Below are 57,671 nucleotides of genomic sequence, written 5' to 3' on the forward strand. Positions count from 1 at the left end.
CTCGACAACGCTCAATTTAAAAGCCAGACTGTAATCGCGCTGGCTGCGCCTAAACCCTTGTTCCATTTGACACTCCTTCTCTGCATCGAAAAAGTGTCAACTTATTCCAGGATGGGTCAGGGACGTAAAAAAAGCCACTAATCCCTTGGGTTTAATGGCTTTTTTGATGTTTCTGAATTTTGTGCGCTGGTGCCCGGAGCCGGAATCGAACCGGCACGCCCTTACAGGCGGGAGATTTTAAGTCTCCAGTGTCTACCAGTTTCACCATCCGGGCAGCGCGGCGAGATTCTAGCACAGGTGATGTGCATCACGCCATCTTGTGCCTGAGCGTGCTGTCCGGTTTGCGCCGGACAGCCTGGTTTTATCTACCTGCCATCAAAACGTCGCCTTGAACTGCACCCCATACGTGCGCGGCTCGTTGACGATGCCGGTCAGGTTGTTGAATTCGATGGCACCCAGTGCCTGGACCTGGTTGGTGATGTTGCGGCCGTACGCGGAGAGTTCGTAGCGGTCCCATTTGTAGCCGACGCGCAAGCCGCCTTCGAGCAATTCCTTGGCCTTGTATTCCTTCGCCTCATACAGGAAGAAGTTGTAGCTGGTGCGGTAGGCCCAGTCCGTGTAGGCGTAGAACTCGCCATTGGCGAGGGGGATGCTGTATTTCAAGGTGAAGTTGGTTTGCCATTCGGGTGCGCGCGGCAGCGGGTTGCCGTCGATGTAGGCCGTGCCCACGAAGGGGCCGACGGGGTCGGTGACGGTGCAGCCGCTGGCCGGGGTGTTCTGGGCGTTGCCGCAGCTTTGCACGTACAGCTTCTTGTCCTGGATTTCCGTGTGGTTGTAGCTGCCGCCCAGGGTCATGCTGAGCGAGTCGCTCAGATTCGCCTGGAAGTCCAGCTCCACGCCCTGGCCGGTGGCCTTCTCGGCATTGAGCAGGCGGTTCATGTTGACCACGCCGCTGCCGGCTGTCAGTTGCTTGTCTTTCACGCGGTACTGGAATACGGCCAGGCTCAGGCGGGCACGCTTGTCGAACAGGTCTTGCTTGATGCCCGCTTCCACCGACAGCACTTTTTCGGCGCCGGCCTGCGAGGGGCGGTCGGCCAGGCCGTTCAGGCGGCCCTGCATCGATGGCGCGCGGTAGCCGGTGGCGATGCGCGCGTAGGCGTTCGTTTCCGGCGTCAGCACATAGGTGCCGCTCAGGTCCCAGCTGACGTTGTGCGAGGTGTCATGCAGGTTGAACGGGCCGGCCGTGGTCGCTTCCACGCGCTTGGCCGAGAAATCCTTCTTGTCGCTCGTGTAGCGCAGGCCGGCGCGCAGTTTCAGCGCGTCCGAGACCGTGTAGTTGAGCGAGCCGAAGGCCGCGTACGACTTCGAGCTCTGGTTTTGCGTGGCGTAGGCGCTGTTTTGCGGATTGCCGGGCGCCAGGCTGTCAAAGCTGATGCTGTCGATCTGGATGTCTTCCTTGAAGTAGAACAGGCCGCCTATCCATTGCAGCGGGCCCTTTGCGCTCGATTCGGCGCGGAATTCCTGTGAAATCTGCTTGTGGTTCGGGATCACGTCGGCCGTTTCCACGACGAAAGGAATGAAGCCGGGGCCCATTGGCGGCGCGTACACGGCGCCATAGCCGCCGTCGACGTCGGCGCGGCTGAAGAAATCGAGTTTTTCGTAGCCGGTGATCGAATGCAGGGTGACGCCAGGCAAGTCCCATTTCAGGCGCATGCTGCCACCCTTGGTTTTCAGGTGCTGGCGGTTGATGCCATCGGTAGGGTAGGAGCCATAATCGAAATTGTCGACCAGGTCGTTGGTGCCCTGTTTCAGGATGTTGGCGCGAAACAGCGTCGCCGTGCCATCGAGGTTGCGCGCGTGCACGTTGAACAGGGCCGTGAAGTCGCGCGTGGGCTTGACCAGCACTTGCAGGCGGGCGGCGCTGTCTTCATAGCCTTCGAAGTCGCGCGTGCCGGTGGGGCGCGGGTTGTGTACGCGGTCGTCGCGGCGCTGCGTCTGGCCGGAAAAGCGCAGGGCCACGGTGTCGCTGACGGGCACGTTGAAGGCGCCTTCCAGGTTTTTCATGCCATCCTTGCCGAAGCCGCCGCTCAGGTAGCCTTCCGTCTTGAAGACGGGCTTGGCGGAATCGAACTTGATCACGCCGGCCGGCGAGTTACGGCCGAACAAGGTGCCTTGCGGGCCGCGCAGCACCTCGACCTGGTCCACGTCAAACACGGGAAAGCCCTTGAGCATGGCGTTTTCCTGCACCACGTCATCCATCACCAGGCCCACTGGCTGCGAGGCGTTCAGGTCGAAGTCGGTGTTGCCCAGGCCGCGAATGTAGAAGCGGGGAAAGGTGCGGCCGTAATCCGACTCGACCGAGACGCTGGGCGAGCGGCTGTTGAGGAAGCGGATGTCGGCGCCGCCGGCCGTCAGGGTGTCGAGCTTGTCGCCTTTCAGGGTGGCGATGGACATGGGCACGTCCTTGATGTTTTCCGCGCGCCGCTGGGCCGTCACGATCACCGTTTCCAGCTGGCCAGGGCCGGCCTGTGCCGCTGGTGCGGCCGGCGCCGGGACGCTGTCCTGCGCCATCGCCTGCAGGGGAAAGGCGGCAGTGATTGCCAGGGCAATCAGGCTGTGGCGGATGGTGCTGGCGTGTGTGCTGGCATGCGGTGTCATCATGAAACGGCTCCTGTCGGTCAAGGTTGTTCGTAAGGTCCAGGCAGGCGCAAGTCCGCTAGACGAAAAATCATGCTAGCACGTAAAGTTTTGGTATTCATGCCATTTTCCAGGCAAGACTATTTATATGTATTTCCACTCAATACGTGAATAAAATCGTATTTGTCGTCAATATCTGGCGGGTGCATAGTGGGGTGCCGACAGGCTTGTGCCAGCGCAAAGGACGGCTTGGCCACCGAATTTTTTCCCTGCGCCCGCGCAAACTTGTCGGCGCCCTGGCGTGTAAACGGTCAGTGTGCAGTGCGGAAAATACGACAGTTCCGTTTTTTCTTTCTGCCATGCGATGTTGTTGTCTTGCCACATCATGGGATGGCATCTTGCCTGCCAGTTGCTGGGCGCGGCGCATGCATGGACAAGGATGTTGCCACAAGATATCTACAGGCAAAATCTCGCGTAGAATATAGTTTATTGCAAATTAGAAACTTATATTTCTACCATGTTAATCTTGTCCGCAAGTGCGCCGTCCGTTGACGGCATCCGGCTTTCCGAACTGATCGCTGCCCTGAGCCAGGCCTTGGACATCACGGAGGGACAGCCGGAAGGCCATTGCATCCGCTGTTGCTGGATCGGCATGCACGTGGGACGCGAACTGGGCATGGCGGATGAAGACCTGTGGAATCTGTATTACACCCTGCTGCTCAAGGATCTGGGCTGCAGCAGCAATGCGGCGCGCATCTGCGAGCTCTACCTGACGGATGATCTGTCTTTCAAACAAGGCTTCAAGACGGTGGGCGACAGCCTGCCGCAAGTGCTCAAATTCGTCCTCAAGCACACGGGCCTGAAGGCCGGCCTGGCCGAGCGCTTCCGCGCCGTGATGACGATCTTGCGCGACGGCGCGCACATCGCGCAGGAGCTGATCGCCACGCGCTGCCAGCGCGGCGCCGACATCGCGCGCCTGCTGCGCTTTCCGGAATCCGTGGCACAGGGCATCTACAGCCTCGACGAACACCACAATGGCCAGGGCAAGCCGGACAAACTGGCAGGGCAGGCGATTCCCTTGTTTTCGCGCATTGCCCTGCTGGCACAGGTGATCGACGTGTTTCATACGGCCGATGGCGCGCGCGCCGCTCAGGCCGAGGTGCGCCAGCGCGCGGGCAGCTGGTTTGACCCGCAACTGGTGCAGGCGTTCGAGCGGGTGGCGCAGTCGGCCGCCTTCTGGTCCATGTTGCGGTCGCAGGACCTGACGGCCGCCGTGGCGGCGCTGGAGCCGGCCAGCCATTCCGTGCCCATGGATGAGGACTATCTCGACGACATCGCCGCCGCGTTCGGTCAGGTGGTCGATTCGAAAAGCCCGTACACGAGCGGGCACAGCGCGCGGGTAGCCTTGTATGCGGACATGATCGCCGAAACCTTGGGCGTGACGCCGGAGCGGCGTCGCTGGCTCAAGCGGGGTGCCTTGCTGCATGACGTCGGCAAACTTGGCGTCAGCAATAGCGTGCTGGACAAGGCCGGCAAACTCGATGCGGATGAGTGGCTGGCCGTGCAGCAGCACGCGCGCTATACGGAAACGATTTTGTCACGCATTGATGCGTTTGCCGAACTGGCTGTCGTGGCAGCGGCGCACCATGAGCGGCTCGATGGCAAGGGCTATCCGCGCGGCTTGAGCGCCGACGACATCAGCCTGGAAACGCGCATCATCACCACGGCCGATATCTTCGACGCCATCACGGCCGACCGGCCATATCGGGGGCCAATTCCCATTCCGAAAGCGCTCGAAATCATGGCCGAGACCGTGGGCACCGCCATCGACGCGCAGTGTTTCGCCGCCTTGAAAGTGGCGCTGGCCGGCTTGCCCGAGCTCGCGTAGCCTGACGGCATAAGCCAGGGCTGGCGCGCGCTTGCTTAGATGGGAAACGCGCCCGCGCCCGATACATTCAGGCAGGCGACCTTGTCGCTGGAAAAGTACTTGATTTGTCCCAGGCCGATGGCGTAGCAGCCGTCGCTGAGCGGGGAAATGGGGCCGGTGAGTTTTTCGCCGCTGACCAGGGTCACCACCCAGGGCGTGGTGGCCGGTTTGCCCGCGTGGGCCAGTGCGTGTTGTACCAGGTCTGACATGCTGCCTCCGATGGAAATCAAAACCCGATGATAGCAGTGTAAGGTGTCGGATAGCCGCTGGATTGACGACACGAAGGGCAGGCGCTTTACGCGTCGGCCAGCAGATTCTTGGGCAGCGCCACCGACACCAGTTTCCAGCGCCACAGGCCGTCGCGCGTCAGGGTCAGCTCGCCGATATGGCTCTTGCTATGGGCGCGCTGCACCACGACCTTATCCCAGGAGGTGTAGCGCAGCTTGTAGTCGGGCTTGGCATTGCGCTTGCGGCCGCTGATGTCGCTGACCTTGGCGATCGGCTTTTCGTAGCGGTCATTGAGCTTCATCAAGGCGACGATGCCTTCAGGCATCAGCATGGTATCGAGCAAGGGGGCGATGACGTCGGGGCTGATGTCGTCGGCCACTTCCGGCGCCGAGAACAGGGCATGCAGTTGCTGCCCCAGGCTGCCGCGCAGCTGCGCCAGGTCGATTTGCGCCGCCAGGGCCTGGGTATCCTCGTCCATGGTTGCCGCGCGGATCTTGTTCATGGTGAAATACGGGCTGCCATAGAAGGCGCCGGCCAGCGCGACCAGTGCCACTAGAGCGAGAAGCAACATTCTTTTCATCGTGCAATCTCTCGGATGCCTGGCGACCCGGTGCGCCTGAAGTCTAAGTAGGTCGCAATAAATTATTGTGATTTCTGACTTCCATAACCGGCGCTCTGCGGTGTTGCCCGCTGCTAGCAGTGCTCGCACTGCGTCGCAGCAGGCGCCTTGCAGAGCATCCGGTTCTGTTCGTCATAACTTCACAATAATTTCCCACGACCTACTTAGCATTCTACATAATATTTCCCAAAATCAATATGGCGGTTTAGGTAAGTGTTGTTTTAGATCAAGTTTCGTCAGAGTAATTCCGGCGGCAAGGTAATATCCGTCAATTTCCAGTCCCAGATGCCATGCCGGCGCAGCAAAAACTGGCTGGCGGCGGGGCCGGCGCCGCTGCGCCGCAGCACCACTTCGTTCCACGAGCGGTACGCCATGCCGAAGTCGTGGCGCTTGCCATCCGCCCCTTGCTTGCCGTGCAGGATCAATACCGTGATGCCGGGCGGCGAGACGATGGTGTCGAGCATTTCCTTGAAATCCTCGTCATTGGCCGTTTCGCCGGCCGCCCGCAACTGGCGCGCCACGCTGGCGCGCACGGCGGGCAGGTCGGCCTGCTGCGCCAGGTTTTCCAGGCGCACGGATTTCGCCGCGATGCTGATGCGGTACATGGCGATATAGGGGCTGACCCAGGTGAAGCCGATGGCGGCGACGCTAAAAATGATCGCGGTGGCGTACTTTCTTTTCATGGTCCGTGTTTTTGTATGAGCTGTGCCGCCGTGATTTTACCCGGCCAGGGGCGGTGGATGGTGTAGCATTCGTGCCGGCGCGGACCATCGCGCCGCACTATTGAGGACAACCATGAATATCACTATCAATCAGGTGCTGCAGTCGTATATCGACCCGCTCACCGCCAGCGAATACGCGGCGCTCGAACGCAGCCTGCTGGCCGAAGGCTGCCGCGACGCGCTGGTGCTGTGGAACGACGTGCTGATCGACGGGCATAACCGCTACGCCATCTGCCGCCAGCACGGCATCGCATTCAAGACCATCCAGAACACCAGCTTTACCTCGCTCGACGACGTCATGCTGTGGATGATCGACAATCACCTGGCGCGCCGCAGCGTGTCGGACTTCCAGCGCGGCGTGCTGGCCTTGCGCAAGAAGGAAATCGTCGCCGCACGCAGCCCGGCGCCCGTCAGCGCCCAGGATGCGCTCGAAGGTGAAAACGCGCCGAAGCCACCCATGAGCACGCGCGAAGAGGTGGCCAAGGCGGCGCGCTTGAGCAGCAACCAGATCAGTCAGATCGAGAAGATCCAGAAGGCGGCCGCGCCGGAACTGGTGGAAGCCGTCCGCTCGGGCACGATCTCCATCAACGCGGCGGCCACCGTGGCGTCGCTGCCGCCGGAAGAGCAGGTGGCGGCCGTCGCCGGCGGCAAAAAACTGCTGCGCCAGGCGGCCAAGGAAATCCGCGAACAGCGCGCCGCCACGCGCACGCCGCGCGAGCCGAAGGCGCCCCACGTGTCGCAGGATACGCCGGAAACGGGCAACGAGCCGTGGGCCGAGAATGCAGCCCAGGCGCCGTCCGAAGCGGAACGCCTGCGCGGCGAGATCGCCAGTTTGAAACAGCGGGTGGCGCAGCTGCAGGCGGAAAATGTGGAACTCAACCAGCGCATCGCCACGCTGATCGACGCATCCTGATCTGGAGTTTTTGCATGTTACATCGCAGTGCTTTGTTCGCCGCCATCGCCTGCGGAGTCGTCGCCGTCCCTCCCGTGCTGGCCGCATCCACCCCTGACATGGCCCGCTGGCAGGCGCAGGCCGCCAACGTCAGCATCGCGCGCGACACCTGGGGCATTCCCCATGTGACGGGCAAGAGCGATGCGGACGCCGTCTTCGGCTTGATGTATGCGCAGGCGGAAGACGATTTCCCCCGCGTGGAACTCAATTACATCAATGCCATGGGACGGCTGGCGGAAGTGGAGGGCGAACGGGAACTGTACCGCGACCTGCGCATGAAGCTCTTCATCGACCCGCTTGAGCTGCAGGCGCAGTACCGCGCCAGCCCGGCGTGGCTGCGCAAGTTGATGGATGCGTTTGCCGATGGCCTCAATTTTTACCTGGCCACGCATCCGCAGGTGAAACCAAAGCTGATCGCGCATTTCGAGCCGTGGATGGCCTTGAGTTTCAGCGAGGGCAGCATCGGCGGCGATATCGAATCGATCAACCTGGCGCAGCTCGAAGCGTTTTACGGCCAGCAAGCCAGGCCTGCCGCCGTGGCGCTGGCCGGCATCGAGACGGGCTTGGACCCCGAGCCGAGCGGTTCGAACGGCTTCGCCATCGCGCCCGCCATCACGAAAAACGGCCATGCGCTGTTGATGATCAACCCGCACACCTCGTTCTACTTCCGCCCCGAAGTGCAGATGACCAGCGGCGAAGGATTGAACGCATACGGCGCCGTCACCTGGGGCCAGTTCTTCGTCTACCAGGGTTTCAACGAGCGCCTGGGCTGGATGCATACCTCGGGCGGCGGCGACGTCATCGACGAATACCTGGAAAGCATCGTCGAGCACGATGGCGCCTGGTTCTACCGCTACGACGGCGGCCTGCGGCCCTTGAAAGCCGTGCCGATGACCGTGCCATACAAGCTGGCGAGTGGCGCCATGGGCGCCAAAACCATCACCGTCTACTACAGCCACCATGGTCCCATCGTGCGCGCGCAGGACGGGCGCTGGGTGGCCGTAAGCCTGATGCATGAGCCGTTGAAAGCGTTGACACAATCGTACACGCGCACCAAGGCGCGCGATTACGCGGCCTTTTACAAGACGATGGAACTGCGCACGAATTCCTCGAACAACACGGTATATGCAGATGCGGATGGCAATATCGCCTATTTTCACGGCAATTTCATCCCCGTGCGCGATCCGCGCTTCAACTGGAAGCAGCCCGTCGACGGCAGCGACCCGGCCACGGAATGGCAAGGGCTGCACACGGTGGCGCAAACCATCACCCTGTTCAATCCGAAGAATGGCTGGATACAGAATACGAACAACTGGCCGTATTCGGCGGCGGGCGCCAACAGCCCGCGCCAGCAGGACTATCCCGCGTATATGTCCGTGTATGGCGAAAATGCGCGCGGCCTGCATGCCGTCAAGGTCTTCCAGAATCAGAAGGATTTTACGCTGGACAGCCTGATCGCCGCGTCCTACGACAGCGAACTGACGGCCTTCGAAGCGCTGCTGCCGCCGCTGTTCGCCGCATACGATGCGCTGCCGGCGGGCGACGCGCACAAGCTGGCGCTGGCCGACAAGATCGCGCTGCTGCGGGCCTGGGACTGGCGCTATGCGCTGACGTCGACGGCCACGTCATTGGCCGTGTTCTGGGGCCAGGAACTGGCCGAACTGGCTGGAAAACAGGCACGCGAGCAGGGTGTGCCCGTGGTCGATTTTCTGGCGACGGAGAAGGTCACGGCGCAGCAGCGCCTGGCTGCGCTGGCGACGGCGGCGGACAAATTACAGCGCGATTTCGGCCGCTGGCAAACGCCGTGGGGCGAGATCAACCGCTACCAGCGCCTGACGGGAGATATCGTGCAGCCGTTCGACGATGCGCAAGCCAGCTTGCCCGTGCCTTACGCTTCGGGCAACTGGGGCGCGCTGGCCGCGTATGGCCAGAGCAGCAAGAGCACCACGAAACGCATCTATGGCGAGCGTGGCAACAGCTTCGTGGCGGCCGTGGAATTCGGCCCGCGCATCAGGGCGAAAAGCATCCTCGCCGGTGGTCAGAGCGGCGACCCGCAGTCGCCGCACTTCCGGGACCAGGCGGCCATGTATGCGCGTGGTCAATTCAAGGAGGTGCTGTTTTATCCCGAGGACGTGGCCAGGCACCTGGAGCGCAGGTATCGGCCGGGGGAGTGAGGTTTGTGGTGTGTCGGATTACGCCCTCGCGGGCTAATCCGACCTACCGCCCTCGGCATACCGTAGGTCGGATTAGCGGAGCGTAATCCGACAAATCACCCCCTCAAATCGCGTCCAGCGCCGTGCGCAGGTCATGGCGCAAATCCTCGATATCCTCGATCCCCACCGACAGGCGGATCAAGCCGTCGCCGATGCCCAGCTTGGCCCGCTGTTCGGGCGGGATGCTGGCATGCGTCATCAGGGCAGGGTGCTCGATCAGGCTTTCCACGCCGCCCAGGCTTTCGGCCAGGGCGAACACCTCGCAGCGTTCGAGGAAGCGGCGCGCGCCCGCCAGGTCGGTATCGAGGTCGATCGAGATGATGCCGCCGAAACCGTCCATCTGGCGCTGCGCCAGCGCGTGCTGCGGGTGCGATGGCAAGCCCGGATAAAACACTTTCTTTACTTCCTTCTGCTGTTCCAGCCACTGCGCCAGCGCCAGCGCGCTTTCGCAATGGCGCTGCATGCGGATGGCCAGGGTTTTTACGCCGCGCAGGGCCAGGAAGCTGTCGAACGGGCCGGCAATCGCGCCCACCGAGTTTTGCAAAAAGCCCAGCTGCTCGCGCCATTCGGCCTGGCGTTCTTCCGCGCCGACGATGGCGATGCCGCCGATGATGTCCGAGTGGCCGTTCAGATACTTGGTGGTCGAATGGACGACGATGTCGAAACCGTGTTCGAGCGGGCGCTGCACCAGCGGGCTGGCAAACGTGTTGTCGGCCACGGCGATGATGCCGCGCGCGCGGCAGATATCGGCGATCGCGCGCAGGTCGGCCAGTTTCAGCATCGGGTTGGTGGGCGTTTCCACCCATACCATCTTCGTTTCCGGGCGCAGCGCGGCCAGCAGGTTTTCCGGATTGGTCAAATCCACATACGTGAATGCGTGGCCGGCCGAGCGCCGGCGCACGCGCTCAAATAAACGGTAGGTGCCGCCGTACATATCGTCGCCGGCGACGATATGGCTGCCCGCGTCCAGCAATTCCAGCACGGAGGAGATGGCGGCCAGGCCCGAGGCGAACGCGAAGGCCGCGCTGCCGCCTTCCAGGTCGGCCACGCAGCGTTCGAGCGCCCAGCGCGTGGGATTGTGCGAGCGACCGTAATCGAGGCCCTTGTGCACGCCGGGACTCTCTTGCACGAAGGTGGAGGTGGCGTAAATGGGCGGCATGATGGCGCCCGTCGACGGGTCGGGCGACTGGCCGGCGTGGATGACGCGCGTGGCGAGGCGGCTCTTGCGGGTGGTTTCCTGGCTCAAGATAGTGTCCTGCGTAAGTGGTTGAGAAGGTCGAAGCGGGTGATCAGGCCATAGAAGGCGGTATCGTCGGCGACGACGGCCGTCAAGCCACGGTCCAGGGTGGCGCGCAGGGCAGGCAGGCCGCTGGATGGCGCCAGCGTTTCGAGCTGCGTCGTCATGGTGGCGCCCACCAGACCGGCGAAATGGGCGGCGTCGCTGGATACATGCAGCAGCAAGTCCGATTCGTCGAGAATGCCGACCAGCTGGCCGTTATCGATGACGGGCAGCTGCGCCAGGTCGCTGGCACGCATGCGGTTGAAGGCGGTGAGCAGGGTGTCGCCCGGCGCCACGCTGACGACGTCGCCCTCGTCGTAGCGGCGCCCGATCAGGTCGCGCAAGTCGCCCGAGAGTGTCCGCTGCAGCAGGCCCTGGTCGCGCATCCAGCCGTCGTTGTAGACCTTGGATAGATAGCGCGTGCCCGTATCGCAGACAAACGTGACGACGCGCTTCGGGCTGGTCTGTTCGCGGCAGTATTTGAGGGCGGCGGCCAGCAGGGTGCCGGTCGACGAGCCGCCTAAAATGCCTTCGGCAAGCAGCAGGGCGCGCGCGGAATCAAAGCTTTCCTGGTCCGTGATGGTGTAGGCCCGCGTGACGCTGTCCATGTCGGCAATCGACGGTATGAAATCTTCGCCGATGCCTTCCACGGCCCACGAGCCGCTGGTGTCCGACACCTTGCCCGTGTCGATGTATTCGGTGAGGATGGAGCCTTGCGGGTCGGCCAGCACGAATTCGAGTTTCGGCTGCACCTTGCGGAAGTAGCGCGTCAGGCCCGTCAGGGTGCCGGACGAACCGACGCCGACGACGATGGCGTCCACGTCATGCCCGCTCTGCTCCCAGATTTCGGGCGCCGTCGTCGTTTCGTGGGCGAGCGGATTGGCCGGATTGTTGAACTGGTCGGCAAAGAAGGCGCCCGGCAGGTCGCGCGCCAGGCGCGCCGCGTAATCCTGGTAGTACTCGGGATGGCCCTTGCCCACGTCCGAGCGCGTGGTGTGCACTTCCGCGCCCAGGGCTTTCAGGTGCAGCACTTTTTCCGTCGACATCTTGTCGGGCACGACGAGAATCACGCGGTAGCCCTTGATGCGGCCCACCAGGGCCAGGCCGATGCCGGTGTTGCCGGCCGTCGCCTCGACGATGGTGCCGCCCGGCTGCAAGCGGCCGTCGGCTTCGGCCGCTTCGATGATGGACAGGCCGATGCGGTCCTTGATGGAACCGCCGGGATTTTGCGATTCCAGTTTCAGGAACAGCTGGCACAGGCCCGTGTCGAGCCTGGTGACTTCGACCAGTGGGGTATTGCCGATCAGCTTGTATAGCGCTGGCGGCTGGGATGGGGATGGCATTCGATCATTCATGGTGGCTCCTGTCAGAGAAACAGCCGCTCAGGATTGTGTCCCGAGCAGCCTTCCGTGCCGCGCAGTGTAGGCGGGTGGACGAGTGCGGCGAACGAATGTTTATATGCTTGCATATGCGCCCTGCGCATATCGGCGGCAAGGTGCGCGATGCGAGTATGCGCCGTTTTTTGTCCGTTTGCCGCGCCAAAGGCAGGACTATTAAGCTGCCGCAAGTCCTCCATTGCGATTTATAATCACGCCTCGAAAAGGTGCTAAACAGTATCCAGAATAATCAGACAGACAGGGCAGGCGGCAGTGGCAAAACTTTATTTCCGGTATTCCGCGATGAACGCGGGCAAGTCGACGGCCTTGTTGCAAGTCGCGCACAACTATGAAGAGCAGGGCCAGCAGGTGCGCCTGTACACGGCCGCCATCGACAGCCGCTACGGCGTGGGACGCGTCACTTCGCGCCTGGGCCCGCAGCGCCAGGTCGATATCTTCCACGCGGACACGAATTTCCTCGACGATATTCCCCAGGTCGCCTGTCTGCTGGTGGACGAGGCGCAATTTCTCAGCACGGCGCAGGTGCAGCAACTGCACCAGTTGGCGCAAGTGAAGGGCGTGCCCGTCATCTGCTACGGCTTGCGCACGGATTTCAAGGGCGAACCGTTCCCCGGCTCGGCCTATCTGCTGGCGCTGGCCGACGATATCGAGGAATTGAAGAATATTTGTACCTGCGGCAAGAAGGCCACGATGAACATCCGCGTGGATGAGCAGGGCCGCCGCATCAAGGAAGGCGAGCAGATCAGTATTGGCGGCAACGAGAGTTACCGCCAGGCGTGCGGGCGCTGTTTTTACTCGTAAACTTACTCCGCGACGGGCATTCCCACGTCGGCATCGTCCGACAAGGCCAGATCGCCCCGCTCGAAGGCGGCCAGGATGTCATTGGCGCGCGCCACGTCGTGCTCGCGCACCATGACGCGGGCGCCGCCGATGGCGGCTGCCAGCAGCATGTCGGCCTGCATGTGCTGGTCGTCCGTCAGCAGCACATCGATGCCGGCGGCGGCCAGGCAGCCGCGGATGACGTGCGCATCCGTGGGGATCATCAGCCGGGCTATTACAACGTAGTCGTCGTGCATCGTGTCTCCTGGCGCAGTGAATATCACCTCATCTTAGCACCCGGATTGCTCTTACAGCTTGAACACGCCCACCACCTGGTTCAGCTCCTGCGCCTGCTCTTGCAGGGCGTCGGCGGCCGCGGCCGCTTCTTCCACCAGGGCCGCGTTCTGCTGGGTCACCTGGTCCATCTGGGCGATGGCCTGGTTGACTTGCTCGATGCCGCTGCGCTGCTCGTCGCTGGCCTGCGCGATCTCGGCCATGATGGTGCTCACTTGCCGCACGCTGGCCACCACGGTATCCATGGTGGCGCTGGCCTGGCTCACTTGCGCGTGGCCCAGGTCCACCGTGCCGGCGGACGCCCGGATCAGATCCTTGATGTCTTTTGCCGCGGCCGTCGAGCGCTGCGCCAGGGTGCGCACCTCGGTGGCGACGACGGCGAAGCCGCGTCCCTGCTCGCCGGCCCGCGCCGCTTCCACGGCCGCGTTCAAGGCCAGGATATTGGTCTGGAAGGCGATGCCGTCGATGACGCCGATGATGTCGGCGATCTTGCTTGACGAGCTGCGGATGGCGTCCATGGTGCTGGCCACTTGCGCCACGGCTGCGCCGCCTTCGGCTGCCAGCGTCGACGAGTCGCGCGCCAGCCGGCTTGCCTGCTGTGCGTGATCGACGTTCTGGCGCACGGTGGAACTGAGTTCTTCCATCGAGGCGGCCGTTTCTTCCAGCGAACTGGCTTGTTGTTCCGTGCGGCTCGACAAATCCAGATTGCCGCTGGCGATTTCACCGGACGCCGTGGCGATTTGCCCGGCGCTGCCGCGCACATTGCCGACCACTTGCGACAGGTTGTCGCTGATGCGGTTCATGGCGCGCAGCAGGCGGCCGATTTCGTCCATGCTGGTCGTATCGAGGTGTACCGTCAGGTCGCCGGCGGCGATTTGCGCGGCGGCCGTTTCGGCGGCGGCCAGCGGGCGCGAGACGAGGGTGCGCACCAGCCAGTACAGCAGCAGGGCGAAGACGAGCAGGGCGATGAAGCCGGAAATGGCCAGCTGCTTGCGCAGCTGGCGCGCCTCCAGGGTGATCTCGTCCGTGAACGTGCCACCCGCGATGATCCATTGCCACTCCTTGAATTGACGGTAATACAGCTGCTTTTCGCGCGCGCTGGCAGCCGTTTCGCCTGGCGCCGTCCACGTATAGCGCATGGCGCCGTCTTTCTGCGCCAGCATGTCCTGGATGAACAGGCGGCCATCGCTGGCCTTGAATTCGAGCGCGCTCTTGCCTTCGCTGTTCGGGTGCAGCACCAGGTGGCCGTAATTGGCGCCGGGGGCCGTGTCGACGATATAGATGTAGCCCGTCTGGCCGATCTTGACCTGGCGAATCTTCTCTTTCAGCATGGCCAGATTCTTGCTGATATCGAGACCGATGAACAGCACGCCCACCACCTTGCCGCCCGCATCGCGCACGGGATCGTACTGGGTGATGTATTGCTTGCCAAACAAGGTGGCCATGCCAACGAAGCGCTGGCCGGCGCGCAGCGGCGCATAGCTGGGGTGATTGTGGTCGAGCAGGGTACCGATGGCGCGTTCGCCATCCTGCTTTTTCAGCGAGGTGCTGATGCGCACGAATTCATCGCCATTGGCGGCAAAGATGGTGGCGATCACGCCCGTCTGCGCCGTGTAGCGGTCGACCACGGCCGTGTCGAGGTTGAGCACCTTGCCGCCGTTGGCCAGGGCCGGCGTGGCTTTGCCGGCCACGGCCACCATGGCGCCCGCGTCGACCGTGAACGGGCCGGGAAACTCGGCCGCGAACAGGCGCGCGAAGCTGGCCGCCTCGTTGACCATGGCGGTATGGAACACTTGCGTGGTCGTCACGACGCTATTGAGCTCGCTGGTGACGGCCGCTTCGGCGCGCTGTTCCAGTACGGTCGAGGTGCGGATGCTGATCAAGGTCGTCAGGCTGGCGAGGATCAGGCTGACGAGCGCAAACGTGAAGACGGTAATCTTGCCGCCGACACTCCAATGGCGGGGGGAGAAGGAAATTGTAGGCATAGTGTGAGTCTGGCAAAGGGTAATCAGCTCGGCCATTCCTGGTCATGACATGACACACGGGGAGGGGATCTGGTGGGGAAGGCGCTTGAAGCGGAGGCGTGCCCGCTTGGGAGCTGCACGCGTGCAAGCAAAATTTCAGGGCGCGATGATAGCATGTTGCTTGCCTTTTGTTACTAAGTGTTTCCCGCAGGAATTACTTTTTCGCGTAAAAACATCATCTGCATCAACGATTGCGAAAACGCCCCATTGACTTTTTTTATTTCAATGGCGCATGTTGATCTGCATCGCTGGCGGGGGATGCGATTTTTGTCACGAATGTTTCACTTTGTAATGAATGAGACGCGGCCTTTAATCCGCGTTTAAGCTTCCAGGAAGAAACTGATCTTCCATGGGAGACTGCCTGGCCGTATCCTGTAGAATAATATGCAGACCAGTCGTGTATTCCCCTTACTGTCTTGCTGGCTGGCGCATGCAAAGCTGCGCCGCCTGGAATTGATTCAACTAATTTTCGGAGAAGCCGATGAAGAAGCAAATGATGCTGGTCACCCTGGTGCTCGCCCTGTCAGCCCACGCTGGCGCAGCCCAGACGGACAAGAGCGCCGCTCCTCCGCTCACCATGAAGCCGCTGGCCCAGCAAACGCAGGCCGCCTTGTGGGCATCGCGCGTCCTGACGCGCGTCCATTACAAGGCCATGCCGCTCGACGACGCCATGTCGGAGAAAATCTTCGACCGCTATTTCAAGTCCCTGGACGCGGAAAAACTGTTTTTCGTGCAGGCCGACATCGACCGTTTCGCCCCGCTGCGCACCCGGCTGGACGACGCCATCATCAATGAAGACTTGACGGCGCCGTTTGCCATTTACAACCTGTACCAGCAGCGTTTCGACGAGCGCATGGCGTATGCGCGTGAATTACTGAAAACCAAGTTCGACTTTGCCGCCGACGAGAGCTACCAGATCGACCGCGAAAAGGCGGCCTGGCCGAAGAACGACGACGAAGTGCGCGACCTGTGGCGCAAGCGTGTCAAGAATGACTGGCTGCGCCTGAAACTGGCGGGCAAGGAAGACAAGGCCATCCGCGAAACGCTGGACAAGCGCTATGAAAGCTACACCACCCGTTCGCGCAAGCTCAACAGCGAAGACGTGTTCCAGATCTTCATGAACGCTTACGCCATGTCGATCGAACCGCATACCAATTACCTGGGCCCGCGCGCCTCGGACAACTTCGACATCGCCATGCGCCTGTCGCTCGAAGGCATCGGCGCCGTGCTGCAGACGCGCGATGAATACACGGTGGTGCGCGAAGTCGTGCCGGGCAGCCCGGCCGGCTTGTCGGGCAAGCTGAAAGTGGGCGACCGCATCGTCGGCGTGGGGCAGGGCGAAAGCGGCCCCATCACCGAAGTGCTGGGCATGCGCATCGACGACGTGGTGCAGCTGATCCGCGGCGCCAAGGATTCCGTGGTGCGCCTCGACATCCTGCCGGCCGACGCCGGCCCGGACGCCAAGCACGTGGTCTTGCCGCTGGTGCGCAAGAAAATCAGCATGGAAGAGCAGGCGGCGAAGAAATCGGTCATCGAAGTGCGTGAAAACGGCGTCAAGCGCCGCATCGGCGTCATTGCGCTGCCGACCTTCTACCAGGATTTCGAGGCGCGCCGCCGTGGCGACAAGGATTTCAAAAGCGCCACGCGCGACGTCAGCCGCTTGCTGGCCGAGCTGAAGAAGGACAAGGTCGACAACGTCCTGATCGACTTGCGCAACAACGGCGGCGGTTCGCTGAACGAAGCCGTCGAACTGACGGGCCTGTTCATCGACAAGGGTCCGGTCGTGATGCAGCGCAATGCCGAAGGCAAGGTCGACGTGGAAAGCGATACGAATGCGGGCCTGGCCTGGGATGGCCCGATGGGCGTGCTGATCAACCGCGGCTCGGCATCGGCCTCCGAAATCTTCGCCGCCGCCGTGCAGGACTATGGCCGTGGCGTCATCATCGGCGAAGGCAGTTTCGGCAAGGGTACCGTACAAACCTTGTTCAACCTCGACCGTTTCGGCGGCAGCGAGAAAGCCCGCTTCGGCGAGCTGAAAATGACCATCGCGCAATTCTTCCGCATCAATGGCGGCACCACGCAGTTGCGCGGCGTCACCCCCGACATCAAGCTGCCAGCCATGTCGGACACGGAAAACTTCGGCGAATCGAGCTATGACAATGCCCTGCCATGGGTGGCCATCAAGCCGGCGCAATACATGCCGACGGGTGACCTGAAAGAGATCGTGCCGCTGCTGGACAAGAAGCATGAAGCGCGCGTGGCCAAGGACAAGGATTTCCAGTACTTGCTCGATGACATAGCTCTGGTCGTCAAGCAGCGCAAGGAAAACCAGATTTCGCTCAATGAAACCGTGCGCCGCAAGGAGCGCGATGCCCAGGAAGCGCGCGCCAAGGCGCGTGAAAAACGCCTGATCGCGCAAATTTCGAATCCTGCCGACGACCTGGTGGTGATTCCCGATCCGAAAGACGTGCTGAAGGGTGCGAAAGCGGCCAGCAAGACGGCCAAGCAGATCGCCGCCGTGAAGGGCGCCTTGCGCACCGACGACGGCTTGCAGGGTGACGAGCGCGCCCTCAGCGCCGAACTGGACGCCGAAACGGCCGCCAAAAGCGCCAAGGACGTGCTGCTGAACGAAGCGGCGCGCATCCTGGCCGACGAAGTGGCGCTGATCAAGGCCGATACCCGCATGGCGTCCAAGGTCTTGCCGTATGGCGCGGACACCAAGGCGACGCCGGTGACGGCAGCGAAGTAAGGCTTGTTGTGAGGTGAAGAGCCGGTTCCGGGAGGAACCGGTTTTTTTTTCGTCCTGATCAGTTATCTGTTTGGCGTATTTCTATTATTCCAACAATCAATTGGATTGATATGCCGCGATGCAGCATAATGCACCTGTCTCCTCTATTCTCCTCCAAGAAAATAGATTCAGCCCGCTCTCGCAGCGGGCTTTTTTTTGCCTCAGATTTTGTGCGTTGGGAGTTGCACGTCGGGCTGGGCGGCCAGCAAGGCCGTGAGCCAGCCGGCAAACGCTTGCAGCTTGGGCGTGGCCAGCCGCCCTTGTGGCGTCAGCAGCGACATGGGCATGGGCGTCGGCGGGTGGTCGGCCAGCACGGCGACCAGCGCGCCGCTGTCGAGGTGGGCGCGCACCTGGTACACGGCCGCCTGCGCCAGTCCCAGGCCCTGCAAGGCGCAGGCGACGCTCGCGTCGGCATCGTTAACGGCGATGGGGCCGGCCATCTGCACGCGCACGATCTCCTTGCCTTGTTGAAAATCCCAGTCGAAAGCGCGTCCCGTGCGGCCCGAATAATGCATGATGCCGCTGTGTGTGGCCAAGTCCGCCAGGGTGTGCGGCGTGCCGTGGCGCGCCAGGTAAGAGGGGGACGCGCAGGTGACGAAGCGCATCAGGCCGACCTGTTTGCCGATGAAGGCGGAATCTTGCAAAGTGCCCACGCGCAAGGCGCAATCGATGCCTTCCTGCGTCAGGTCGACCAGGCGGTCCGTCAGGCTCAGCTGCAGTTGCACGTCCGGCCAGGCGGCGTGGAAGTGCGCGATATGGGGAATGATCAGGCGCCGGCCTACTGTGTTGGGCAGGTTGATGCGCAGCAAGCCGCGCGGTTTTGTCGCATCGGGTCCACGGAAGGCCAGTTCCGCCGTATCGACGGCTTTCAAAATATCGATGCAGTGGCGAAAGTACTCGGCCCCTTCCGGCGTCAGCGACAAGCGGCGCGTGGTTCGCTGCAGCAATTGCGTGCCCAGGTAGGCTTCCAGCTTTTGCAGGGTGGCCGTCAGCGCGGCGCGCGGCAAATTCAAGGTCTCGGCCGCCTTGGAAAAGCTGTTGGCTTCGACGATGCGCACGAAGGTCTGCATGGCCTTGATCTTGTCCATAGGATAGCTTCCATTGTTCATTTTATGTGAAAAGTGTAAGTAGATTATGCGCTAATTATCTTTGCCCCGGTTTTGCCTAGAATGGCAACATCCCTACCGAACCGAGGAAACAACATGAACAAGGCCTCATCTATTGCTCCCCACGACATTGCACCCGGCATGGTGCTGCTGCTGGCCGTCGCTTCCGGCCTGATCGTGGCCAATCTGTATTACGCGCAAACCCTCGTCGGGCCCATCAGCGCCTCGACGGGCCTGTCGGCCAAGGCGGCCGGGCTGATCGTCACGCTGACGCAAGTCGGTTATACCCTGGGCCTGCTGTTTGTCGTGCCTCTGGGCGACTTGCTGGAAAACCGCCGCCTGATCATCACTGCCCTGCTGGTGACGGCCACGGCCCTGGTGGTCGCGGCGATGAGCACGGGCGCCATCGTGTTCCTGGCCGCTGCGCTGGCCATCGGCCTCGGTTCCGTGGCGGCGCAAGTGATCGTGCCGTTTGCCGCCCACCTGTCGCAGGAAGCGACGCGGGGGCAGACGGTGGGCAAGGTGGTCAGCGGCTTGTTGCTGGGCATCATGCTGGCCCGTCCCGTGGCGTCATTGGTGGCCGCGCACGCCAGCTGGCACGTGGTGTTCGGCGGCGCAGCCGTGCTGATGCTGCTGCTGGCGCTGGTGTTGCGCCGCGCCTTGCCCGTGCGCCAGCCCGTGTCGAACATGCGCTATCCGGCCCTGATGGCCTCGCTGTGGCATTTGCTGTTGGGCACGCCCGTGCTGCGTCGCCGCGCCGCCTATCATGCGGGCCTGTTTGGCGCCTTCAGCCTGTTCTGGACCGTCACGCCGCTGGTGCTGGCCAGCCCCGCGTTCGGCCTGTCGCAAACGGGCATCGCCATCTTTGCCCTGGTGGGCATGGCCGGCGCCGTCGCCTCGCCGATCGCCGGCCGCCTGGCCGATGCGGGCCACACCTTGCCGGCCACGGCCGCCGCGCTGGCGCTGGGCATCATCGCGTTTGCCTTGCCGATGTTCGCGCCAACGTCGAAGCACCTGGCGCTGGGCTTGCTGGTGGTGGCCTCCATCGTGCTCGACATGGGCGTGGCGGCGAATCTGGTACTGGGCCAGCGCGCCATCTTCAGCCTGGGCGCGGAAGTGCGGGGCCGCCTGAACGGCCTGTATTTCGCGCTGTTCTTTGCCGGCGGCGCGGCCGGCTCGGCCATCGGTGCCTGGGTGTATGCCAGCTACGGCTGGCCAGCGGCCTTGCTGACCGGCATGGCGTTTCCGGGCCTGGCCCTGCTGGTGTGGCTGGCAGAATTTTTACCGCAAGCCACGCGCCGCCCGGCTTGAAACCCTGATGCCCTCTCATTATCACTGGCAGGAATTTCTATCATCATGAATATAAAGTGGCGTGATATGCCGCGATGCCGCAAGATGCACTTGTCTCCTCTATCTCCTCCAAGGAAATAGATTCAGCCCGCTCCCGCAGCGGGCTTTTTTTTTGTCTTTTCAGATTAAATCACCACCAGATCGAGCGCGCGCATGAAGTTCGCTGCCTGCGCATGCGTGATGACGGCGCCTTTCAGCAGCGCCGCTTCGCTCAATTTGAAACCGTCGATATCGGCGCCGCGCAAGTCGGCGCCCTGGAACTTCGCCAGTTTGATGGTGGCGTTGCGCAAGCTGCCCCCTTCGAAGACGGTGTCGCGGAAGTCGCAGCCGGCCAGGTAGGCATCGGAAAAATCCAGCTGTTTCAAGATGGCCTTGCGGAACGAGAAGCCACGCAGATCGGCGCCCACCAGCAGGCTGTCTTCGAAGGTGAGGCCCAGGTGGGCCACTTCCTCGAACGAGGCGCCCGTCAGCTTGCAGCCCCGGTAGGTGACCGAGGCGAGCTTGGCGCGCCGCCATTTTGTGTTGTTCAGGTCGCAGCCTTCGAACGTTGCGTCGACGGCGTCGACGGATTCGAAATCGGCGCCGCCGGCGCGGCAGCGGCGCCAGGTGCTGCGCGCCAGCTTGCTGGCGAACAAGCTGGTGTCGGCAAAGGTGCAGCGTTCAAACGTGCAGCCCTGCAGGTCGAGGCGCGACAGGTCTTCGCCGTCGAAGGCGCACTCGATGAAGTGGTGCACTGCTTGCGCCAGTTGCTGCTCGATGCCGGCGCGGTCCAGGGTCATGTTGCTTGCTGCGGTGTCGTGTGTTGCCATCCGTCTCATTCCTAACGTAAAAAAGCAGGGGAGGGATGGCGCGGCGGGAAATGCACGAACCAGAACACCTCCCCGGCTGGTGGTACAGCCAAGGGTCGGCGCCGTGGGTCCGCGTGGGCGGGAGCATGCCGGACGGTGCCGGGCACTTACCGGGTTACCAACCGGTGCGCTCATTTTCGATCAGCTTGCATTGTAACGGCTCTGCAGCACCCTTGCCAGTGCTGGATAAACCGGGTTAGTATCGTTGCAGGTGCACCCATTGTACCAACGTCGCTCGGACGGATCCGGGCGCTTACGTATAGAGATATCATGACCGACAGCCAAGCTCCGCGCAGCTTTTCGCGCATCAATCGTCTTCCCCCCTACGTGTTCAATATCACCGCCGAGCTCAAGATGGCCGCCCGCCGCCGTGGCGAGGACATCATCGACATGTCGATGGGCAATCCCGATGGCGCCACGCCGGCCCACATCGTCGACAAGCTGGTCGAAACGGTGAAACGCCCCGACACGCACGGTTATTCCGCGTCAAAAGGCATTCCACGGCTGCGCCGCGCGATTTCCCATTGGTACAAGAAGCGCTACGAGGTCGATATCGACCCGGACAGCGAAGCCATCGTCACCATCGGCTCGAAAGAGGGTCTGGCGCATTTGATGCTGGCGACGCTCGACCGTGGCGACACGGTGCTGGTACCGAATCCCAGCTACCCGATCCACATCTGGGGCGCCGTGATCGCGGGCGCCGACATCCGTTCCGTGCGCATGGGGCCGGGCGTGGATTTCTTTGCCGAACTGGAGCGGGCCATCCGCGAAAGCTACCCGAAACCGAAGATGATGGTGCTGGGTTTTCCGTCCAACCCCACGGCGCAATGCGTGGAACTGGAGTTTTTCGAACGTGTCGTGGCGCTGGCAAAACAGCACAATATTTTGGTGGTGCATGATCTGGCCTACGCCGACATCACCTTCGATGGCTGGAAGGCGCCGTCCATCATGCAGGTGCCCGGCGCGCGCGACGTGGCCGTGGAGTTCTTCACCATGTCGAAAAGCTACAACATGGCGGGCTGGCGCATCGGTTTCATGGTCGGCAACGCGGAACTGGTGTCGGCCCTGGCGCGCATCAAGAGCTATCACGACTACGGCAGTTTTACGCCCGTGCAAGTGGCGGCCATCGCGGCGCTGGAAGGCGATCAAAGCTGCGTGACGGAAATCTGCGCCCAGTACCAGCGCCGCCGCGATGTGCTGGTGAAAGGCTTGCATGAAGCGGGCTGGATGGTGGAAAAGCCGAAGGCGTCGATGTACATCTGGGCGCATATCCCCGAGGCTTACCGTCACCTGGGTTCGCTGGAGTTTGCCAAGCTGCTGCTGCAAAAAGCCAAGGTCAGCGTCTCGCCCGGCATCGGTTTCGGCGAGTACGGCGACGAATACGTGCGCTTCGCCCTGATCGAAAACGAGGCCCGCGTACGGCAGGCGTTGCGGGGCATTAAGAATATGTTGCGTTCCGGCGACGGGAAAACGGAAGCGGCAGCATAGAAGTTGCCGCATGGAATTAACCGTTGCCCCTAATATCACTACAGCGTATTTCTGACATCACGAATATAAAGTGGTTTTATATGCTGCAACGCGGCATCATGCATCTGTCTCCTCTATCTTCCTCCAAGAAAATAGATTCAGCCCGCTCCCGCAGCGGGCTTTTTTTTGCCTGAAAATTCAACATCATCGATCTGAAGGGTATCTTGTGGACGTTGATGGGCAATGCATGTTTCAATGCGCGGCTATCCTCCTATGAAAGTCCGACATGGCACATGAAAATCTCAGCAAAGGACATCAACAAGTTCCTGAGGCGGACACGTTTTTCATCAATAGCGATGCAACGTCAAATAATGAGTTCAGTTTTCATAACGAATGGTTAGTCAGGGGCGTTGCGGTGACAAGTGGCGGCCCCGAGTTTCTGGAAAAGATCAAGCGGCCCAAGCGCGGCGACACCCTGCTGTTATGGGTAAACAAGATCGGTATTGTTGCTGCTGGCACGGTACTCGATGACGCGCCAGTCATTGTGTATCGCGGCGGGGGAGTGGTCAGTCCGAATGAACCAGAAGAGTATCACCGCATGGTGCGCTGGTATGCGGATCTGCGCAGTACGCCTGTTTCCTCGGCCGAAGTCGTCGTTTTTCACGGCACCAATCCCCGACAAGCTTTCGGGGCCTTGAACAAAGGGAAGGAAGCCATCCTCGCATTGATCGCCAGCAGGGTGGAGCAAAATGATATCCATGATTTGCTTTCGAGGGGGAAGGGGCGATCCACGGAGATAGAAATACTGTGCCAGGCCCGGCTCGGCCAAGGCAGGTATCGGGACGAATTGCTCGCACTGTGGGACAGGAAATGTGCTGTAACGGGTTGCGATCTTGAGCCGGTTTTGCGTGCATCGCATGCCTTGTCCTGGCAAGGGGCTACTGATCAGCAGCGGCTTGATCCCCATAACGGCTTGCCGCTGATCGCAACCCTGGATGCCTTGTTCGATCGGGGCTTGATCAGCTTTGCAGACGATGGCGCCATGCTGTGCTCCCCCTCGCTGCTGGGGCGGCATCGTGAACTCATCGGTTTGCCTGCTCCGTTGCGCATCATTTTGAGGGAAGAACAGAAATATTATCTGCGCATGCATCGGCAACGCTTTGCCTTTTGTTCGCCGCCCCAGGATTGAATGGTGGCCGCAATTGCCGTTGATGTCGCTGCCTGTTTCGCAACTTGTACGAGATATGGATAATTCATATCTCCACTATCACAACATGTCATTGGATTGATAGGCTGCAACGCGGCATCATACATCTGTCTCCTCTATCTTCCTCCAAGAAAATAGATTCAGCCCGCTCCCGTAGCGGGCTTTTTTTTGCCCGTCGCCGTCACACAGTGCCGGTAGGCGATGCCGTCGTTCGTTGCAGCGGGGCGGGCGTGACCCGCGCAAGACGGACAGATGCGTTCGAGCATGATTTCACATGAGTGGCATTCATGGATATATAAAATATTATCATTATTTTTAATGGATGGAACCTTTTATGATGTGTGCACACTTCATAAGGAGCACCGTCATGACCGTCACGACACACAATCTGGGCTACCCGCGCATCGGCGCCAAACGCGAACTGAAATTCGCCCTGGAAGATTACTGGAAGGGCCAAAGCAGCCTGGACGCACTGGAAGGCCAGGGCGCGGAGTTGCGCCAGCGCCATTGGCAAGAGCAGAACGCGCTGGACTTCGTGCCCGTGGGCGACTTTTCCTTCTACGACCAGGTGCTGGATCTGAGTTTTACTCTGGGCAATTTGCCGCAGCGCGTGCGCCACCTGACTGGCGCGGCGCTTGACAACTATTTCCGTGTGGCGCGTGGCCGCTCGGCCAGCGACAGCGATTGCAGCTGCGTCCACGCCGGCGAAATGACGAAATGGTTTGACACCAATTATCACTACATCGTGCCGGAATTTGCGGCCGACACGCAATTCAAGCTCGACAGCAGTCGCCTGTTGCAGCAACTGGCGCAAGCGCGCCAGCTCGGTGTGAAAGCCAAGCCCGTACTGATCGGTCCCGTCACCTATTTGTGGCTGGGCAAGACCAAGGATGATTCCGACAAACTGGCGCTGCTGCAAGGCTTGCTGCCCGTCTACGTGCAATTGCTGCAGGAACTGGCCGCGCAAGGCGTGGAATGGGTGCAGATCGATGAACCGATACTCGTCACGGAACTGGGCAGTGAGTGGCGGCAAGCGCTCGTCACGGCCTACGCGGCCTTGAGCAAGGTTCATCACGTCAAACTGCTGCTGGCCACGTATTTCGGCAAGCTGCAAGATAATCTGGAACTGGCGTGCAAGCTGCCGGTGCAAGGCTTGCACCTCGACGCCATCAATGCCCGCGATGAAGTGGGGCAAGTCATCGCGCAATTGCCCGCCACCAGCGTCTTGTCGCTCGGTGTGGTGAATGGCCGCAATATCTGGAAGACGGACTTGAATGAGGTGCTGGCATGGCTGGAACCCGTGCACGCCAGCCTGCAAGCGCGCCTGTGGATCGCGCCGTCGTGCTCGCTGCTGCACGTGCCCGTCGACCTGGCCAGCGAACACAAGCTCGATGCCGATATCCGTTCCTGGCTGGCCTTTGCCCGTCAAAAGCTCGATGAAGTGCACACCATTGCCGGCGCCCTGAACCATGGCCGCGCCTCCGTGCAGGCGGCGCTCGATGCCAATCATGCCGCCGTGCAAGCGCGCCGCCAGTCGAGCCGCGTGCACAATCCGCAGGTGAAAGCGGCTGTGGCGCGCATCGATGCGACGCTGGGCCAGCGCGCCAGCGGCTATGCCGTGCGTGCCGCCAAGCAAGCTGCACTGCTGCAACTGCCACTGTATCCGACGACGACCATCGGCTCCTTCCCGCAGACGGCGGAAATCCGCCAGGCGCGCAGCCAGTTGCGCAGCGGCCAGCTGGACGAAGCCAGCTACAAGCAGCTGATGCAGGCGCAAATCGCCCATTGCGTCAGGGAGCAGGAAGCCCTGGGCCTGGACGTCTTCGTGCACGGCGAAGCGGAACGCAATGACATGGTGGAATATTTCGGCGAGCAGCTCGATGGCTACGCCTTCAGCCAGTTCGGCTGGGTGCAATCGTACGGTTCGCGCTGCGTCAAGCCGCCCATTTTGTTCGGCGACATCAGCCGCCCCCGCGCCATGACGGTTGCGTGGAGCATCTACGCCCAGTCGCTGACCGACAAGCCGATGAAAGGCATGCTGACGGGGCCCGTCACCATCCTGAACTGGTCCTTCGTGCGCGACGACCAGCCCCGCTCCGTGTCGTGCTACCAGCTGGCGCTGGCGATCCGCTCCGAAGTGCTGGACCTGGAGCAGGCCGGCATCCGCGTGATCCAGATCGACGAGGCGGCGCTGCGCGAAGGCTTGCCACTACGCAAGTCGCAATGGGCCGAATACCTGCGCTGGGCCGTGGAATCATTCCGCATCACGGCCAATGGCGTGGCTGACGAGACGCAAATCCACACGCACATGTGCTATTCGGAATTCAACGACATCATCGCGCAGATCGCCGACATGGATGCGGACGTCATCACGATCGAAACCTCGCGTTCCGACATGGAATTGCTCGACGCCTTCGATGATTTTAACTATCCGAACGCAATCGGCCCCGGCGTCTACGACATCCACTCGCCCAACATTCCGAGTCAGGAACAGATGGTCAAACTGATGCGCAAGGCGGCCGAACGCATCCCCGCGCAGCGCCTGTGGGTCAACCCCGATTGCGGCCTCAAAACGCGCGGCTGGAAAGAAGTCATTCCCGCGCTGGCGAACATGGTGGCGGCGGCAAAAACCTTGCGCGGCGATAACGCGGCCTGAGGCTGGCAGGGGGGGAGAGGGCAGATATAGGGAATGGCTATTTCTATCATCACAACATGCAATTGGATAATGATGCTGCGATGCGGCATCATTCACCTGTCTCCTCTATCTCCTCCAAGGAAATAGATTCAGCCCGCTCCCGTAGCGGGCTTTTTTTTGCCCGTTTCCACGGCCGCATCCCTTAATATCAGCTTGTTTAACCATAAACATACAAGGAGACAAGTTGATGATGCCTTTGTTGCGTGCCGCCGTCATGCTCGTGCTGATGGCGCTCGGTGCCTGTTCGGCGGAAAAACACCCGTTCGACCGCCATCTGGCCCAATTGCGGCCGGACACGGTCGCAGCGCTGCCGGATATGGGGTGGCCGGCCGGCACGTTGCTGTGCCCGCTGACGCTGTATCAGAACGAGCTGCCCGGTTCAGCGCCTCCTGCGGACAGGGTCAACGCTTTCCTGAAGCAAAAGCAATTTCTGGGGGATGAAGGCCGTTGGTCGCTCATCGTCGTCAAGCCGCTGCCGCAGGGCGACGCCGGTATCGAGCAGCTGTTTTTCAAGCGTGCAGACTATGACGTGATCAATGATCCGCAACGCATCGCGCGCGATGTGCAGACAGTGCCACCGGGGTTTGCGCCGCAGGATTGCGTAAACGTCGAGCAAGCCCGCGTGCTGCTGACGCGTGAACCAGGATCGCATCGAAAACTCATTATTTTCGGAACGGTCTGACGAGATATTGATAAAGCATATTTCTATCATCACAACATGCAATTGGATAGATATGCTGCGATGCGGCATCATTGCACCTGTCTCCTCTACTTCCTCACAGGAATTAGATTCAGCCCGCTCCCGTAGCGGGCTTTTTTTTGCCCGTTTTTGACCGCATCAACGTGCGCACGCTTGCTTGTCATCATCGCCATCGTGTTGCTTTTGTGCATGCTAAACTGGGCTTTCTCCAGATCAAGGTTGTTTGATGCTTCAATTATTTCGCCACACGCTGGAGTCCACGCCCATCCTCGCCCTGTTTCTCGTCATCGGCGCCGGTTATGCGCTGGGGCGCATCAGCGTGTTCGGCTTTTCGCTGGGCGTGGGTGGCGTGCTGTTCGCCGGGCTGGCGCTGGGCGCCTTCGCTCCCGGGGCCGTGCCGCCGCCGATGGTCGGTTCCATCGGCTTGCTGCTGTTCCTGTATGGCATAGGCGTGCAGTATGGCGTGCAGTTTTTCGCCGGCTTGCGCGGCGCGGGGCAGAAACACAATCTGATCGCCATTGCCGCCGTCATGGGCGGCCTGGCCGTTTCCGTCTGGGGCGGGCAGTGGATCGATATCTCGCTGCGCATGGCCAGCGGCGTGTTTGCCGGCGCCATGACCAGCACGGCGGCCCTGCAGGCGGCGCTGGAAGCGTCGCACGGCAATGGCGACGCGGCCGTCGGCTATGCCGTCGCGTATCCGTTCGGCGTCGTCGGTCCCATGCTGGGCCTGTACCTGGCCGGGCGCATATTGAAACCCGTGCTGACGCCGCCGCCAGCGCCCATCGTCGTATCCGAAATTACCATCGATGAAGCGAAGTTGGCAGGCGCGGCCCTGTCCGAACTGGCCGATGGCCCGCTGGCGGGCGTGCAGGTGATCGGCGTGCGCCAGGGCCACCAGAACCGCTTGCCCGATCCGGGCCTGGTGCTCGGCGTGGGCGACGCGCTGATGGTGTCGGGCACGGTGGCAGGCGTGGAAGCGGCGCGCACGGCGCTGGGCCACCTGGATCCGGGCCGCTTGATGAAGGACCGCAGTGCGTTCGACGGCACGGAAGTGTTCGTGTCGGATGCGGAAATCGTCGGCGTGCCCTTGGGCGAGCTGAACCTGGCAAAAGACTTCCCGCTGCAGATCGCGTTCATCCGCCGTGGCGACGCCATGATTTTGCCGCACCCGTTCCTGACCTTGGAATTCGGCGACAGGGTAATGGCCATTGCGCCAGCGAAACATGCGGCCGATGTGCGCAAGCTGTTCGGCAATTCCATCACGGCCACGGCCGAATTCAGCTATGTCTCGCTGGGCATGGGCATGGTGCTGGGTGTGCTGCTGGGCCTGGTGCCGATCCCCTTGCCGTGGATAGGTTCGTTCAGCCTGGGCCTGGCCGGCGGGCCGCTGGTGATGGCGCTGATACTGGGGCGCCTCGGTAGAGTGGGCAAGATCAGCTGGCGCTTGCCGCTGTCGGCCAACCTGGTCATGCGCAACTATGGCTTGACGATTTTCCTCGCCTCCGTCGGCATGGCGTCCGGTTTGCCGTTCGTGCAGCAGGTGGGTGCCGATGGCTTGCCCATGCTGGTGCTCGGTGCCGTGACGGTGCTGGTGGTGGTGGCTCTCGTGGTGATTTTGGGCAAGATCTTCCTGCGCCTGCCGTTTCCTGAATTGCTCGGCATTGCGGCCGGCGCCACGGGCAACCCGGCCGTGCTGGTATTCGCCAACCGCCTGGCCAAGTCGGATCGCCCGAACCTCGGCTACGCCATGATTTTCCCCAGCATGACCATCGTCAAGATCGTGGCCGTGCAGGTGTTGCTGCATCTGTATGGGTGATGGCGGCCAAGACCTGCTGTTGGCGGTCTTTCTCCGAACCGGCCGTTGGTCTGAACAGTTGCTACAAAGCGGTTCGTTGTCATGAACTCCGAATTCGAAGAATATCTCCGCTAATTCGCGTTGAACATAGGTTGGAAGTCCCATAGCCCCTCGGCCTGCTCCGTGGCACAGGGGGGGGGCGCTTAGCATGGGGCTCACTCAGCAGAAGGCGCAAGTCCTCTACTCACCCGACAAGGGGCTCGTCACTTGCCGCCTTTCTCCCACAGATATTTGTCAAAAACCCGTTCAGCGAACCACTTTTGATTGACCACGTCATAGAATTCATCGCGCCCTGCCGGTGGAATTGTCGTGCAATCGATATGCTGAATCAGTTTTTCAATGGAACGCAAGATTGCCTCTTCAGACTGTTTGAATTCAGATGACCACCGTCCGCAATAGTCAAGATAGGAGCCATTCTTGAAGTCCAGCGCATCGGCCGCGCGCTTATCGAAGATTTTTACGGGACTCTTGCTATGGAACCAAAGAATCTTGGACGCCGCGGACATTAAGTTGCGCGTCTTGACGAGTTCGCTCTGTAGTTGATCCACTGCATGCACATAAGTTGATGCACTGAGCTTTTTCATGCTGAGTAATTTCTTGGCGGTATCATCCCAACCAGTATATCTCCGGCCGTCAGGGATGCCGCGAATGACGCTATACGCCGTGGCGATATCGCCCAAGGTGGCCGCCATCGCCGTCATGTCCTTGTCTTTCATGCGTTTCAGGAACAAGCGGTCCTGTCTCCACCACAAGTTTGCATAGCCGATAGCGGCGTGATTGTATAAATGCTCCATTTTGCCATTTCAATTATGTTTGTAATTATTGCAGCATAGCATTATTTTTCTCGATATTGCCAATAAAGAAAGTTTATCTTGCCGATAGCTGCAGCCCCCATAAAATGAGGCTGCGATGGGCGCCATCTGTGCTGCAAAACCGCTGGCACGACACGGATTCTGTTGTACAATCCTTGAGAACGGTCGTGCTTTTTTGTGCGCTGAGCTTCCTTGCGTGCAGTCATCACGGCAACCGATAAGAACAAGGAGACAGACATGGACCTGCATTACACGGCCGGGGAGACGGCTTTCCGCGACACGGTGCGCGCCTTCCTCGATACCCATTTGCCGGCGGACTTGCAGCGCAAGGTGCGCCAGCATTTGCGCCTGAACCGCGACGATTACGTGCGCTGGCACAAGATAGTCGCGCAGCAAGGTTGGGCCGCGCCGGCCTGGCCCGTCGAACATGGCGGCACGGGCTGGACGGCCGTGCAGCGCCATATCTGGGAAGACGAGTGCGCGCGCGCCGCCACGCCGCCCATCCTGCCTTTCGGCGTCAACATGGTGGCGCCCGTCATCATGGCTTTCGCCAACGCCGAACAAAAAGCATACTATCTGCCGCGCATCCTCAACTGCGATGACTGGTGGTGCCAGGGTTATTCGGAGCCGGGCGCCGGTTCCGACCTCGCCTCGCTGAAAACCACAGCCGAGCGCGACGGCGACCATTACATCGTCAACGGCCAGAAAACCTGGACCACCCTGGGCCAGCACGCCGACATGATCTTTTGCCTGGTGCGCACGGACAGCACGGTGCGCAAGCAGGAAGGCATCAGTTTCCTGCTGATCGACATGAAAACGCCGGGCATCACCGTGCGTCCCATCATCATGCTCGATGAAGAACATGAAGTGAATGAAGTCTTCTTCGACAACGTGCGCGTGCCGGTCAGCAACCTGGTGGGCCAGGAAAACAAGGGCTGGACTTACGCCAAGTACCTGCTGGGGCATGAACGCACGGGCATCGCCGCCGTGGGCCGCTCCAAGCGCGAGCTGACGTTCCTCAAGCAGCTGGCCATGCGGGAAACCAGGCGCGGCGCACCGCTGCTGCACGATCCCGCGTTCGCCGCCAAGGTCGCGACCCTGGAAATCGAATTGATGGCGCTGGAAATGACGGTCTTGCGCGTCATCAGCGACGAAGGCAAGGGACCGGGACCGCAGGCCTCGATGCTGAAAGTGCGCGGTTCCGAGCTGCAGCAGCAACTGACGGAACTGATGGTCGAAGCGATCGGCCCGCAAGCCTTGCCCTTCGATTCGGACTTCCTCGACGGCGGCGCGCCGCACAGCGCGGGCGGCGACGACCTGGCCGCGCCGCTGGCCGCGTATTACTTCAATTACCGCAAGACATCGATCTATGGCGGCTCGAATGAAATCCAGAAAAACATCATCACGCAGATGATCCTGGGCCTGTAAGCCAGAAGGAGACGACATGGACTTCCATTTTAATCAGGAACAGCAGCAATTTGCCGACGCGCTCAGGCGCTGGGTCGACAAGGACTACCCATTTGAAACGCGCAAGCAGATCGTCCACTCGGCCACGGGAACGTCCGATGCCGCCTGGGCTACCCTGGCCGAGCTGGGCATGACGGCCTTGCCGCTGCCGGCCGGCGCGGGCGGCTTCGACGGCACTGCCGTCGACATGCTGCTGGTGATGCAGGAACTGGGCCGTGGCCTGGTGGTCGAACCGTATTTCGCCACCGTGCTGGGCGCGCGTTTCCTCACGTTGGCGGGCGGCCACGATGGCGTGCTGGAACAGGTGGCCAGCGGCAGCCTGAAGCTCGCTTGCGCGCTGGGCGAGCGCCAGTCGCGCCACGACATGCACGACATCGCCACCACGGCCATCGCCAGCGGCGAGGGTTTCGTGCTCGATGGCGAGAAAACCGTCGTCATCCATGGCGCGCAGGCGGGCGCGCTGGTCGTCTCGGCGCGCAGCGGCGGCGGCCAGGCTGACACGGATGGCATTTCGCTGTTCCTCGTGCCTGTTGATGCGCCCGGCGTTTCCGTGCGCGACTACCGCACCATCGACGGCCAGCGCGCCGCCACCGTGACCCTGGTGCAAGTGGTGCTGGGGCATGACGCGCTGATCGGACAAAAGGGGCAGGGCTGGCCCGTGCTCGATGCGGCGCTCGACTATGGCGCCGCGCTGCTGTGCGCGGAAGCCGTGGGCGCCATGGACGCCATCTTTGCCGCCACGCTCGAATATTTAAAAACGCGCCAGCAGTTCGGCGCCCCCATCGGCAAATTCCAGGCCTTGCAGCACCGCATGGCCGATATGTTCATTCATCTGGAGCAGGCCCGTTCGATGGCCATGCTGGCCGCCGCCAAGGTCGATAGCACCGATGTGGCGGAGCGCCGCCGCACGGTGTCCGCCGCCAAGGCGAGAGTCGGGCTGGCCGCCACCTTTGTCGGCCAGCAAGCCGTGCAATTGCATGGCGGCATGGGCGTGACGGACGAATTGCCCGCCGCCCACCATTTCAAGCGCCTCTCCATGATCGCCCTGACCCTGGGCGACGTGGAGCACCATATCGAGCGCTTTATCGCCCAGCCGGGCTTCTTGCCGACGGAGACCGCATGACCGCATTGAACGGAATCAAACCCAAGCATTGGTATTTCGAAGATTTTACGCAAGGCCTGGAAATCGACCTGGGCCAGCGCCACGTGACGGAGGCGGAAATCATCGCCTTTGCCACGGATTTCGACCCGCAGCCGTTTCACGTCGACCATGCGGCCGCCGAAAAAACCATCTTCAAAGGCGTCATCGCCAGCGGCTGGCATACGTGCGGCATGATGATGCGCCTGGTGGTCGACAACTTGCTCAAGCACTCGTCCAGCATGGGCTCGCCCGGCCTGGACAGCATCCGCTGGCTCAAACCCGTGCGCGCCGGCGACACCCTGCACCTGACCTACCAGGTCAAGGAAGTGCGTCCATCGACGTCGAAGCCGGACCGCGGCATCGTCATTTCCGTGTGGAGCGTGCGCAACCAGCATGGCGAAGTCGTCACCACGGTGGAGGGCATGGGCATGTTCGGCCGCCGCCCTGCCGGAGAACACCATGCGTGATATCGCCGGCATCGCCGGTTTCCAGGCCCTGGCGGGGCAGCACGTGGCCGTTTCCGACTGGCTCACCATCACCCAGCAGCGCATCGACACCTTTGCCGACGCGACGGACGACCATCAGTGGATCCATGTGGACGCCGAGCGCTGCGCGCGCGAGTCGCCATACGGCTGCACCGTGGCGCACGGTTTTTTGACCTTGTCGCTGTTGCCCGCCATGCTGCAGGGGGCCTTGCACATGGCCGGTATCCGCATGGCCATCAACTATGGCCTCAATAAAGTGCGCTTTCCCGCGCCCGTGCCCGTCGGCAGCCGCTTGCGCGCGCGGCTCGACATCCTCTCCGTCGACGAATTGCCGGAAGGGGCGCAAGTGAACTGGGCCGTCACCATGGAGAGGGAAGGTGACACGAAACCCGTGTGCGTGGCGGAGTTCCTGATGCGCTGCTATCCCTGATCACTCGCCCTCCGACGCGCAATACCTGTCCCGCCCCGTATGCTTGGCGCGGTACAGCAGGGCGTCGGCGGCGCGGATCAGGGCGCTGGGGTCCATGCCTTCCGTGGGCATGACGCTGGCCATGCCCAGGCTGACGCTGACGTGGGGGCCGACGCTGGACCTGGCGTGGGCAATTTCCAGCGCGCGCACTTCCTCGAGGATGCGCTGGGCTACCACTTGGGCGCCGTCGCGCGTTTCCTGCGGCAGCAGGATGATGAATTCCTCGCCACCGTAGCGCGCCAGCAGGTCGGGCGGGCGCACGGCGCAGCGGCGCAGGGCGGCGCTCACCTGCTGCAGGCACAGGTCGCCCGCTTGGTGGCCATACGTATCGTTGTAGTCCTTGAAGTGGTCGATGTCGGCCATGATCAGGGCCATCGGCACGCCGTCGCGCGCGCAGCGCCGCCATTCGCTGTCCATGGTCTCGTTGAAGCTGCGCCGGTTGGCCACGCCCGTCAGCGAGTCCGTCAGCGACAGTTCGCGCATGGCGTCGGCCTGGCGCTTGATGGTCAGCTGGCTGCGCACGCGGGCGCGCACGACGGCCGCGTTGAACGGCTTGGTGATGAAATCGACGGCGCCCGCTTCCAGCGCCCGCGTCTCGTCTTCGGGCTGGTTCAGGGCCGTGACGAAGATGACGGGAATGGCGCTCAGGAGGGCCGATTCGCGCAGAGCATGGCACACGGCATAGCCATCCATGCCGGGCATGACGGCGTCGAGCAGGATCAGGTCCGGCAGTTGATTCTGCGCAATTTCCAGCGCCTTCGCGCCGCTCAGGGCGAACAGCACCTCGTGTTCCTCGCGCAGCAGCTGGTGCAGGATCTGGATGTTTTCCATGGCGTCATCGACGATGAGGATGCGCCCGTTCATGGCAAGGTTGGTCCAGCTCACTTGTTTTCCTCTCGTTTCAGCTGATCGAGCACGAGTTTTTCCGCGTCGGAAAAATTCAGGGTTTCGATCGCGTTGGCCATCGCCAGCGCCGCTTCCCGGTCTGACTGTTGCAGGGCGGGGTGCAGGGCGTGGAAGTGCGCCAGCGCCTTCAGGTTATTGTTGCGGATCAGGACGAGCAGTTCGGCCAGGCCGGCGTGCAGGTCGAGCGGCGCGCTGCCGGGTGCGTGGGGCGCCGGCTGGCCGCGCCGCAGGGGCGAGGGCAGGGTGCGCGTCGCTTTGATGACTTCGGCCATCGCCAGTTCCAGCTGACCCAGCAAGGCGGCCGTGGCGTGCGATGGCCGCGTTTTCAGCGCCTTTTCCGCCTCGGCGGCCAGGCGGGCGACGTGCGTGGCGCCCAGGTTGGCCGCCACGCCGCAGACGCGGTGCAGCAACTGCGCCGCCTGCTGCGTCTGGCCAGCGGCCAGCAGGCGCCGTGATTCCTCGACGGCGTCGCCTTGCGAATTCTCAAAGCGCTTGAGCAGGGCCAGGAAGGCGCCGTAGTCGCCGCCGAAGCGCTGCAGGGCCGCTGCCAGGTCGATGCCGGGCACCGTGGCCGGCAGGTCCGGCGTGTCCGCGACGGCGTTGCCTGCCTGCGCGGCGTTGTCGCCGCCACCCAGGGGTGCCGGCACCAGCCGCGTCAGGGTCTCGATCATGTCGTCGACATCGATGGGCTTGGCCACGTGCGCATTCATGCCGCTGGCGATGGCGCGCAGGCGGTCCTCGTCCATGGCATTGGCCGTCATGGCGATGATGGGCAAGTCCGGCAAGCCCAGCGCGCGGATGGCCAGCGTGGCGTCATAGCCATTCATGACAGGCATCTGCAAATCCATCAGCACCACGTCCCAGGCGTGCGGTGTGTTGGCGAGCAAGTCGACGGCCAGCTGGCCGTTGGCGGCCACGGCCACGCGCGCGCCCGAGTGCAGCAAGATGTACTGCGCTACCTCCTGGTTGATTTCATTGTCTTCCACCAGCAGCACGCGCATGCCTTCCAGCAAGCCCGACAGGGGCGTGGACACGGGCAGCGCGGACGGGGCGCTACGGCCATTGCGTCCATCCCGCACGGCCGTCACGGCCGCCAGCAGGCGCGCCGGGGTAGCCGGTTTCGACACGACGCCGGCCAGCATCAGGCTGTCGGCCAGGCGTTCGAGGTTTTCGCTGTCCTGGTCGGCCACCAGCATGATCACGGGTGGCAGCGCAAGGTATTCGTCGGCGCGCGCCTCGGTGAGCATGGAAATGCCATCCATGCCGGGCATGGCCGCGTCGAGCAGCACAAGATCTGCCAGCGGCAAGCCGTCCAGGCCGCTGGCGCTGGTGCGCAGCAGCGCCAGGCCGGCCCGTGCCGCTGTCGGCGCTGCGGCTGTGCCAGCCCTGCGCCGCGCACCAGTCTTCCAGCATGGCGCGCACGCTGGCGTTGTCGTCGATGATCAGCAGCGACAGGGCCCTGGGCGTACTCTTGCCGGGCGGCTCGGGCGGTGGCATGACCTTGTCGAAGCGGCAGCGGAAGCGGAAGTCGGAACCTTCGCCCAGCGCGCTGGTGACGCTGAGTTTGCCCCCCATCAATTCCACCATGCGCCGGCAGATGGCCAGCCCCAGGCCCGTGCCGCCGTACTTGCGGCTGGTGCCGCTGTCGCCCTGGGAAAACGCGTCGAAGATGCGTTCCTGTTCGGCCGCGGCGATGCCGATACCGGTATCGCGCACGGAAAACTCCAGCGTGACGCTGGCCGCATCCTCGGCCACCATGCCGATGGACAACACCACTTCGCCATGCGCGGTGAATTTGACGGCGTTGCCCACCAGGTTGAGGAGGATCTGTTCCACGCGCAGGGCGTCGCCGATCAGTTCGTCCGGCACGCCGGGGTCGAGCACGAAGACGGGCTCCACGCCGCGCGCCCAGGCGCTGTTGGCCAGCAGCACGCTGACGCTGCCCAGCATGCGTTCGAGCTGGAAACGGCGCTGCTCCAGCAGCATCTGTCCCGCCTCGATCTTCGAGAAATCGAGCACGTCGTTGACGATGTTGAGCAGCGACTGCGTGGCCATCTGGATCTTGCCGACATAGCTGCGCTCGCGCCGTTCCAGCGGCGACTCTTCCAGCAGGCGCGCCAGGCCGATGATGGCGTTCATCGGCGTGCGGATTTCATGGCTCATGTTGGCGACGAATTCGCTCTTCGCGATACTGGCCGCCTCGGCCTTGTCGCGCGCGCGCACCATTTGCTCGTTGAGTTCATGCAGGCGCAATTCCGTGCGCTTGAGTTCAGAGACGTCCGAGGCCAGCACGAAGAAGCCGCGCACGCCGCCGCCGTCGTCGATATCGGGGATGTAATTGGTCCACGTGTGGCACACCTGGCCCGTGGGATCGAGCAGGTCGCGCTCGAAGCTTTGCGGCCGGCCCGCCAGCACGCCGTCGACATGGTGGGCATACACGTCGAACAGTTCCTGCCCCAGCAATTCGCGCATGTGGATGCCGGCCAGTTCGGCGCTGCTGCGGCCAAACCATTCGTTATAGAATTTATTTGCGAAGCGGCAACGCAGATCGGCGCCCCAGTACGACACCATGCCGGGCAGGTTGTCGGTGACGGTGCGGATGAAGCGCTCGTTCTGTTCCAGGCGCCAGGTGGTGGCGTGCAGCACCTCGGTGGCGCGCCTGCGTTCCGTGATATCGATCGACACTCCCAGCACGTGGCTGGCGCGCCCCGCATCGTCGCGCAAGACCACCTTGCGCGTGGTGAAGTGGCGCGTGGTGCCGTCGGCCGTATTGATCGCTTCCTGTTCGATTTCCACCATCTGCCCCGTGGCCAGCAGCTTGCGGTCGGCGCTGACGAAGGCGGCCGCCTGCTGCGGCGGAAAGAAGTCGTGGTCGGTCTTGCCCAGCAATTGCTCGCGCGAGCGCCCCAGGGTCAGTTCCGCGTGGCGGTTGACCATTTCAAAGCTCAGCTTGTCGGCGCGCTTGACGAAGACCATGGCCGGGATGTTTTCGATGATGGTGCCGAACAGATGTTTCGAGTGGCGAAATTCCGCTTCGCTGCGCTTGCGCTCGCTAACGTCCAGCCACAGGCCCGACACGCCCAGCAACTGCTGTTCCGGGCCGAAGATCGGGTGATACGAGACGATCCAGTAACTCAGCTGTTCGCGCTGCCGGCCGCTGTGGCCGTTCAATTCCATGTCGACGATGGGCATGCCCGTCGCCAGCACCTGGCGCACGCAGCGCTCCACATCCGCGCGCACGGCGTCGTCGCACAGCATGGCGCCCACGGGACGGCCCAGATGCTGCGTCACGCTGGCGCCGTGGATGGCGGCCAGGTAGTGGTTGATCATGACGACGCGCAAGTCCAGGTCCACGAACAGCATGCCGATCGGCGCCGTCGCGTACACCGTTTCCAGCAGGCGCGTGGATTTTTCCAGGGCCAGCGTGCGTTCGGCCACCAGGCTTTCGAGCTGCGTGCGGTGGCGCCGCAGGTCGCGTTCCAGCGCGCCCAGGGCGCTGGCCATGTCGGCCGATTCGCGGTCCGCGTGCTTGTTTGAGAGCAAGGGTTTGCCCTGCGCCAGCGCCTGGATCTGCAAGGTCAGTTCCTGCAGGGTGCGGGCCAGGCGGCTGCCTACGCGCCAGGCCAGGGCAAAGCCGGCACCCAGCAGCAGGGCCAGGATGACGGAACCCGTGACTACCGAGCCCAGCAGCGCTTCTGCCACCGTGCTGGTGCGCATGGTGACAGCCACCGTCCAGCCGTCGTCGGGAGCGCGGCGAAAGCCCGTGTAGACGTCCAGGTCTTCCAGGGTGGCATGGCGCAGCACGCCCTCGGGCGCCAGGCGTATCTGTTCCAGCAGGGGCGCCGCGCTGCGCTGGCCCACGTAGCGCTGCGGCGCCAGGGTGCGCGCCACGTTGATGCCGTCGGCATTGATGATGGCCGCCCCCAGGTAAGGCGGCAGGCGCAGTTCGCGCAGCAGCACGGGCAGGTAGTCGGGCGGGTACAGCGCCGTCAGCACATGGGCAGCACCCTGGGCGCGCGGCAAGGGCAGGCTCAGCGCCAGTCGCGGCACCTCGTCCGGCGCCATGAGCAGGCTGGTCAGTCGCGGCTTGCCGTACTCGCGCGTGCGTTCCATGCTGGCGGCCCATTTTTGCGGCAAGGGGGGCGGTGCCTGGCTGGCGGGCAGGGTCGTATTGATCAGCTGGCGTCCCCTGGCATCGGAGACGATGAAGGCGCTGACGGCCAGGCCTGGTTGCAACAGGCTGTCGGCCAGGGTGCGCAGGGCGCCGATGTCGTCCGTCTGCAGGGCGGGCGAGGCGGCGAGGATGCGCGCGGCCATCTGGGCGCCGTTCAGGTCGCGTTCGACGGCGGCGGCGACTGCCCGCGCCGCCTGCGCCGTTTCGCTGACGACATGCTCGCGTTCGCGCGTGTAGCTTTGCGCCACGAGCAGCAGAAACACGAGTGCCGTCGGCATGACCCAGGCGAGCACCAGCCATGAAATTCTTGAGCGTATCGAAGGCAAATCTTGCACCCGGAAGGCTCCCAGAATGGATGAGTCGACAGGCAGGCTCACGCTGGCGCTGGCTGACCTTGAATGAAAAGATGCTAGACGAAATTGATTGCGCTGACAAGCCTAGTTTCTAGGATGGAAAAAAGCTTGTGCAAGGTAGACAGAAGTGGGGGGGGACCCCTCCCGCCATGGCGGCGGGAGGGCGGCGATGCTTATTGCACCACGGTCAGCACGTCGACATCGATTTCCGGGCTTTCCATGAAGTCTTTTTCCACTTCGCCACGGATTTCCACCTGGGTTTTGGCGTCGATCTTGCGGTTCATGAAGACCTTGTCGTCGATGTCCACGCGGATTTCCGCCGTGCCATCGGAGAAGGTGTATTTTTCCTTGCTCACTTTGCGCAGCAGATGGCCGCGCAGCACGACGGCCTGGTCATCGACGGGATTTTTCAGGATGGCGGCCACGTTGCCGGGCGCGGTGGGGCCGGCCGTCGGCCCCACGTATTGGGCTTGCGCGCTGCCGGCCAGCAAGGCGCTGGCGGCGGCCAGGGAGACGATGAATTTACGGTGTAATGACATGGTATTCCTTTGAGAGTGACTGCCTTATCAGAAAAACACGGCGGTGCGGGCAATGATAGCACCGGCATTGCCACAGGGTACGTTCGCCCGCACGCTGCCCGTGCTCGCCGAAAGGCAGTGCCATGCGCGCGCGCGGGCGGCAAGTGTTTCCTTGCGCAGTGTTGAAATGCGCGAAAATCAAGCCACGGAATGTATTTTCTTTAAGAAATAACAGGTTCTGGAATAAAATACCCCCGCACGCCGCTGGCGTGCATCGTCTGAAGCATCTGTCGAGGAGCAAGCATGGCAAGGCCAGAGAAAGTCCGGCTCGGTGAAATTTTGGTGCAGCAGAAATTGCTGACGGAAGAACAGTTGGGCCAGGCCTTGACGGAACAGAAGCGCTCGGGGCGCAAGCTGGGCCGCGTTTTTGTCGAGCACGGCTTTGTCACGGAAGAGCAAATCTCGGGCGCCCTGGCGCGCCAGCTCGATATTCCCTACATCAACCTGAAGTTTTTCAACATCAATCCCGAACTGGTGCGGCTGTTGCCGGAAACCCAGGCGCGGCGCTTTCGTGCGCTGGTGCTGGAAGACCGCCGCGAGGGCTTGCTGGTCGGCATGTCCGATCCGACCGACCTGTTCGCCTACGATGAAATTTCGCGCCTGGTCAAGCGCCAGATCGAGCTGGCCGTGGTCAATGAAACGGAAGTGCTGGCCGCCATCGACCGCATCTACCGCCGCACGGAAGATATCTCCACCCTGACGCGCGAGCTGGAGCAGGACCTGGGCGACGTGTCCGTCGACTTTGGCGCGCTGGCCGCCAATCCGGGCCTGGAAGAGGCGCCCATCGTCAAGCTGCTGCAATCGGTGTTCGAGGATGCCACGCAGGTGCGCGCCTCGGACATCCACATCGAACCGCAGGAAGGCCGGCTGCAGATCCGTTTCCGCATCGACGGCGTGCTGCACCTGCAGACGGAAGCGGACAGCAAAATCGCCAGTTCGCTGGCGCTGCGGCTAAAACTGATGTCGGACCTCGATATTTCCGAAAAACGCTTGCCGCAGGATGGCCGCTTCGCCATCCGTGTGAAAAACCAGCGCATCGACGTGCGTATTTCCACCATGCCGACGCAATACGGCGAATCGGTGGTGATGCGGCTGTTGAACCAGGGCGGCACGACCTTGCGCCTGGACGCCATCGGCATGCCGCCCAAGCTGGTGGAACGCTTCCGCGCCATCGTCAACCGCCCGAACGGCCTGGTGCTGGTGACGGGGCCGACCGGTAGCGGCAAGACGACGACCTTGTACTGTGCCCTGGCCGAACTCAATTCCGTGGAAAAAAAGCTCATCACGGTGGAAGACCCGGTCGAGTACCGCTTGTCCGGTATTAACCAGGTGCAAGTGAACGAGAAGATCGAGCTGAGCTTTGCCCGCGTGCTGCGCTCGGCCCTGCGGCAAGATCCCGATATCGTGCTCGTCGGCGAGATGCGTGATCAGGAAACGGCGCAAATCGGCCTGCGCGCCGCCATGACGGGTCACCTGGTGTTGTCGACCCTGCATACCAACGACGCCATCAGCACGCCGCTGCGCCTGATGGACATGGGCGTGCCGCGCTACATGGTGGGCAGCTCGCTGCAAGCCGTGCTGGCGCAGCGCCTGGTGCGCGTGATCTGTGAAAGCTGCAGCACGCCCTACGTGCCCACGCCGAACGAGTACGAATGGCTGCGCCTGGAACTGGGCGAGCTGGTCGAGCGCAACCAGTATTTCCATGGCAAGGGCTGTTCGCATTGCAATGGCATGGGTTACCGGGGCCGCACGGGCGTGTACGAATTGCTGGAAATCACGCGCGCCGTGGCCGATGCCGCCAACCATGCCGATCCGTCCCATTTCATGAAGGTGGCGACGGCGCAGATGGCGGGCGACACCCTGCGCCGCCACGCCGTGCAACTGGTGGTACAGGGCCGCACGACGGTGATGGAAGCGATGCGCATCAGCAACCAGAGCGAGGATTGAGGTGCCATTTTTCTCCTACAAGGCACGCAACGCCAGCGGCGAGCTGCTGACCGGCGTGATGGAAGGCGCCGACAGCGGCGCCGTGGCCGACCAGTTGTTTTCCACCGGTGCGACGCCGGTGGAAATCCTGGTGACCAAAAAAAATGCCGCCACCACCGGCGCCGATATCGGCTGGTGGCAAAAACTGACGGAGAAAAAAGTCAGTTCGATGGACGTGCAGCTGTTCAGCCGCCAACTGTACACCCTGCTCAAGGCGGGCGTGCCCATCATGCGCGGCCTGGCCGGCTTGCAGGAATCCGCCATCAGCCCCGCGTTCGGGCGCATCATCAAGGATGTGCGCGAATCGCTCGACGCGGGCCGCGAACTGTCGGCCGCCATGGCGCGCCACCCCACCGTGTTTACGCCGTTTTACCTGTCGATGGTGCGCGTGGGCGAAATGACGGGGCGCCTCGATGAAGTCTTCCTGCGATTGTTCGACCACCTGGAGTTCGACCGCGACATGCGCGCGCGCGTGAAGTCGGCGACGCGCTATCCCACCTTCGTGATCGCGGCGATGATCATCGCCATGGTCATCGTCAATATGTTCGTGATTCCCCAGTTCGTGAAAGTGTTTGCCAGCTTCAATGCCGAACTGCCCTTGATGACGCGCATCCTGATCGGCACCTCGGCTTTCATGGTGGCGTATTGGCCTTTGCTGCTGGTACTGACGATAGCCGCGATCGCCGGATTCAAGGCCTGGCTGCGCACCGTGCCTGGCCGCTACACATGGGACCGCTACAAGTTGCGTTTTCCCATCGCCGGCAAGATCATCCTGAAAGGCACCATGGCGCGCTTCGCGCGCAGCTTCGCCCTGTCCAGCACCAGCGGCGTGCCCATCGTGCAGGCGCTGACGGTGGTGTCGCAGACGGTGGATAACGCCTATCTGTGCGCCCGCGTCGAGCAGATGCGCGACGGCGTCGAGCGCGGCGACAGCATCTTGCGCACTTCGGTGGCGGCAGGCGTCTTCACGCCGGTGGTGCTGCAAATGATCGCCGTCGGTGAAGAGTCCGGTTCGCTCGATGATCTGATGGATGAAATCGCCCAGATGTACGAGCGCGAAGTCGATTACGAATTGAAGACCTTGTCCGCGCAGATCGAACCCATCCTGATCACCTTTCTTGGCGCCATGGTGCTGGTGCTGGCGCTGGGCATCTTCCTGCCCGTGTGGGACCTGGGCAAGGTGGCCCTGCATAAATGAGGCCGCGCATTGCGTCAAAAAACAACATGTTGGCTGGCAAGGCAAGGCAGCGCGGCTTTACCTTGTTTGAACTGGCCGCCGCCGTGTCCGTCATCGCCGTGCTGGCGGTCGTGCTGCTGGGCCGGCTGGAGGTAGTCCAGCAGGAAGCGGAGCGGGTCGCCGTGCAGCAAACGCTGCTGGCGCTGCGCGCCGGGCTGCGCATGCAGGTGCTGGAACTGTATGCGTCCGACCGGCAAAACCAGTTGCCGGCGCTGGCGGGGCAAAACCCCATCGATTGGCTGGCTGAAAAACCGGCCAATTATCTGGGCGCCTATAGCGCGCCGGAAATGGAAAAACTTCCCCAAAGTCATTGGTTTTTTGATAGAAGTAATGCAGAATTGATATATATATTAAATCGAGGCAACAGTTTCGCTGCCAGGCATTCCGAGTTGCTTCGATTCAAGGTAAGCTTGCGGCAAGCGCCCGTTACCCGGCCCCAGCCCTCACGTCCGCTTGATGCGCCCGAGGTGGCGCTGATACAGTTGGGCGAGGCGGGTGGGCTGAAATAGCTTTTTTATTCTGCCGGCAAATTTTGCCAGCATTGTTTTTTTGATTTTTTGGAGATCAGCATGAAACTGCAGTCAATTCGTCGTTTTCAACAAGGTGCTCAAGCGGGCTTTACGCTGATCGAGTTAGTCGTCGTCATCGTCATCCTGGGCATCCTCGCGGCCACCGCGATTCCCCGTTTTAGCAGTTTGTCGTCCGACGCCCGCCTGGCGAAAGTCAACGGCGCGCGCGCCTCGGTGCAGGCCGCCTCTTCCCTGGCCCACGCACAATGGCTGGTCGATGGCTCACCCACCACCGCACCCGTCAAGGTGAAGATGGAAGGCCAGGACATCACCATGACGAACGGCTATCCGGACGCTGCCGGCATCGTAGTGGCGGCTGGTGGTTTGGATGACTACAAATACACGGGAACGGGCCCTGTCTCGATCGCCGCCGATGCCGACCATCTCAAATGCGCGTTTACCTATACGCTCGCCTCGGCCACTGGGCCCGCGGTGGTGGGTCTCGCGCCGACCGCTGCCGCTGCCAAGACAGATTGCTGATGACGTAAGCCCCGCCTGCTGCGGCCATGTGCGCCGCAGGCGATGCGCCTGGCTTGCCAGGCGTTTTTCATTCTTCCGGGCATGTTTCTTCCGGCATGCCGCTCATTGCCACAGGTGTTCACGATGCTGTCTGCAGCAGGTTTGATGTTTGCCGGGCCGGCCAGCCGTGGGCGGCGGCAACGGGGCTTCACCCTGGTCGAGCTGATCGCCGTGCTGGTGGTGGGGGGGCTGCTGGCAGCCGTCGCCATGCCGCGCTTCTTCCGGCAAGACAGTTTTGACGCGCGCAGCTTTGCCGATCAAAACGTGAGCATGCTGCGCTATGCGCAAAAACTGGCGATCGCGCAAAACCGTCCCGTCTTCGTGCAGCTCGACGGCACCCGCATGGCCCTGTGTTTCAATACTGCCTGCGACGTGGCCAACCGCGTCTTGCCGCCTGCGGGCGGCAACAGCGGGCGCAGCGCCACCTTGAGCGCCTGCGCCAATACCACGGCGTGGCTGTGCGAAGCGGCACCCGGCAAGATCAGCTACAGCGCGCCCTTGGACATCGCCACTTTTTATTTCAATGCCCTGGGCCGCCCGTTCAAGGCAGCCGACGTCGAACCCGTATCGACCTTTCCCGCGCGCATCAGCATCGGCATCAAGGACGGCGGCATGACGCGCAACATCATCGTCGAAGGGGAAACGGGCTATGTCCATTACTAAGGGCGTCGCCATGGCGGCGCGCGGGCCGGGGCAGCGCGGCGTGACCCTGATCGAACTGGTCATCTTCATCGTGGTGGTCAGCATCGCCGTGGTGGGACTGCTGCAAATCTTCGCCCGCACCACGGCCAGCAGCGCCGATCCGCAATTGCGCAAGCAGGCGCTGGCGATTGCCGAAGCCATGCTCGATGAAATTGAAGGGGCACGCTTTACGTTTTGCGATCCGCTCGCCGATCCGGCCGCCGATGTGGCGACGAATGCCGCACCGTTCGACAGTGCCACCAATCCCACCGGCTGCAGCACGCCGCAAAATGTCAGCGCGACGGTGCCCGCCGTGGGGCGACCGTATTACAATGTCAGCGACTATGTGCGCGCCTTCAACAGTCCCCTTAGCTACAAGGAAGACGTGGCCGGAAAATTGCTTCCTGACGGCTATGCGGTGAGCGTGGCCATCAGCCACGACGCGGGACTGGGGCCGGCCGACGCCATGCTGCCTTCGGACACCACGCCCGTCAACATGAATGTCTTGCGCATCATGGTCACGGTGACGTATGGCGCGAATCAACAGCTCGTGCTGGCCGGCTACCGCACGCGCTACGCAGGCAATGCCGTGCCATGATGATTTTTTCACGCCCCCGGCAGCGCGGTTTTACCTTGATCGAACTGATCGTGGTGATCATCATCACGGCCATCGTCGCCGGCATGGTGACAGTGTTCATCCGTGCCCCCATACAAAGTTATCTCGATGTCAGCGCCCGCGCCGAACTGGCGGACGCGGCCGATTTGGCATCGCGGCGCATCACGCGCGACGTGCGCCTGGCCTTGCCCAACAGCGTGCGCGTGAAGAGCACTAGCAGCGGCAGTTTTCTGGAGCTGCTGCTGACCAAGACGGGCGGGCGCTATCTGTCGGAAGACGACCCGAACACGATACCGGGCAATGTGCTGGCCTTCGATCCCCTCACGCCGGGCAACCAGGATGTATTTACCATCGTCGGCGCCGCGCCGTCCGGCGTGCAAGCCATCGTTCCCGGCGACTTTATCGTCGTCAACAATCTGGGCGATCAGCCCCCTGTGGACGCCTATGATTGCAGCGGGCAGTGCAACCGCGCCCAGGTCGCTTCCATCAGCGGCACCAATGTCACGCTGGTCAAGAACCCCTTTGTCGCGCAAACACCCTCCATGCCTTCCCTCAGCTATCGTTTCCAGGTGGTCAGTACCGTCGTGACCTATCATTGCGCGCCGAATGCGAATGGCACGGGCACGCTGACGCGTTATGCCGGTTATGTGATCGAGGCGGACCAGCCGGTGAGCACAGCGGCGCTGACCGGCGCGCCGTCCGCGGCGCTGATGGCCAATCAGGTGGCCGCCTGCGCCTTTTTCTTCGATACCCTGCCCAACCTGCAGCGTGGCCTGGTCAGTGTCCGCCTGACCCTGGGCGCGCCCGGCGGCAACGCGGGCCAGATCACGCTGCTGCAACAGGCGCAGGTCAATAATTCGCCATGAGACTATCCCTATCTTCCATGCCGCAGCGGTGCCGGCCATGCCGACCGGCGCGCGGCTTCAGCATCGTCACCGCCATCTTCCTGCTGGTGGTGCTGTCCGCGCTGGGCGTGGCGCTGCTCTCCATTTCCACCCTGCAGCATGCCGAGTCAGCGCTGGACGTGCAGGGCGCGCGCGCCTACCAGGCGGCCCGCGCCGGCATGGAGTGGGGCGTGTACCGGCAGCGCGTCAATGGCAGTTGCGAAGCCAGCCGCGATTTTGCCTTGCCCGCGAATGGCGCGCTGAACGGTTTTAGCGTGACCGTGCGCTGCACGCAGGCGGCCGGCGCGCTGCCCCGTTTCCAGGTGATCGCCACCGCCTGCAACCAGCCGGTGGGCGGCGTGTGCGCCACCGCCAATGCCACCAACCATCCCGATTATGTGCAGCGCGTCGTGCAGGCCGAGTTTTAAATACGCTACTCTCAAGGAATAATATGCAGGCACTCATCGCCGTATGGATAGCCGTTGTGGCCCTGCTTGCTTGCGCGCCGGTCCAGGCGGCAACCTACGCCAACACCAGTTTTGCCTACAGCTGGATCGACGCCAGCAATCATGCCAAGCTCGGCTATAACACCACGCCCTACCGATTCAACGGTGCCGCCGGCTGCGGTACCTCGCCGCCCGTGCTTGACGACACGCTCAGCGACGCCTTGCCCATCGGCTTCAGCTTCATGTATTCGGGCGTGGCCTTCACCACCCTGCGCGTGATGACGAATGGCCGGGTGCAGTTCAATAACAATGTCACCTGCGGCTATGGCAGCCCGGTGCAGACGCTGCCGTATCCGGACAGCAGCTTGAACTACACCATGCGCATCTATGGCAACGACCTCGATCCCACCTCGAAACTGGAAGTGCCCACCTACAGTACCGCGTGCGCCAGCCGCCTGACTTGTTACGTCAGCTACGCCACCATCGGCACGGCGCCGTACCGCAGCTTCGTGGTGACATGGAATAATGTGCCGGAATGGACCACGGGCACCACTACCACTGGCTCTTACAGCCTGCAATTGATCTTGCAGGAAAACGGCGAATTCATCTACCAGTACGGCACGGCAGTGGCGGGACCCTCTGCCAGACTGGGCCAGATCGGCTGGCAGGCGGACAGCAACGATTACGATACGCCGCAGACCGGTTTCCCGGTGACGAACTCGGCGATCAAGTTCTACATTCCCCGCCCGGTGCTCGAGTACCGCATGGAGCAGCCCAGCTGGAACAATACACCCGCGCAAGTAACCGATACCAGCGGTAACGGGCGCGACGGCACGGTGCTGGGCGGCGCGCAGACGATCGCCGCCGGCCGCGTCTGCCGCGCCGCCAGTTTCCCCCTCAATACCAGCACCGCCGCCATCGATGCGGTCGACAGCGGGCTGTCAGTGCCCGCCACCATGGGCGGCGCCGGCACCATCACATTCTGGTACAAGGCCAATACGGCCTGGTCCGGCAGCGGCACGCGCGATGCGCAACTGCTCGACGCCACGCAGATGAACAACGAGTGGTTTTTTCTCGTGCGGCGCAGCACGGGCGCCCTGCGCTTCGTCGTCACGGACAGCCTGGGCAATGTGCGCGTGGTGGAAACGGCTGCCAATAGCGTGCCCGCCGGCACCTGGAAGCACATCGCCGTGAGCTGGAGCTTCAATGCGCTGGCGGCAGCCAATAGCGACCGCCTGCGCATCTACGTCGATGGGGTGCTGCAAAAGGAGTCGGCGTTTACCACCGCGGCGGTGGTCTCGCCGCGCATTGGCAGCCTGTTCATTGGCGACAACCGCAGCGCGGTGACGGGACAGAATGGCAGCGGCAATTCCACCGATGGCGCCATCGACGAATTGCGTGCCTATAATTACGAGGGCGGCCTGGCGCTGGTGCAGCGCGACCAGAACCTGAGCCAGGCCGGCTGCCTGAGCCATTACGCGGTGACGAATACGGGGTCGGGCCTGACGTGCCAGCAAAGCACGGTCACGGTCACGGCGCATGACGTCAATCACAACAATATCGTGATGCCGAACAACACCACGCAAATCCTGCTGACGACCTCGAACGGCATCGGCGACTGGGCCCTGATCGCGGGCTATGGCGTGCTGTCGAATGGCACGCTGAACGACGGCGTGGCGACCTATCTGTTCAACGGCGAGTACCAGGCCGTGTTTGGCCTGAGCAGCGGCACGGCAGCCACCGTCAGCGTGAATGTGACGGATGGGCAGTTCACGGAGCAGGAAGACCAGTCGCTGGTGATCAAGGCGTGCGCCGTGGCGCGCTTCAACGCCTGCGAGGCGACGTCGCCGCGTTGCGTGCCCAGCACCAGCAGCCTGACCTATGCGCGCTTGAATACCAAGCTGGCCGACACGGCCTTCAAGCTCGACCTGGTCAAGCTGAAGACCGATGCCAGCCTGGAAACGACGTTCGCCGGCGCGGCCACGGTGGATTTGCTGGTCAATACCGCCACCGGCGTCACGCTGGGGGCGAATAATTGCCCGCTCACCCAGACGGCGGTCATTCCGCTGGGCCTGGTGGCGTTCACGGGCGGCTATTCGAGCGCCAATGTGAGCATCCCGGCCACCGCCCTCAGCGCCGTGGCGCCCAGGTACAGTGCCTACCGCGATGTGCGCGTGCGCGTCACGTGCACCGCGGCCGTGTGCGGCACGGCCAATGTGGGTTGTTCGACCGATAATTTCGCGGTGCGGCCACAGCAGTTCACGCTCAGTTCCAACATGAGCAATAGCGGCCTGAGCGGCACGCCCAGCCTGGCGGCGGGCGCCCAGTTTACCTTGGCCGCTGCCGCGGCGGCCGGCTATAACGGCACGCCGCTGGTCGACAATTCCGTGGCCGGCCAGAAAATCACCGGCTTCCTCAGTGTCACCGACTACACCGACCGCCTCGCGTCGGCCTCGACTGCCAGCCCGTTTCCGCTGGGCCAGGCGGTGCTGGCCAGCGGTCTGGCCAGTAACAGCGGCGTGACGTACGGCGATGTCGGCACCTTCCGCATGCTGCCCGAGGCGGTGCTCGACAATGCCTACACCAGCGTCGACCAGCCTGGTGACTGCGTGATCGGCAGCAGCAGCAATACGGCCGTGAATGGCAAGTTTGGCTGCAATATCGCCAATCAGGCGCAAAGTCCGGAACCCGTTTTCGGCCGCTTTTTCCCTGACCATTACGCGCTCACGGGTGCGCTGACGGCGGCCTGCGGCGACTTCACCTACCTGGGCCAGCGCGAACTGGGTGTCGTGCTGGGCGCGACGGCATTGAGCAAGGGTAAGCAGATTCTGGCGCGCTACGGCAGCGCCTATCCCGGACGCGCCAGCGTCAGCGTGGGCGCCGGCAATGCCGGCGCGCCACTGTCCATCGGCCGCCTGACGCCAGCGTTGCCCGCCTTTGCCTGGAACCAGGGGCGCAGCGGGCGTTCCTACACGACCGATGGTGGCGCATATGCCGCCGGCAGCACGCAAGTCGTGGTGGCCGGCAGCGGCGGCCTGTCGGCGGGCGAACTGATCAAGTTTGCTGGCGACGCCGCCATCTACACGGTGCAGGCAGGCACTGCCGGCGCGGGCAGCATCACGCTCGCCGCGCCTGGCCTGCAGCAGGCGATTCCCAGCGGCGCGACCGGCATCACGGTACTGCACAGCTTTGATCGGCTGGCCAGCGGCCAGGATGGCCCGTACGACGATTTTTCGCTGGTGGTGGGCATCAACGATAGCGACGGCGCGCTCATTTCCAGCGTGAATGGCCTGGCGGTCGCGCCCGCCGCCAGCGTCGCCATCGGCGATACCCGGCTGCGTCATGGCCGCTTGCGCATCAACAATATGTATGGCTCGGAACAGCGTGCGCTGCTGGTGCCCCTGGTCGCGCAATACTGGAACGGCAGCGCGTATGCCGCCAATACGCTGGACAATTGCACGGCCCTGTTGCGCAAGACTTTCGTCTTGAAGGATTATCTCAACCTGACGGATGTGCAGTTGCCAGCCGCGAGCAGTTTGCCGCTCGACAGTGGCTTGCTGCAGCAGGGCGGCGGCAGCGTGCTGATGGCCAAACCCGCCGTACCCGTAAAGAAAAAAGGTACGCTCACGCTACAGTCGCTGATACCGTACCTGCCGGGACAGGCGCGCGAAACCATCGGCGCACTCAAGAGCGAGCCCGTGTTCTTCATGCGCGAAATATATTGAAGGATGTGTGATTTTTCGGCGCGTCGTGACAATCGTGGTGTTTTCCTGAAAAAATATTGTCAATTATTTCTTTTTTAGCCTGTTCCTACCTGCTATGAATTAAAATTGATTCAATGCATCATTCGGACGGCACCGCTGCCGTCGCATTTCATTATCTGGATCGGTGGCATGGGTTTATTCGCAAAAGCAAAAAAACACGAGGGTTGGCTGGCGACATCATTTTCAGCGGAAGGTGTGTGTGCTGCCGTGGTCGAGCGGCGCGCGGACGACAAGCCGCTGGTGCAGGCGGCGGTGATGTATCCCGGACGCAAGCCGCTGGCGGCGGCGACCCTGGAAAAAATGCATCGCGATCTGCATGCCCAGTCGTATCGCAACACCACTTTGCTTGGCGCGGGCGAGTATCAGATACTGACGCTCGATGCGCCGAACGTGCCGCCGGAAGAGCTCAAGACTGCCGTGCGCTGGCGCCTGAAGGACATGCTCGACTTTCCGGCGGCGGACGCCACCGTCGACGTCATCGATATTCCCGCCGACAAGAACGGGCCGGGACGCGCGCAATCGCTGTTCGCCGTCGCGGCGCGCAACGATGCCGTGGCCCAGCGCCAGGCGCTGTATGGCGGATGCAAGATCAGCCTGTCGGTCATCGATATCCCGGAAATGGCCCAGCGCAATATCGCGGGCTTGATGGAAACGCAGGGCCGCGGCCTGGCCATGCTGTCTTTCGATGGCGAAGGGGGGCTGTTGACCGTGACGTTCGATGGCGAACTGTACCTGGCGCGCCGCATCGACGTGAGCGTGGTGCAGCTGGCCGATACCAGCGACGCCCAGCGGCAGCAGTATTACGACAAGATCACGCTGGAACTGCAGCGTTCCTTTGACCATTTCGACCGTCAATTCCATTTCATTTCCGTTGCCAGGCTGGTCCTGGCACCGACCGGCAGCGACGGCCTGCACGCTTACCTGGCGGACAATTTGTACATGCCGGTCGAGGCGCTGGATCTGACGGCCCTGTTTGATTTTTCCAAAGTGCCGGACCTGTTGGCCGCTGCCGGCCAGGCGCGCTTTTTCCTGGCCCTGGGTGCTGCCCTGCGGCAGGAGGAGAACCCAGCGTGAGCCAGCAAATCAATCTGTTCAACCCGGCGTTTGAAAAACGCAAGCAGGCGCTGTCGGCGCTGGGCTTGCTGCAGGGACTGGGGCTGGTGCTTGCCGCCAGTGCCGCCGTGGTCTGGTTTGGCGCGCGCCAGGTGGCCGCGCTGGAGCGGACGGCGGCCGACGCCAAGGCCGTGCTCGATGCACGCGAGGCGAAGCGGGCGGATGTGTTCGCGCGCTTTCCCGTGCCCGGCAAGGACCCGCTGATCGCGGGCGCGCTGGGCCAGGCCGAGGCTGACCGCGGCGCCTTGCTGGAAGCCGGGCAAATTCTGCAGGGCGGCGAACTGGGCAATACACACGGTTATGCCGATTATTTCCGCGCCTTCGCGCGCGCCAGGGTCAATGGCTTGTGGCTGACGGGGGCGAGCATCGGCGGCGCCGGCAAGGAGATCGAGATCGGCTTGCAGGGGCGCGTCGTGCAAGCGGACTTGCTGCCCCAGTACATCGGCGCCTTGTCCAGGGAATCGGCGTTGCAGGGCAAATCGTTCGCGCGCCTGGACATGGCGACCGCTCAGCTTCCTGCCCAGGCAGCCGTGTCAGCACCGGCGCCGCGCTTCATCGAATTCAGTTTGCAATCGTCGGCGGCACCCGCCAGCGGCGCAGGGGCGGTCAAGCAATGAAACAGCAATGGCAACAATTTGCGCTGAAATTTGATGCGCTCAGCGTGCGGGAACGGATCATGGTCTTTGGCGCCAGCGCCGCGCTGCTGATATTCATGGTTGTGTATCTGTTCGTCAATCCGCAGTTGGACAAGCGCAAGGCGCTGGCCGACACGATTGCCCAGCGGCAGCAGGCCGTCGCGGCCATCGATGCCGAGATGGCGCAACGGATGGCCGCGCATGCGGGCGACCCCAACTTGCAGGACCGCATCCGCCTCGAACGGATCAGGCAGCAAGTCCAGCAGATGCGGCAGGCCCTGCAATCGACGCAAAATGGCCTGGTGGCGCCCGAGCGCATCGTGCCGATGCTGCAGCAATTGCTGAAACAGCAGGCCAACTTGCGCCTGGTGTCGCTGGCCACCTTGCCATCCGGCGCCATGGGGCAGGGCGGCCATGTCGCCAGCAAGGCGGCGGCGTCCGCATCTGCGGCCGCGCCTGCCGGGCAGTCGCCAGCGGACGCCGAGTCGGCGCAGGCGCCGGCCGTGCTGTACCGCCATGGTGTGGAAATCGTCTTGCGTGGAAATTATCTGGATATGGTGAATTATATGGATGCCGTGGAGGCCATGCCGTCCCATGTGTTCTGGGGCAAGCTCAATATGCAGGTCGAGCAGTACCCGAATGCCACGCTGAGCCTGACCTTGTACACGCTCAGCCTGGACGAGAAATGGATCGCGCTGTGATGCGCGCGCCTCGTTGCGTGCTCCTTGCGGGCGCGCTGCTGGCCATGGCGCCGGGGGTGTTTGCCCAGGCGCTGGTCGATCCCACGCGGCCGCCCGATGCGGCGCCTGTCCCGGGTAGTGCGGCCTCTGCCGGTGCGGCGCGGCCGCAGCTGCAATCGGTGCTCATTTCCAATCGGCCTGGCGGGCGGCGCCTGGCCGTGATCGATGGCCACAGCGTGCGCGCGGGTGACAAGGTGGGCGGCGCGGTCGTCGTCAGCATAGGCGAAGCGGGCGTGGTGCTGCGGCGCGGCAAGACCCTGGAAACGCTGCGGCTGACTTCGCAGACGGTCGACGCCAATGATGCAATGCATGTACGAAGGAAACAGGTTCATGTCACCCAATAAACACAAGGCGGGAATGCGGAAGATATTTGAAATCAGCAAGCGGGCAAGCGTCCTGGGACTTGCTGCGGGTTTGTGCGCCTGCAACGTCGCGCCGGTGAAGCGCGACACCTACAATGCGATCAAGGAGCAGGTGGCAGGCGCAGTGGCCACCACCAGCCCGGCGGCGCAGTCGGCAGCGGTGGAAAACGCGCTGCTGCCGCCGGCGTCCGCGCTGGCTGCGCAGTTGCCCAAGGCGCGCGGCGTGCTGGACGAGCGTTTCAATGTCGCGTTCAACAACGTCCCGGCACGCCAGTTCTTTCACTCGCTCGTCAACGGCACGCGCTACAACATGCTCGTGCATCCGGAGGTGCAGGGCAATATTTCCGCCAACCTGAAAGATGTGACGCTGTTCGAGGCGCTCGACGCCGTGCGCGAGATGTATGGCTATGATTACAAGGTCGATGGCACGCGCATTGCGATTCGGCCCCTCACCATGCAAACGCGCATGTTCCAGGTCAATTACCTGACGGGCAACCGCAAGGGCACGTCGAATTTGCGCGTCTCGTCGACATCGGTGGGCAATGCCGGCACCAGCAATAATCAGTCGGGGCAGTCCAGCCAGCAGAGCCCGCAGAACCAGACGCAACAGCCCGGCAGCCAGGTGGCGCTCGATAGTTCCAACCTGAGCACCACGTCGGACAGCAATTTCTGGGCGGAATTGAAAGAATCGCTGGGCGCCATCATCGGCGGCACGGGCGATGGCCGCAAGGTGGTGATCAGTCCGCAATCGGGCGTTGTCGTGGTGCGCGGCATGCCCGATGAATTGCGCGCCGTCGACCTGTACCTGAAGGCGACGCAGCTGTCGGTGGACCGTCAGGTGATTCTGGAAGCGAAGATTCTCGAAGTGGAACTGAACGATAATTTTCAGACCGGCATCAACTGGGCCTCGTTTGCCTCCATCAAGAGCGGCCACACGAACCGCATCTCGACGGGCTTCATCCAGCCGGGCGGCACCCTGGCGCCGCTGCCGTTCAACGGCGGCCAGCCGCCGAACATGACGAATGGCAGCGGCCTGACGGCCAGCAGCGGTTTTGGCTTGAGCTCGGCGGCCACGGCGGCCGGCTCGATGTTCGGCCTGGCCTTCCAGACCGCCAACTTTGCCGCCATGATTACCTTCCTGGAATCGCAAGGCGCCGTGCACGTGCTGTCGAGCCCGCGCATCGCCACCATGAACAACCAGAAGGCCGTGCTGAAGATCGGCACGGACGAATTCTTCGTCACCGGCGTGAGCACCACCGTGACGTCGACCGGCACCACGGGCGGCACCACCTCGAGCCCGAACGTCACCTTGCAGCCCTTCTTTTCCGGTGTGGTGCTGGACGTGACGCCGCAGATCGATGACCAGGGCAATATCATCCTGCACGTGCATCCGTCCGTCAGCCAGGTCACCACCGTCAGCAAGCAAATCGACCTGGGCAGTGCCGGTTCGCTGAAATTGCCGCTGGCCGCCTCCAGCACCTCGGAAATGGACAGCATGGTGCGCAGCCAGGATGGGCGCATCGTCGCCATCGGCGGCCTGATGCGCCAGGCCACCACCTCGGACCGCTCGCAAGTGCCGGGCGCGGGCGACATTCCCGTGCTCGGCGCGCTGTTCCGCAACACGGGACAGGTGATACAGAAGCGCGAACTGGTGGTGCTGATCAAGCCGACCATCGTCGAGGGCGCCAACAGCTGGAACGAGGACTTGCTCGATTCGGGCAAGCGCATCGAGGCGCTCGACCCACGGCGCCCATCGGAGCGGCGCTAAATGTACCAGGCCCATTTCGGCTTGCGCGAGGCGCCGTTCGGCCTCACGCCCGATACCAGTTTCTTCTTCAACGGCCCGCAGTCGCAAAAGGCGCTCAACACCTTGCTGGTGGCGGCGCGCAATGGCGAGGGCTTCATCAAGATCACTGGCGAAGTGGGGACGGGTAAAACCTTTTTGTGCCGCAAGTTCATGCAATCGCTGGGGCCGGATTTCGTCACGGCCTACATCCCGAATCCGAACTTGCCGCCCCGTTCGCTGATCCTGGCGCTGGCGGACGACCTCGATGTGCTGCTGGAGAAAGATGCTGATCAGCATCAGTTGCTCAAGTCGCTCAACTTGCGTTTGCTTAACCTGGCGGCGCAGGGCAGGCGCGTGCTGCTGTGTCTGGATGAAGCGCAGGCGATTCCCGTCGACAGCCTGGAAGCCTTGCGCCTGCTGACGAACCTGGAAACGGAAAAGCGCAAGCTGTTGCAAATCGTGCTGTTCGGCCAGCCCGAGCTGGACGTCAAGCTGGCCCTGCCGGAAATCCGCCAGTTGACGCAGCGCATCACCTTTCACTATCACCTGGGCCCTTTGTCGCGCGACGACGTGGATTTTTATGTGGCGCACCGCCTGCGCGTGGCCGGTTTCGATGGCGCGCGCCTGTTCAGCCGTGGCGGCGTGAGCAAGCTGTACAAGGCTTCCGGCGGCATCCCGCGCCTGATCAACATCATGGCGCACAAGGCGCTGATGGTGGCGTACGGCGAAGGCCGGCAGCAGGTCAGCGGACGCCACGTGGCGCTGGCCGCCAGCGATACCCTGGCCAGCAAGCCGCGCCGCTTCTGGCAACGGCCATGGCCGTGGCTGGCCGGCACCGGCGTGCTGGCCGCCGCCTGCGGCGTGAGCTGGACCTTATTGAACCGATGACGAAGATGAGCCTGTAGATGAGCCTGATTAACAAGATGTTGCAAGACCTCGATGCGCGCGGCACCCCCGATGGGCGCGGCGACGCGGCAGGCATCCGCTCCGTGCCCGAACGCGAGCGGGGCGTGCCGCGCGCGCTGGTCTTCGGCGGCGCGGCCGGCCTGACGGCGGCGGCCATCGCCCTGGGCTGGGTGTACTGGAAACGCCCGCCCGTGCCGCCCGTGCTGGTCAGCGTGGCCAACACGCCGGTGGCGGCACCGCTACCCGTGCCGGCGTCTGTACCTGCTCCTGTGGCTGCACCTGCACCTGCACCCGCGCCGGTCGCCACGGCGCCTGCGCCAGCGCCGGTGGCACCCGCGCCGGTGTTGCAGGCCGGGGAGACGGTCGCGCCAGCCAAGGTACATGCTGCTGAAATGCGCCGCATCACGCAACAACCCGCCAGGCCTGCCGTGGCGCCCGTGGTGAAGACGCCAGCGCCCGCCGCCAGCGAACGCATCCTTGGCGGCAAACAAATCACGCCGCAGCAGCGCGTGGAGAATGACTACCGGCGCGCGCTGGGCCAGTTGCAGGATGGCCGCGTCTCGGAAGCGCTGGCCGGCTTGCAGCAGACCCTGCAGCTGGACCCGCGCCACCAGGGCGCGCGCGAAACCCTGGTGCGCCTGCTGCTCGAAGCGCAGCGTCCCGACGAGGCGGCGCGCCAATTGCAGCTGAGTCTGGCATTGGACCCGAAGCAACCGGCGCAGGCGATGATGCTGGCCCGTTTGCAGCTGGACAAAGCCAACAGCGGCGCGGCGGCCCTCGATACCCTCATGCGCAGCCTGCCGTACGCTGCCGACAACGGCGACTACCGGGCCTTCCTGGCCGGCGTGCTGCAGCGCGAGCAGCGCTACCGCGAAGCGGCCGAGCAGTATCAGCTGGCCCTGCAGACGGCGCCCGACAACAGCGTCTGGTGGATGGGCCTGGGCATCGCCTTGCAGGCGGACAACCACCCGGCCCAGGCGCGCCAGGCGTTCGAGCGGGCCAAGGGCTTGCAAACCCTGTCGCCCCAGCTGCAGGCGTTTGTCGAGCGCAAGCTGGTGCAGCTGACAGCGGCGACGAAGTAATTTTTACCTCGATGAAAGAAACCAGCTTGCAGCCGCGCAGTCTGCTCATCGTCCTTTGCTGTCTTGCCAACAGCGCGCTGGCCGCCCCCGCCAGCTACGTTCTTGAGAATACGGAAGTGCGCGACATCCGCGCGCCAGCCCTCAAACGCGACTACCAGCTGTATGTCGCCTTGCCCGATTCCTATCGGCAGGGAAATAAACGCTATCCGGTGCTGTTCGTCACCGACGCCAATTATGCGTTTCCCATCGTGCGCAATATCGCGCAGCGCCTGAACAAGCATGCCGGGAGGGAAGAGGTCATCGTGGTCGGCTTGTCGTACGCGAATGGCGATGGCGGGGTGTACAGCCGCCGCCGCGACTACACGCCCACCACGCCGCGCAAGCATGACTACCGCTCGGACATGCCGAGACGGCAACCGGCATTCGGCGAAGCGAAGGCGTATGGCCAGTTCATCTCGGGCGAGGTGTTCCCCTTTATCTCCAGTAACTATCGCGTGAACATGCAGCGCAAGGTGTTCATCGGCCACTCGTACGGCAGCCTGCTGGGCCTGCAATTTCTGCTCACCGAACCGCGCACCTTCGAGCACTACATCCTCGGCAGTCCGTCGCTGTGGTACGACGCCGGCATCATGTTCGAGCGCGAGCAGGCGTATGCCGCCAGCCACAAGGACTTGCCCGCGTCCGTGTTCTTCGGCATCGGCGGCCTGGAAAAACTGGCTGCGGGCAAGACGCGTTCGCGCGCGGAAGAAGACGCCGACATGCTGGCCGATTTGCGCGAGTTCGACGGCAAGCTGACATCGCGCAAGTTCCCGAATTTGAAAACGCGTTTGCGC

The 57,671-nt window shown here is 62.8% G+C and carries 46 protein-coding genes, 1 tRNA gene and 1 pseudogene (1 of these 48 running past the window's edge); 32 read left to right on the forward strand and 16 right to left on the reverse strand.

Annotated features, from left to right (window positions below; translation table 11 throughout):
• Window positions 1-187: 187 nt before the first annotated feature.
• Together ACP7DW_RS24755 and ACP7DW_RS24760 are read right to left on the reverse strand one after the other, a co-directional pair.
• A tRNA-Leu gene (locus ACP7DW_RS24755) sits at window positions 188-274 on the reverse strand.
• A gap of 101 nt (window positions 275-375) precedes the next feature.
• Window positions 376-2,658, reverse strand: coding sequence for a TonB-dependent receptor (locus ACP7DW_RS24760; protein WP_219136587.1), 2,283 nt, complete (start codon window positions 2,656-2,658; stop codon window positions 376-378).
• A 496-nt stretch (window positions 2,659-3,154) separates the two neighbouring features.
• On the opposite strand from ACP7DW_RS24760, the gene ACP7DW_RS24765 reads away from it, so the two are divergent.
• Window positions 3,155-4,525: an HD-GYP domain-containing protein gene (locus tag ACP7DW_RS24765; protein ID WP_426057166.1), complete on the forward strand. Its 1,371-nt coding sequence runs from the start codon at window positions 3,155-3,157 to the stop codon at window positions 4,523-4,525.
• Window positions 4,526-4,560: 35 nt separating this feature from the next.
• On the opposite strand, the gene ACP7DW_RS24770 is transcribed toward ACP7DW_RS24765, so the two are convergent.
• The 3 genes from ACP7DW_RS24770 to ACP7DW_RS24780 form a co-directional block, all read right to left on the reverse strand.
• Window positions 4,561-4,773, reverse strand: coding sequence for a hypothetical protein (locus ACP7DW_RS24770; RefSeq protein ID WP_099763360.1), 213 nt, complete (start codon window positions 4,771-4,773; stop codon window positions 4,561-4,563).
• Between the two features lie 86 nt (window positions 4,774-4,859).
• Window positions 4,860-5,363 (reverse strand): DUF2939 domain-containing protein, encoded by a 504-nt coding sequence (locus tag ACP7DW_RS24775; protein WP_426057167.1) that lies wholly within the window; start codon window positions 5,361-5,363, stop codon window positions 4,860-4,862.
• Between the two features lie 284 nt (window positions 5,364-5,647).
• A complete protein-coding gene (locus ACP7DW_RS24780; RefSeq protein WP_426057168.1) occupies window positions 5,648-6,094 on the reverse strand; it encodes a DUF2939 domain-containing protein in 447 nt (148 codons plus the stop codon).
• A gap of 112 nt (window positions 6,095-6,206) precedes the next feature.
• Here ACP7DW_RS24780 and ACP7DW_RS24785 point away from each other — a divergent pair, with 112 nt between their 5' ends.
• Together ACP7DW_RS24785 and ACP7DW_RS24790 are read left to right on the forward strand one after the other, a co-directional pair.
• The gene (locus tag ACP7DW_RS24785; RefSeq protein ID WP_426057169.1) at window positions 6,207-7,046 is read left to right on the forward strand and encodes a hypothetical protein; all 840 of its coding nucleotides are present in this window, start codon (window positions 6,207-6,209) and stop codon (window positions 7,044-7,046) included.
• Window positions 7,047-7,060: 14 nt separating this feature from the next.
• On the forward strand, window positions 7,061-9,259 hold the full coding sequence (locus ACP7DW_RS24790) for a penicillin acylase family protein (protein WP_426057170.1): 2,199 nt from the start codon (window positions 7,061-7,063) through the stop codon (window positions 9,257-9,259).
• A 103-nt stretch (window positions 9,260-9,362) separates the two neighbouring features.
• Here ACP7DW_RS24790 and ACP7DW_RS24795 read toward each other — a convergent pair whose 3' ends face one another.
• Both ACP7DW_RS24795 and ACP7DW_RS24800 read right to left on the reverse strand, forming a co-directional pair.
• Window positions 9,363-10,544 carry a trans-sulfuration enzyme family protein gene (locus ACP7DW_RS24795; RefSeq protein ID WP_426057171.1) on the reverse strand — a complete coding sequence of 394 codons (1,182 nt, stop codon included), beginning with the start codon at window positions 10,542-10,544 and terminating at the stop codon, window positions 9,363-9,365.
• The gene (locus tag ACP7DW_RS24800) at window positions 10,541-11,932 is read right to left on the reverse strand and encodes a pyridoxal-phosphate dependent enzyme (protein WP_426057172.1); all 1,392 of its coding nucleotides are present in this window, start codon (window positions 11,930-11,932) and stop codon (window positions 10,541-10,543) included. Before ACP7DW_RS24800 ends, ACP7DW_RS24795 begins: the two co-directional genes overlap by 4 nt.
• 294 nt (window positions 11,933-12,226) lie before the next feature.
• Here ACP7DW_RS24800 and ACP7DW_RS24805 point away from each other — a divergent pair, with 294 nt between their 5' ends.
• Window positions 12,227-12,775: a thymidine kinase gene (locus ACP7DW_RS24805; RefSeq protein WP_034755172.1), complete on the forward strand. Its 549-nt coding sequence runs from the start codon at window positions 12,227-12,229 to the stop codon at window positions 12,773-12,775.
• Between the two features lie 2 nt (window positions 12,776-12,777).
• Here ACP7DW_RS24805 and ACP7DW_RS24810 read toward each other — a convergent pair whose 3' ends face one another.
• Window positions 12,778-13,050: a putative signal transducing protein gene (locus ACP7DW_RS24810; protein WP_426057173.1), complete on the reverse strand. Its 273-nt coding sequence runs from the start codon at window positions 13,048-13,050 to the stop codon at window positions 12,778-12,780.
• A 51-nt stretch (window positions 13,051-13,101) separates the two neighbouring features.
• Window positions 13,102-15,072, reverse strand: a complete 1,971-nt coding sequence (locus ACP7DW_RS24815; protein WP_426057174.1) for a methyl-accepting chemotaxis protein — start codon at window positions 15,070-15,072, stop codon at window positions 13,102-13,104.
• 520 nt (window positions 15,073-15,592) lie between these two features.
• Between ACP7DW_RS24815 and ACP7DW_RS24820 the strand changes: the two genes are divergently transcribed.
• On the forward strand, window positions 15,593-17,860 hold the full coding sequence (locus tag ACP7DW_RS24820; RefSeq protein WP_426057175.1) for a carboxy terminal-processing peptidase: 2,268 nt from the start codon (window positions 15,593-15,595) through the stop codon (window positions 17,858-17,860).
• Window positions 17,861-18,060: 200 nt separating this feature from the next.
• On the opposite strand, the gene ACP7DW_RS24825 is transcribed toward ACP7DW_RS24820, so the two are convergent.
• Window positions 18,061-18,987: a LysR substrate-binding domain-containing protein gene (locus tag ACP7DW_RS24825; RefSeq protein ID WP_426057176.1), complete on the reverse strand. Its 927-nt coding sequence runs from the start codon at window positions 18,985-18,987 to the stop codon at window positions 18,061-18,063.
• A gap of 114 nt (window positions 18,988-19,101) precedes the next feature.
• Between ACP7DW_RS24825 and ACP7DW_RS24830 the strand changes: the two genes are divergently transcribed.
• Window positions 19,102-20,316: an MFS transporter gene (locus tag ACP7DW_RS24830; protein ID WP_426057177.1), complete on the forward strand. Its 1,215-nt coding sequence runs from the start codon at window positions 19,102-19,104 to the stop codon at window positions 20,314-20,316.
• A 164-nt stretch (window positions 20,317-20,480) separates the two neighbouring features.
• On the opposite strand, the gene ACP7DW_RS24835 is transcribed toward ACP7DW_RS24830, so the two are convergent.
• Window positions 20,481-21,164, reverse strand: a complete 684-nt coding sequence (locus ACP7DW_RS24835; RefSeq protein ID WP_426057178.1) for a pentapeptide repeat-containing protein — start codon at window positions 21,162-21,164, stop codon at window positions 20,481-20,483.
• 309 nt (window positions 21,165-21,473) lie between these two features.
• On the opposite strand from ACP7DW_RS24835, the gene alaC reads away from it, so the two are divergent.
• From alaC to ACP7DW_RS24860, 5 genes are all read left to right on the forward strand, one after another.
• Complete coding sequence (gene alaC / locus ACP7DW_RS24840; protein ID WP_426057179.1) at window positions 21,474-22,691, forward strand: alanine transaminase; 1,218 nt, start codon at window positions 21,474-21,476, stop codon at window positions 22,689-22,691.
• A gap of 265 nt (window positions 22,692-22,956) precedes the next feature.
• Window positions 22,957-23,859, forward strand: a complete 903-nt coding sequence (locus ACP7DW_RS24845; RefSeq protein ID WP_426057180.1) for an HNH endonuclease — start codon at window positions 22,957-22,959, stop codon at window positions 23,857-23,859.
• Window positions 23,860-24,244: 385 nt separating this feature from the next.
• Window positions 24,245-26,533 (forward strand): 5-methyltetrahydropteroyltriglutamate--homocysteine S-methyltransferase, encoded by a 2,289-nt coding sequence (gene metE / locus ACP7DW_RS24850; protein ID WP_426057181.1) that lies wholly within the window; start codon window positions 24,245-24,247, stop codon window positions 26,531-26,533.
• Window positions 26,534-26,759: 226 nt separating this feature from the next.
• On the forward strand, window positions 26,760-27,254 hold the full coding sequence (locus ACP7DW_RS24855; protein WP_298400452.1) for a hypothetical protein: 495 nt from the start codon (window positions 26,760-26,762) through the stop codon (window positions 27,252-27,254).
• A 244-nt stretch (window positions 27,255-27,498) separates the two neighbouring features.
• Window positions 27,499-29,088 carry an aspartate:alanine exchanger family transporter gene (locus tag ACP7DW_RS24860; RefSeq protein WP_426057182.1) on the forward strand — a complete coding sequence of 530 codons (1,590 nt, stop codon included), beginning with the start codon at window positions 27,499-27,501 and terminating at the stop codon, window positions 29,086-29,088.
• Window positions 29,089-29,330: 242 nt separating this feature from the next.
• Here the strand turns inward: ACP7DW_RS24860 and ACP7DW_RS24865 are convergent, their stop codons facing one another.
• Entirely contained in the window at window positions 29,331-29,921 is a 591-nt protein-coding gene (locus tag ACP7DW_RS24865) for a hypothetical protein (protein WP_426057183.1), read from the reverse strand.
• Window positions 29,922-30,176: 255 nt separating this feature from the next.
• Here ACP7DW_RS24865 and ACP7DW_RS24870 point away from each other — a divergent pair, with 255 nt between their 5' ends.
• From ACP7DW_RS24870 to ACP7DW_RS24885, 4 genes are read left to right on the forward strand one after another with little or no spacing between them, the layout of a single operon-like run.
• Entirely contained in the window at window positions 30,177-31,367 is a 1,191-nt protein-coding gene (locus ACP7DW_RS24870; RefSeq protein ID WP_426057185.1) for an acyl-CoA dehydrogenase family protein, read from the forward strand.
• 16 nt (window positions 31,368-31,383) lie between these two features.
• Window positions 31,384-32,529 (forward strand): acyl-CoA dehydrogenase family protein, encoded by a 1,146-nt coding sequence (locus tag ACP7DW_RS24875; protein WP_426057186.1) that lies wholly within the window; start codon window positions 31,384-31,386, stop codon window positions 32,527-32,529.
• Window positions 32,526-33,014, forward strand: coding sequence for a MaoC family dehydratase (locus tag ACP7DW_RS24880; RefSeq protein ID WP_426057187.1), 489 nt, complete (start codon window positions 32,526-32,528; stop codon window positions 33,012-33,014). Before ACP7DW_RS24875 ends, ACP7DW_RS24880 begins: the two co-directional genes overlap by 4 nt.
• Window positions 33,007-33,462: a MaoC family dehydratase gene (locus tag ACP7DW_RS24885; protein WP_426057188.1), complete on the forward strand. Its 456-nt coding sequence runs from the start codon at window positions 33,007-33,009 to the stop codon at window positions 33,460-33,462. The genes ACP7DW_RS24880 and ACP7DW_RS24885 overlap by 8 nt, the downstream gene beginning before the upstream one ends.
• Here the strand turns inward: ACP7DW_RS24885 and ACP7DW_RS24890 are convergent, their stop codons facing one another.
• From ACP7DW_RS24890 to ACP7DW_RS24905, 4 genes and pseudogenes are all read right to left on the reverse strand, one after another.
• Window positions 33,463-34,386, reverse strand: coding sequence for a diguanylate cyclase domain-containing protein (locus tag ACP7DW_RS24890; RefSeq protein WP_426057189.1), 924 nt, complete (start codon window positions 34,384-34,386; stop codon window positions 33,463-33,465). It abuts the gene before it with no gap.
• Window positions 34,383-35,654: a response regulator gene (locus ACP7DW_RS24895; protein ID WP_426057190.1), complete on the reverse strand. Its 1,272-nt coding sequence runs from the start codon at window positions 35,652-35,654 to the stop codon at window positions 34,383-34,385. The genes ACP7DW_RS24890 and ACP7DW_RS24895 overlap by 4 nt, the downstream gene beginning before the upstream one ends.
• Before the next feature lie 271 nt (window positions 35,655-35,925).
• A pseudogene (locus ACP7DW_RS24900) lies at window positions 35,926-38,859 on the reverse strand (PAS domain-containing protein); the annotation flags it as partial.
• Window positions 38,860-39,107: 248 nt separating this feature from the next.
• Window positions 39,108-39,473 (reverse strand): NirD/YgiW/YdeI family stress tolerance protein, encoded by a 366-nt coding sequence (locus ACP7DW_RS24905; protein WP_426057191.1) that lies wholly within the window; start codon window positions 39,471-39,473, stop codon window positions 39,108-39,110.
• Between the two features lie 282 nt (window positions 39,474-39,755).
• On the opposite strand from ACP7DW_RS24905, the gene ACP7DW_RS24910 reads away from it, so the two are divergent.
• The 17 genes from ACP7DW_RS24910 to ACP7DW_RS24990 form a co-directional block, all read left to right on the forward strand.
• Complete coding sequence (locus tag ACP7DW_RS24910) at window positions 39,756-41,459, forward strand: GspE/PulE family protein (protein ID WP_426057192.1); 1,704 nt, start codon at window positions 39,756-39,758, stop codon at window positions 41,457-41,459.
• A gap of 1 nt (window position 41,460) precedes the next feature.
• Window positions 41,461-42,696 (forward strand): type II secretion system F family protein, encoded by a 1,236-nt coding sequence (locus tag ACP7DW_RS24915; protein WP_426057193.1) that lies wholly within the window; start codon window positions 41,461-41,463, stop codon window positions 42,694-42,696.
• A gap of 26 nt (window positions 42,697-42,722) precedes the next feature.
• Window positions 42,723-43,244: a type II secretion system protein gene (locus ACP7DW_RS24920; RefSeq protein ID WP_426057194.1), complete on the forward strand. Its 522-nt coding sequence runs from the start codon at window positions 42,723-42,725 to the stop codon at window positions 43,242-43,244.
• Window positions 43,245-43,304: 60 nt separating this feature from the next.
• Complete coding sequence (locus tag ACP7DW_RS24925) at window positions 43,305-43,784, forward strand: type II secretion system protein (RefSeq protein ID WP_426057195.1); 480 nt, start codon at window positions 43,305-43,307, stop codon at window positions 43,782-43,784.
• Between the two features lie 123 nt (window positions 43,785-43,907).
• Window positions 43,908-44,486: a pilus assembly FimT family protein gene (locus ACP7DW_RS24930; protein ID WP_426057196.1), complete on the forward strand. Its 579-nt coding sequence runs from the start codon at window positions 43,908-43,910 to the stop codon at window positions 44,484-44,486.
• Entirely contained in the window at window positions 44,473-45,102 is a 630-nt protein-coding gene (locus tag ACP7DW_RS24935) for a type IV pilus modification PilV family protein (RefSeq protein ID WP_426057197.1), read from the forward strand. The genes ACP7DW_RS24930 and ACP7DW_RS24935 overlap by 14 nt, the downstream gene beginning before the upstream one ends.
• Entirely contained in the window at window positions 45,099-45,986 is an 888-nt protein-coding gene (locus ACP7DW_RS24940; RefSeq protein WP_426057198.1) for a prepilin-type N-terminal cleavage/methylation domain-containing protein, read from the forward strand. The genes ACP7DW_RS24935 and ACP7DW_RS24940 overlap by 4 nt, the downstream gene beginning before the upstream one ends.
• Window positions 45,983-46,432, forward strand: a complete 450-nt coding sequence (locus ACP7DW_RS24945; RefSeq protein WP_426057199.1) for an agglutinin biogenesis protein MshP — start codon at window positions 45,983-45,985, stop codon at window positions 46,430-46,432. The genes ACP7DW_RS24940 and ACP7DW_RS24945 overlap by 4 nt, the downstream gene beginning before the upstream one ends.
• A gap of 23 nt (window positions 46,433-46,455) precedes the next feature.
• The gene (locus ACP7DW_RS24950; protein ID WP_426057200.1) at window positions 46,456-50,175 is read left to right on the forward strand and encodes a DUF6701 domain-containing protein; all 3,720 of its coding nucleotides are present in this window, start codon (window positions 46,456-46,458) and stop codon (window positions 50,173-50,175) included.
• Between the two features lie 168 nt (window positions 50,176-50,343).
• Window positions 50,344-51,288: a type IV pilus biogenesis protein PilM gene (gene pilM / locus ACP7DW_RS24955; protein WP_426057201.1), complete on the forward strand. Its 945-nt coding sequence runs from the start codon at window positions 50,344-50,346 to the stop codon at window positions 51,286-51,288.
• The gene (locus ACP7DW_RS24960) at window positions 51,285-51,944 is read left to right on the forward strand and encodes an MSHA biogenesis protein MshA (RefSeq protein WP_426057202.1); all 660 of its coding nucleotides are present in this window, start codon (window positions 51,285-51,287) and stop codon (window positions 51,942-51,944) included. The genes pilM and ACP7DW_RS24960 overlap by 4 nt, the downstream gene beginning before the upstream one ends.
• Window positions 51,941-52,663, forward strand: coding sequence for a hypothetical protein (locus tag ACP7DW_RS24965; protein WP_426057203.1), 723 nt, complete (start codon window positions 51,941-51,943; stop codon window positions 52,661-52,663). Before ACP7DW_RS24960 ends, ACP7DW_RS24965 begins: the two co-directional genes overlap by 4 nt.
• Window positions 52,663-53,046: an MSHA biogenesis protein MshK gene (locus ACP7DW_RS24970; protein WP_298400525.1), complete on the forward strand. Its 384-nt coding sequence runs from the start codon at window positions 52,663-52,665 to the stop codon at window positions 53,044-53,046. Before ACP7DW_RS24965 ends, ACP7DW_RS24970 begins: the two co-directional genes overlap by 1 nt.
• Window positions 53,033-54,832 (forward strand): pilus (MSHA type) biogenesis protein MshL, encoded by a 1,800-nt coding sequence (gene mshL / locus ACP7DW_RS24975; protein WP_426085239.1) that lies wholly within the window; start codon window positions 53,033-53,035, stop codon window positions 54,830-54,832. Before ACP7DW_RS24970 ends, mshL begins: the two co-directional genes overlap by 14 nt.
• The gene (locus tag ACP7DW_RS24980) at window positions 54,833-55,738 is read left to right on the forward strand and encodes an ExeA family protein (protein WP_298400530.1); all 906 of its coding nucleotides are present in this window, start codon (window positions 54,833-54,835) and stop codon (window positions 55,736-55,738) included.
• Between the two features lie 17 nt (window positions 55,739-55,755).
• Window positions 55,756-56,838 (forward strand): tetratricopeptide repeat protein, encoded by a 1,083-nt coding sequence (locus ACP7DW_RS24985; RefSeq protein ID WP_426057205.1) that lies wholly within the window; start codon window positions 55,756-55,758, stop codon window positions 56,836-56,838.
• A 26-nt stretch (window positions 56,839-56,864) separates the two neighbouring features.
• Window positions 56,865-57,671, forward strand: partial view of an alpha/beta hydrolase gene (locus ACP7DW_RS24990; RefSeq protein WP_426057206.1) — the 5' portion only. The gene runs 84 nt beyond the window's last position; 807 of the gene's 891 nt are visible here — the first part of the coding sequence; it begins with the start codon at window positions 56,865-56,867; its stop codon lies off the right edge, out of view.

It is taken from the genome of Janthinobacterium sp. PSRC1-1 (assembly GCF_049897525.1).
GTDB lineage: Bacteria > Pseudomonadota > Gammaproteobacteria > Burkholderiales > Burkholderiaceae_D > Janthinobacterium > Janthinobacterium tructae.

Coding starts and splice junctions, on each gene's coding strand:
- ACP7DW_RS24870 (WP_426057185.1), top strand. CDS start 30,177: ATGGACCTGCATTACACGGCCGGGGAGACGGCTTTCCGCGACACGGTG.
- ACP7DW_RS24855 (WP_298400452.1), top strand. CDS start 26,760: ATGATGCCTTTGTTGCGTGCCGCCGTCATGCTCGTGCTGATGGCGCTC.
- ACP7DW_RS24760 (WP_219136587.1), bottom strand. CDS start 2,658: ATGACACCGCATGCCAGCACACACGCCAGCACCATCCGCCACAGCCTG.
- ACP7DW_RS24910 (WP_426057192.1), top strand. CDS start 39,756: ATGGCAAGGCCAGAGAAAGTCCGGCTCGGTGAAATTTTGGTGCAGCAG.
- ACP7DW_RS24800 (WP_426057172.1), bottom strand. CDS start 11,932: ATGAATGATCGAATGCCATCCCCATCCCAGCCGCCAGCGCTATACAAG.
- ACP7DW_RS24980 (WP_298400530.1), top strand. CDS start 54,833: ATGTACCAGGCCCATTTCGGCTTGCGCGAGGCGCCGTTCGGCCTCACG.
- ACP7DW_RS24925 (WP_426057195.1), top strand. CDS start 43,305: ATGAAACTGCAGTCAATTCGTCGTTTTCAACAAGGTGCTCAAGCGGGC.
- ACP7DW_RS24875 (WP_426057186.1), top strand. CDS start 31,384: ATGGACTTCCATTTTAATCAGGAACAGCAGCAATTTGCCGACGCGCTC.
- ACP7DW_RS24970 (WP_298400525.1), top strand. CDS start 52,663: ATGCGCGCGCCTCGTTGCGTGCTCCTTGCGGGCGCGCTGCTGGCCATG.
- ACP7DW_RS24790 (WP_426057170.1), top strand. CDS start 7,061: ATGTTACATCGCAGTGCTTTGTTCGCCGCCATCGCCTGCGGAGTCGTC.
- ACP7DW_RS24775 (WP_426057167.1), bottom strand. CDS start 5,363: ATGTTGCTTCTCGCTCTAGTGGCACTGGTCGCGCTGGCCGGCGCCTTC.
- ACP7DW_RS24940 (WP_426057198.1), top strand. CDS start 45,099: ATGATGATTTTTTCACGCCCCCGGCAGCGCGGTTTTACCTTGATCGAA.
- ACP7DW_RS24865 (WP_426057183.1), bottom strand. CDS start 29,921: ATGGAGCATTTATACAATCACGCCGCTATCGGCTATGCAAACTTGTGG.
- ACP7DW_RS24935 (WP_426057197.1), top strand. CDS start 44,473: ATGTCCATTACTAAGGGCGTCGCCATGGCGGCGCGCGGGCCGGGGCAG.
- ACP7DW_RS24770 (WP_099763360.1), bottom strand. CDS start 4,773: ATGTCAGACCTGGTACAACACGCACTGGCCCACGCGGGCAAACCGGCC.
- ACP7DW_RS24815 (WP_426057174.1), bottom strand. CDS start 15,072: ATGCCTACAATTTCCTTCTCCCCCCGCCATTGGAGTGTCGGCGGCAAG.
- ACP7DW_RS24945 (WP_426057199.1), top strand. CDS start 45,983: ATGAGACTATCCCTATCTTCCATGCCGCAGCGGTGCCGGCCATGCCGA.
- ACP7DW_RS24820 (WP_426057175.1), top strand. CDS start 15,593: ATGAAGAAGCAAATGATGCTGGTCACCCTGGTGCTCGCCCTGTCAGCC.
- ACP7DW_RS24965 (WP_426057203.1), top strand. CDS start 51,941: ATGAAACAGCAATGGCAACAATTTGCGCTGAAATTTGATGCGCTCAGC.
- ACP7DW_RS24785 (WP_426057169.1), top strand. CDS start 6,207: ATGAATATCACTATCAATCAGGTGCTGCAGTCGTATATCGACCCGCTC.
- ACP7DW_RS24950 (WP_426057200.1), top strand. CDS start 46,456: ATGCAGGCACTCATCGCCGTATGGATAGCCGTTGTGGCCCTGCTTGCT.
- pilM (WP_426057201.1), top strand. CDS start 50,344: ATGGGTTTATTCGCAAAAGCAAAAAAACACGAGGGTTGGCTGGCGACA.
- ACP7DW_RS24835 (WP_426057178.1), bottom strand. CDS start 21,164: ATGGCAACACACGACACCGCAGCAAGCAACATGACCCTGGACCGCGCC.
- ACP7DW_RS24885 (WP_426057188.1), top strand. CDS start 33,007: ATGCGTGATATCGCCGGCATCGCCGGTTTCCAGGCCCTGGCGGGGCAG.
- ACP7DW_RS24880 (WP_426057187.1), top strand. CDS start 32,526: ATGACCGCATTGAACGGAATCAAACCCAAGCATTGGTATTTCGAAGAT.
- ACP7DW_RS24860 (WP_426057182.1), top strand. CDS start 27,499: ATGCTTCAATTATTTCGCCACACGCTGGAGTCCACGCCCATCCTCGCC.
- ACP7DW_RS24845 (WP_426057180.1), top strand. CDS start 22,957: ATGGCACATGAAAATCTCAGCAAAGGACATCAACAAGTTCCTGAGGCG.
- ACP7DW_RS24765 (WP_426057166.1), top strand. CDS start 3,155: ATGTTAATCTTGTCCGCAAGTGCGCCGTCCGTTGACGGCATCCGGCTT.
- alaC (WP_426057179.1), top strand. CDS start 21,474: ATGACCGACAGCCAAGCTCCGCGCAGCTTTTCGCGCATCAATCGTCTT.
- ACP7DW_RS24780 (WP_426057168.1), bottom strand. CDS start 6,094: ATGAAAAGAAAGTACGCCACCGCGATCATTTTTAGCGTCGCCGCCATC.
- ACP7DW_RS24825 (WP_426057176.1), bottom strand. CDS start 18,987: ATGGACAAGATCAAGGCCATGCAGACCTTCGTGCGCATCGTCGAAGCC.
- ACP7DW_RS24830 (WP_426057177.1), top strand. CDS start 19,102: ATGAACAAGGCCTCATCTATTGCTCCCCACGACATTGCACCCGGCATG.
- metE (WP_426057181.1), top strand. CDS start 24,245: ATGACCGTCACGACACACAATCTGGGCTACCCGCGCATCGGCGCCAAA.
- ACP7DW_RS24810 (WP_426057173.1), bottom strand. CDS start 13,050: ATGCACGACGACTACGTTGTAATAGCCCGGCTGATGATCCCCACGGAT.
- ACP7DW_RS24985 (WP_426057205.1), top strand. CDS start 55,756: ATGAGCCTGATTAACAAGATGTTGCAAGACCTCGATGCGCGCGGCACC.
- ACP7DW_RS24930 (WP_426057196.1), top strand. CDS start 43,908: ATGCTGTCTGCAGCAGGTTTGATGTTTGCCGGGCCGGCCAGCCGTGGG.
- ACP7DW_RS24920 (WP_426057194.1), top strand. CDS start 42,723: ATGTTGGCTGGCAAGGCAAGGCAGCGCGGCTTTACCTTGTTTGAACTG.
- mshL (WP_426085239.1), top strand. CDS start 53,033: ATGTCACCCAATAAACACAAGGCGGGAATGCGGAAGATATTTGAAATC.
- ACP7DW_RS24895 (WP_426057190.1), bottom strand. CDS start 35,654: ATGCTCACCGAGGCGCGCGCCGACGAATACCTTGCGCTGCCACCCGTG.
- ACP7DW_RS24905 (WP_426057191.1), bottom strand. CDS start 39,473: ATGTCATTACACCGTAAATTCATCGTCTCCCTGGCCGCCGCCAGCGCC.